We start from the raw sequence: 40,646 nt of genomic DNA, 5'->3' as shown, positions 1-40,646 counted from the left end.
AGTACGCGGTGACGGTGAGCGGCGGGCGTCGACAGCCGCCCGCCGCTCACCGTCACCGCGTACTCGCCGCTGCACCAGGGTGCGTTCACGCGCGACGACAAGCCGCTGTGGGCGCCGATGCGCCACGCGTCGAACCGCGAGCGCGTACGCGTGCTGCACGACGTCGCCGCCGAGATCGGCGCGACCCCCAACCAGGTCGCGCTCGCGTGGCTGCTCGGGGGGCCGGTGCCGGTGATCCCGGTGGTCGGCATCTCGAGCGTCGCCCAGCTCGAAGAGGCGCTCGCCGCGGCAGACCTGGTGCTCGACCCCGAGGTGCGCACGCGCCTGGACGGGGCGGACCTCGTGCTGGACGCGGAACTGCGCGCGGGTCTCGAGCTGGCGTAGAGGAGGGCTGCGGCATCCCGTTCCTCAGCTGAGGCTGCGGATTGGCTGCGGCATCCGTTCCTCAGCTGAGACTGCGGATTGGCTGCGGCATCCCGTTCTTCAGCTGAGGACGTGAGCCGAGATGAGGGCGGAACCGCGCGTTTTCCCCCCTCATCTAGGCACGCTTCCTCACCTGAGGACGCGGACCTCGACTGAGGACGCGGACCTCACCTGAGGACGCGGACCTCGACTGAGGACGCGGACCTCGACTGAGGACGCGGAATGGCCGAGGCATCCGCTCCTCAACTGAGGACGTGAGCCGAGATGAGGCGCTCAACAGGCCGTTCGCTCCGCATTTCGGCACGTTTCCTCATCTGAGGACGCGCGGCACCTCACCTGCGACCGACGGATGCCGCGGCCGGCGCCCCGGCAGAAGTGGGGGCTGCAGCAGCGCAGGGCTACAGCTCGGCGCGTCAGAGCAGCTCGGGGTCCTCGGACTCGACGGGCTCGGCGTCGAGGAGGTCGGCGACCGAGTCGAGCACCTCATCGGGGCGGAACGGGTAGCGCGCGATCTCGGCCGCGTCGCTGATGCCGGTGAGCACCAGCACGGTGTGCAGGCCTGCCTCGATGCCGGCGACGACGTCGGTGTCCATGCGGTCGCCGATCATGCCGGTGTTCTCGGAGTGGGCGCCGATGCGGTTGAGCGCGGAGCGGAACATCATGGGGTTCGGCTTGCCGACGACGTACGGCTCCATGCCGGTCGCCTTCGTGATGAGGGCCGAGATGGCGCCGGTCGCAGGCAGGACGCCCTCGGTGGACGGGCCGGTCGCGTCGGGATTGGTCGCGATGAAGCGGGCGCCGGCGCCGAGGAAGCGGATCGCCTTGGTGATCGCCTCGAACGAGTAGTTGCGGGTCTCGCCGACGACGACGTAGTCGGGGTTCGTCTCGGTCATGATGAAGCCGGCCTCGTGAAGGGCTGTGGTCAGGCCCGCCTCGCCGATGACGAACGCCGTGCCGCCGGGCATCTGCGAGCGCAGGAAGTCGGCGGTCGCGAGCGCGGAGGTCCAGATCGACTCCTCCGGAACTATGAGCCCCGAGGCGCGCAGCCGCGCCGACAGATCCCGCGGCGTGAAGATGGAGTTGTTGGTCAGCACGAGGAAGGGCACGCCCTGGTCGCGCCACTGCTGCAGCAGTGCGGAGGCCCCGGGAACGGGGGTGTTCTCATGCACCAGCACGCCGTCCATGTCGGTGAGCCAGCATTCGATGTCGGACCGCGTGCGCATGCGTCCAGACTAAGTGGCGCGCGGGCGTAGGGTCGAAGCCGTGACGTGGGACCCCCGGAGCCTTCCCGACCTCTCCGGACGCGTGTACCTCGTGACCGGATCCAACGCCGGCCTCGGCTACTTCGCGTCGGAGCAGCTGGTGCGCGCGGGCGCACAGGTGCTCATGTCGGCGCGCCATCCGAACCGGCTGTCGGCCGCGCGCGCGGCGATCCGCCGACGGGTTCCGGATGCCGCGACCGATGCGACCGAGCCGCTCATCCTCGACACCAGCAACCTCGCATCGGTGCGCTCGGCGGCCGCGAGCGTGCGCGGCAAGGGAGCCCTGGACGGCGTCCTGCTGAATGCCGGCATCGTGCACCCGCCGAAGACCCGCGAGACCACGATCGATGGCAACGAGGTCGTTTTCGCGACGAACGCCCTCGGCCACTACGCGCTCGCCGGCGAGCTGCTGACCGCGCTGGCGGACGCCTCTGGCCGGATGGTGTGGCTTGGCAGCATGTCGACGTCGCTCACGCCCTACGACCCGGTCGACCCGCAGCTGGCCGACGGCTATACCGCGTGGCGCGCGTACGTCCAGTCGAAGGTCGCCACGGCCGCGCTGGGCTTCGAGGCCGACCGGCGCCTGCGCGCAGCGGGCGTTCCCGTGGCGAGTGTCGTCGCCCACCCGGGCTACTCGACCGGCGGCCGGACTCCCGGCATCGTCGGGGTCAACGAACCCTCGCGCGCCAAGCGGTTCCGCGACAACCTGCAGGCTGCCATCGCGCAGTCCAAGGAGCGCGGCGCCTGGTCGCTCGTGCGGGCGCTCACCGACCCCGAGATCGAGGGCGGGGAGTTCTGGGGACCGCGCACCGGCTCGCGCGGCGAGCCGCGCCGGCAGAAGGCCGCCAAGATCACGCGTGACCCCGTGGTGGGCGCACGCCTCTGGGACGTGGCCGAGACGGCCACCGGCGTGCACTGGCCCTTCGAGGTCGCGGCGCGCTGACCGTCACAACCCGCACGTCCCACCATCACTTGGCCCAGCCACCACGTGCGGCGGGTATCGGGACAGCAGGGGCGGATTTCGGGACACGAGGGGCGGATTTCGGGACACGAGCGACCCCGGACTCCGGATGCCGCGCAACAGCGCTGCTGGCGGGGCCGCGCGAGCGCTCAGGCCTCGGGGTCGACGCTGAGCCACACGGCGTCGGCGGCGGCGCGGGGGAGAGTCACGTCGACCTCACCGATCCGCAGGGCTACGGCGGACGTCACCGTCACCGTCGCGCCGACCGCGACGCCGGCCGACTCGACGGCCCGCAGCAGCTCCGGGTCGCGGTCGCTGACGCGGAGCACCCGACCGGTGTGACCGGCTGACGCCCCGCCGAGCACGACGAAGGGTTCACGGTGGACGTGGCCCGCGGCATCCGGGATCGCATCGCCGTGGGGGTCGAAGCGGGGCCGTCCGAGGCGCTCGTCGATGCCCTCGAGCAGCCGGTCGCTGATGGCGTGCTCCAGCACCTCGGCCTCGTCGTGCACCTCGTCCCAGGCGTAGCCGAACTCCCGCACGAGCCACGTCTCGATGAGCCGGTGCCGGCGGATGATGGCGGCCGCGCGGCGCTCGCCGTCGTCCGACAGGGCGATGGGACCGTACGGGCGGTGGGTGACGAGCCCCTGCGCGGCGAGCTTCTGCACCATCTCGGTGACGCTCGACGGCGCGAGTCCCAGTTCGGCGGCCAGCTGGGACGGCGTGATGCGGTCGTCCTGCCACTCGGTGTGGTGGTAGATCGTCTTGAGGTAGTCGTCGACGGCAGGAGAGGCCACGGCTTCAGGGTACCCGGCTCCCTCGCGCTGCTTCAGGCGCGAGGTCGAGGCTCACGCCCCCGACAGGACGAGGAAGAGCAGCACGCCGTTGAGTGCGATGAGGAACACGGATGCCGCGATGCCGGCGATCGTCGTCCACACCCGGTTGCGAAACCCGCCGAGGATCTCGCGGTTCGCGGTCAGCGCCACCAGCGGCACCAGCGCGAACGGGATGCCGAAAGACAGCACGACCTGGCTCAGCACCAGCGCCACCGTCGGGTCGAAGCCGATGGCGAGGATCACGAGCGCCGGGATGAGCGTCACGAGGCGGCGGGCCAGGAGCGGCACGCGGATGTGCAGCAGGCCATGCATGATCTCGGCGCCGGCGTAGGCGCCGACCGATGTGCTCGCCAGCCCGCTCGCCAGCAGTCCGACGGCGAACAGCGTCGCCACCAGCGGACCGAGCCCTGCGTAGAGCGCCGCGTACGCGCCCTCGAGCGAGTCGGTGCCCGGCACGCCGGCCAGGTTCGCCGCGGCGAGCAGCAGGATGCAGAGGTTCACGGTGCCGGCGATGAGCATCGCGATGGAGACGTCCCACTTCGTCGCGCGCAGCAGGCGCCGGGTCGGGATGCCGCGCAGCTCGGCCAGCGTCGCGTCGGGTGCGGACCGGTCGCTGAGCGCAGCCCCGTAGGCGGGCGGAGCCGCAGGACCCGTGGCGATGTCGGTGTCGGGTTCGGTGTCGGTGTTGGTATCGGTGTCGGGTTTGGGGCGCGCGCCGTCCGTTTGGGGCGCACGCCGTGCGCCCCAAGCAGACGCCGTGCGCCCCAAACCCGGGAGGTTGCCCGGCGTGGGCGTCTGCGCGGGCGTGGCCGGAGCCGGAGCGGAGGCGACGCGGGGCGCGAAGCGGTCGCGTGCCAGCGCGCTGTGCGCGTAGATGGCGTGCGGCATGATCGTCGCGCCGAGGATCGAGGCGGCCAGCAGCACGGAGTCGGTGCCCTCGAAGCGCGGCACGAGACCGGCCACGACGCTGGCGCCGTCGGGCGGCGCGACGAAGACGCCGAACGAGAAGCCGATCGCGATGATGGCGAGCAGCCCGATGATCACGAACTCGAACGGCCGCGGGCCGCGGCGGGACTGGATCAGTAGCAGCGCGATCGACACGGTGCCGGTGATCACGCCGCCCCACAGGAGCGGGATGCCGAACAGCAGGTTCAGTGCGACCGCGCCGCCGATCACCTCGGCGATGTCGGTCGCCATCGCGACCAGCTCGGCCTGCAGCCAGTAGGCGCGGCGACCCCACTTCGAGCGGATGCGGCCGCCGAGGGTCTCGGGCAGGCTCTTGCCCGTGACGATGCCGAGCTTGGCGGAGAGGTACTGGATGAGCCAGGCCATGACGTTGCCGAGCACGACCACCCAGACCAGCAGGTAGCCGTAGCGGGCGCCGGCCGTCATGTTGCTGGCCACGTTGCCGGGGTCGAGATACGCGACGCCGGCCACGAGCGCAGGACCGATCAGCCACGCCAGGCGGGGCAGCGAGCGGCGGCTGGTGGTGGCGGGCGGCATCCTGACAGCGTCAGCAGTTTTCGGCACACCGAAACCATAGCCGTTTTTCGGTGCACCGAAAAGACAGTTCCGTCGTTGAGCGAGGGAGCGTCAGCGACTAGACGAGACGCGGTGATCGGCTTGATTCCGGTCGTTGAGCGAGGGAGCGTCAGCGACCAGACGAAACGCCTCGGGCTTGCGAGAAGGGCCGGGGGTGTTTCGTCTCTGCGTTTCGACTCGCAAGCTCGCTCAACGGCCACGTTCCTCGCTCGCTCAACGACCGGATCAAGCCGCGGCGGGGCGGGCGCGGATAGCCTGGGCCGGTGACCCCGCCCGACGCGACCGCGCCCGACTCCGCGCCCGAGCCCGGCCCGGGATCCGGTCTGGAACCCACCGCCGAGCCGGCAGAACCGACGCTCCCGGTGGGCGTCGGCCCTTGGCCGGGCGGGCCCGACGCCTGGCCGGACGACCCGCGGTACGACCTCGAGCTGCTGGCGCACGGCGACGCGCGCAACGTCGTCGACGCCTACCGCTACTGGACGATGGACGCCATCGTCGCCGACCTCGACACACGCCGCCATGCGTTCCACGTCGCGATCGAGAACTGGCAGCACGACATGAACATCGGCTCGATCGTGCGCAGCGCCAACGCATTCCTGGCCGCCGAGGTGCACATCATCGGCAAGCGCCGGTGGAACCGCCGGGGTGCGATGGTCACCGACCGCTACCAGCACGTGCGTCACCACGAGACGGTCGAGGCGTTCGTGCAGTGGGCGGATGCCGCATCCTTGCCGGTGATCGCGATCGACAACGTCGAGGGGTCGAGGCCGCTCCCGGCCGCCGACCTGCCGGAGGCGTGCGTGCTGCTGTTCGGTCAGGAGGGCCCGGGGCTCTCGCCCGAGGCGCTGGCCGCGGCATCCGCCACCGTGCAGATCCAGCAGTACGGCTCGACACGCTCGATGAACGCGAGCGCCGCCGCGGCCGTCGTCATGTACGAGTGGTGCCGACGCTGGGCGTGACCCGCGGCACTCACGCCGCCTCGGTGCTCACGGTGGGGCGTGAGGCCGACCGTGTCCCGACCTGAACGGCGTGCACGCGTCCGCGGCGCGGGGTGACGGCGAAGCGTGCGAGGTCGGACACGACCCCGGCCGCGCGAGCCCGCGAGGGCATGAAGCGCAGGAAGAACACCAGCCGCAGCAGCCACGCGAGCGCACCGGTGAACGGCACGCCGTACAGCTCCGAGATGCCCCGGCCGTAGCCGAACGAGGCCGCGCGGCCCAGCCCTCGATACGTGAAGGCCCGGGGCGTCTTTCCGCTCAGTCGCCGTGCGATCGCGTGGCCGATGTGGTCGCCGCCCTTGATGGCCCACAGCGCGTTGGCCGGCACGGGTTCCCGGTTCCTGGGGTGCTCCACGCGTGCACCGTCGCCGGCGGCCCACACGCCGTACCTGACGGCGAGCGTGCGTCCCGTCCGCAGTCGTCCGCGCTCGTCGCGCCACGGGTCGAGCCCCGGGAGGTACACGGGACGCTGCCCGGTCGCCGCGACGACGGTCGCCGTGGTGAGGGTCGTGCCGTCGGACAGCACCGCGGTCGTCGGCGTCACCTCGGTGAGACGCACGCCCGGCATCACCCGCACGCCCAGGCGGTCGAGCTCCTTCTCTGCACGCGCCACCAGCCCCGGCTGATCGGACCACTCGCCGAGGATCCGGCTGCCCGAGTGCACGAGGGTGACCGGATGCCCGCGGTCGGCGATGGCCGCAGCAAGTTCGGCGCCCGCGATCCCGCCCCCGGCCACGACGACGGGCGATCCCGGAACCGTCCCGAGATGGTCGGCGAGTGCGGCGATCTCGTCTGGGCCCCGCAGCGTGCGGCCGTACTGCTCGAGCCCGGCGACCTCCGACGCCGGTTCCTTCGCTCCGGTGCCCACCACGAGGTGATCGTAGGTCAGCGCCTCGACCGGGTTCTCGCCGCGCCGGTATGACACCGACTGGTGGACGGTGTCGATGCTCAGGGCCCGGCCGCCGATGATGCGGGCCAGCGGCATCGCCTCCGCGAGGGGAGTGGCGACGCGGTCGGAGTCGATCATCCCGGCGACGAGCTCACCCGTGAAGCCGTGGAACCGGTGCGCGTGATCGGCCGAGATCACGACGATCTCGAGGTCGCCGCGGCGGACGTCGCGCGCACGGCGCCGCACGAGCGTCGCATAGGCGTGCAGCGTCACGTAGCCGCCGCCGAGGAGCACCACACGGGTCATGCGATCACCGCCGAGTGCGACTCGAGTGCGACGGGTCTGCCGAAGCTCGTCGGCTCGGCGGCGTGGAATCCGAGGCGAGCCAGGCCGCAGGCCCGCTCGCGGACGGCGTCGACCTGCTCGAGTGTCGGATTGCCCAGCGAGAAATGGCCGGAGTGGCCGGAGAGCGCGAGGATCGCCGTCTCGGCGAAGCAGGCGTACGAGCGGCCGTCCGGCAGGCCGATCTCGCCGCCGGTGAGGCGGAGGCTCGGGATCGAGACGATGCCGCCGTCGACGACGAGCACATCGGGCCGGGCCGACGCGAGAGCGGGCGACGTGTTGCGCGGCTGCGTGGCGTCGAGCACCACCGCACCCGATGCCAGGTGCTCCGGACCCAGGAGCGTGTCGGCGGATGCGGTGAGCAGCACGACGAGGTCGGCATCGCGGACCGCGTCGATCGTCTGGGCGACGTCGACGTCCACGTCGTCGGCGATCGCGGCGGCGAGCGCCTTGAGCCGCCCCTCCGTGCGCGCGATGAGCGTCAGCCGGGCGCCGGCGCTGTCGCGGGCGAGCAGCTTCGTGACCGCGGTGCCGACGCTGCCGGTCGCGCCGACGATGGCCACGTGCGGCCGCGTCGTCCGTGAGGAGACGTGAGGCAGCAGCATCCGGATCTGATCCTCCACGATCGCCGCCGTGAAGGCGTTCCCGTTCGTCACGGCGATGTCGGTGCGCTCGCGCAGCGTGAGGCCGCCGCCGGTGACCGTCGCGGTGAGCGCCCCGAGGCCGACGACGTCGGCGCCGAGAGCCGCGGCGCGGTCCACCGCACGACTCACGCGGCGCCGCCCCTCCTCGATGTCCGACAGCAGGTGACGGGCGCCGAACGGGACCAGCACGACGTGGCCGACGCGCTCCCCGCCGATCTGCACGCCCGCCATGGTGACCGGCGGGAGCGGCAGGCGGCGCAGGGCCGTGTCGTAGACGCGCTCGGGCACGAGCCCGAGCGGCCGCCAGGCGCGCGCGAGATCCTCGCGCAGACGTGCGCGGGGGTGGACGGTGAACGCGAATGCGCCGGTCTCGGACATGTCTGCTCCTCCTGGCGTCGCCGCGTGCGCGCCATGCGAGCAATGAGCCGTCAGCGGCGGCGCTGATACCGTCCGTCCGGAGGAAGGGTGCCGGTGTCAGGCGCCCGCGGTCAGCCAGGCGGATCCGCGCACGCGCCAGCCGAGGGTGATCAGGCGCGCGAGCATGTAGACGCCGAAGAACGACAGCGCGAGCCAGGCGAGCCCCGCCGCACCGACCGGATGCAGCACCGCCACGAGCACCAGCGCGGGGACGAACGGCACCAGGTTGAGCACCCCGACGAGGGCGAGGTACTTCGCGTCGCCGGCGCCGATGAGCACGCCGTCGAGCACGAACACCACGCCGCAGACGGGCTGGGCGACGGCGAGCACGATGAGCGCCGGCTGCACCAGCGCGGCGATGCCGGGGTCGCCGGTGAACAGCAGCCCGATGACGCCCGACAGTGCGCCGATCAGCGCTCCGGTGATCACGCCGAACCAGGCGCCCCACGCCACCGTGCGGCCGAGCACACGGCGGACGAGCCCGGTCTCCTCGGCGCCGAGTCCCTTGCCGATGAGCGCCTGAGCGGCGATCGCGAGCGCGTCGAGCGCGAACGCCGCGGTGGAGAAGATGGTGAACGCGACCTGCCAGCCCGCGAGCTCGACCGTGCCGAGACCCGTCGCGACCGCCACCGTCGCGAGCAGTGCGACCCGCAGCGACACCGTGCGCAGGAACAGCCAGCCGCCCGACCGCGCCGAGCCGCGCACCCCCTCGCGCTGCGGGCGGATGGATGCCTCGTGCCGGCGCGCGAGCCGCCCCACGACGACCGCGTACGCGGCGACCATGCCCCACTGCGCGAGGACGGTGCCGACGGCGGAGCCCGCGATGCCCCACCCGAAGCCGTAGATGAACGCCCAGTTGAGGACGGCGTTGGCGCCGAAGCCGAGCCCCGCGATCCACAGCGGCGTCACCGTGTCCTGCATGCCGCGCAGGAGCCCGGTCGCGGCGAAGACGACCAGCATGGCGGGCAGGCCCCACATCGAGATGCCCAGGTAGATCTCGGCCTGCTGGGCGACCTCGGGCGTCGCGCCGAAGAGCCCGACGAGCGCAGGCGTGGCCGCATAGCCGACGAGCGCCAGCACGGCGCCGATGCCGAGGGCGAGCCACATGCCGTCGATACCGACCGACACGGCGCGAGACGGGTCGCCCGCGCCGAAGCGGCGGGCGACGGCCGGCGTCGTCGAGTAGGCGAGGAAGACCATCAGACCGACGATGGTCTGCAGCACCGCGGAGGCGATGCCGAGCCCCGCGAGCGGCTCGACACCGAGGTGCCCGACGAGGGCGGAGTCGACGATCAGGAACAGCGGCTCGGCGATCAGGGCGCCGAGCGCCGGCACCGCGAGCCGCAGGATGTCGCGATTCAGGGTGTCGGTCGTCACCCTCCGAGCCTAGGAGGCGCCGCCGACGCCGGCCGCACGCTCCGACGCCGGCCGCACGCTCCGACGCCGGCCGCACGCTCCGACGCCGGCCACGCACTCCGACGCCGGCCCTCGGCATCCGTCATCATCACAATGCGGTCACAGCCTCAGATCGATGCCTCGCCGAGGATTCGCACACCTGGGGGCGGTTACCCTGGAACGCATGACCGATGCCCCCCGCTCCGGTCTCGCGCTCGAGGAACTCAGCGCCGAGATCCGCCCTCAGGACGACCTGTTCCGCCACGTCAACGGCTCGTGGCTCGATCGGACCGAGATCCCCGAGGACAAGGCGAGGTGGGGCTCGTTCCACCTCATCGCGGAGCAGGCCGAGAAGGACGTGCACGCGATCGTCGAGGAGTCGCAGCAGGCCGAGCCCGGCACCGAGGCGCGCAAGATCGGCGACCTCTACACGAGCTTCATGGACACCGAGCGCATCGAGGCGCAGGGTGCGGCACCCCTCGCCGACGTGCTGGCGCGTGTCGACGCGGTCGCCGACATCCCCGGCTTCCTCCGCACGATCGGCGAGTTCGAGCGCGAAGGCATCGCGGCGCTCATCCATCTCTACATCGAGCCCGACCCGGGCAACCCCGAGCGCTACGTGCCGTTCTTCATCCAGGGCGGCCTCTCGCTGCCGGACGAGAGCTACTACCGCCTCGACAACTTCCAGGAGACCCGCATCGCCTTCCGCGCGCACGTGCAGCGGATCCTGGAGCTCGCCGGCGTGGCCGAGGCCGAGGCATCCGCCGATCGCATCGTCGCGATCGAGACCGAGATCGCCACGCACCACTGGGACAACGTCGCGAGCCGCGACGCGGTCAAGACCTACAACCTCAAGACGTGGGACGAGGTGCAGGCGCTCGTCGGCGTCGACCTGACGCCGTGGCGCGAGGGCGCGGCCGCCGACCACGCCGATGCGTTCGCCGAGATCAACGTGTATCAGCCGAGCTTCTTCGAGGGCCTCGGCGCCCTGCTCGTCGAGGAACGCCTCGACGACTGGAAGGCATGGCTGCGGTTCACCGTCGTGCACTCGGCGGCGCCGTTCCTGTCGGACGAGTTCGTCGCCGAGAACTTCGGCTTCTACGGCACGCAGCTCACCGGCGTGCCGGTCAACCGCGAGCGGTGGAAGCGCGGCGTCAGCCTCACCGAGGCCGCGATGGGCGAGGCGATCGGCCGTGTCTACGTCGAGCGCCACTTCCCGCCGGCCTCGAAGGTCGCGATGGACGAGCTGGTGGCCAACCTCATCGAGGCCTACCGCCAGTCGATCTCCGAGCTCGAGTGGATGACGCCCGAGACCCGCGAGCGCGCGCTCGCCAAGCTCGACGCCTTCACCCCGAAGATCGGGTACCCCGTGAAGTGGAAGGACTACTCGGCGCTCGAGATCGACGCCGAGGACCTCGTCGGCAACGTCCGCCGCGCCCACGTATGGGAGCACGACCGCCAGCTCGCCAAGGTCGGCCAGCCGATCGACCGCGACGAGTGGTTCATGACGCCGCAGACCGTCAACGCGTACTACAACCCGCTGATGAACGAGATCGTGTTCCCGGCGGCGATCCTCCAGTACCCCTTCTTCGACGCCGAGCGCGACGCCGCGGCCAACTACGGCGGCATCGGCGCGGTCATCGGCCACGAGATCGGCCACGGCTTCGACGACCAGGGCAGCCGCTTCGACGGCGACGGGTCGCTGCGGGACTGGTGGACCGATGACGACCGCGCGGCGTTCGAGGAGCGCACCAAGAACCTCATCGCCCAGTTCGACGCCCTCGTGCCGCAGGGCCTCGCGCCCGAGAACACCGTCAACGGCGCGCTCACGATCGGCGAGAACATCGGAGACCTCGGCGGTCTCGGCATCGCGATCAGGGCCTACGCCCTGTCGCTGGGCGATGCCGACGCGCCGGAGCTGGACGGTTTCACCGGCATCCAGCGACTGCTGCTCAGCTGGGGACAGATCTGGCAGCAGAAGGGGCGGGATGCCGAGACCATCCGCCTGCTGACGATCGACCCGCACTCGCCCAACGAGTTCCGGTGCAATCAGATCGTCCGCAACGTCGACGCGTTCTACGATGCATTCGGAGTGACGCCGTCGGATGGCCTCTGGCTCGACCAGGACCAGCGCGTCACCATCTGGTGATGGCCGGGCCGCGTGCGGCCCGTTCGCCCCGCAACAACATCAACGGGAGGGAAACTCCGTGGGCATCGAGCCCAGAAGGGACGCCGAGTCGCTGCGGGGGGCGCGACGGAGCACCGGCCGGCGGCTGCCGAAGAGGGCGGCTGCCGGACGTCGTTCGTTCACGTCGACGCTGAAGGCGCTCGACGATCTCGCCGCATCGGGCGCCAAGATCTCGGTGCGGATCACCGATCTCGACCGCGGCACATCCGTGCTCTCGGGCGATGACTTCGTCACCCTGCCGGTGGCGGGGCTCGGCGTGGTGCCGCTGCTCATCGAGGTGGCCGCGGCGTTCGAGTCCGGGCGGCTCGAGCCGCTCGAGATCATCGACCGCGCGCAGCTCGAGCCGGTCGGCGTCGGGGGAGTGTGGCAGCACCTGAAGGCCCCCGCTCTGCCGCTGTCCGACCTCGCGGTGCTCACTGCGTCGACCGGTGACGCCATGGCCGCCAACGCGCTGCTGCGGCGGGTCGGCCTGCCGGCGGTGCGCGCCCGCATCGAAGACCTGGGGCTGTCGCGCTCCGCGCTCCTCGACCGCTTCCGCGACGAGCGCGGCCCCGACGACGCCCCGCACTTCGCACTGGGCTCGGCCCGCGAGCTCGCCGAGGTCTTCGCGGCCCTCGTCAATTCGCAGGTCGTCTCGCCGAGCGTGAGCGCGCAAGTGGCCGAGTGGCTGAGCCTCAACCACGACCTCTCCCTCGTGGCATCGGCGACCGGCCTCGACCCGTTCTCGCACGAGAACGACGAGCACGGTCTCCTCTTCATCAACAAGACCGGCCGGGATGCCGGCGTCCGCGTCGAAGCGGGGGTGCTGGCCGGCCCCCGCGCCGGCGTGTCGTACGCGCTGATCGTGTGCTTCGACGACCTGTCGATCTCGCATCGCCTGCGGGCGCACGAGGCGTTCCGCGTGCTCGGCACCGATCTCATGGAGTACGTGTTCTGACGCGGGCGTCCTCTGACGACCGGCGTCGCGCCGGGGCGCGGCGTCGCACCGTGAGACCACAGTGGCGGGACGAGACCGCGGGGTTCTCCCACGGTCTCGTCCGTCCGCTGGGGTCTCGCGGCCGGACGTCATCGGGAGCGGCCTGGCCGCGGGCGTCCTTCCGTGACGCGGGGTTTCCCTACGTCCGGAGGCATCCCGTACCATCGCAAGGGTGTCAACACCGCCGTTCCGCGCCGACATCGTCGGCAGCTTCCTCCGTCCCGCCGAACTCGCGGAGGCCCGCCGCCGCTTCGCCTCCGGTCAGATCGACGCCGACGCGCTGCGCATCGCGGAGGAGACCGCGATCGCCGAGCTCGTCGTGCGCGAGGCCGACGCCGGCCTGAAACTCGCGACCGACGGCGAGTTCCGCCGCTCGTGGTGGCACTTCGACTTCTTCGGCCTGCTCGACGGCGTCGAGATCGTCGAGCTCGATCACGGCATCCAGTTCCAGGGTGTGCAGACGAAGCCGCGGGGCATCGAGGTCACCGGCAAGATCGGGTTCAGCGACACCCACCCGTTCCTCGACCACTTCCGCTCGCTCAAGAGCCTGCTCGAGCGCACCACCGGCGCGGTGCCGAAGTTCAGCATCCCGGCGCCGACCGTGCTCGACTTCCGCCTCGAGCCGGGGCATCTCGCCGGTTCGGGTTACGACGGCCGCGACGACATCGTCGACGACCTCGTCCAGGCCTACCGCGACGCCGTCGCCGCGTTCTACGACGCGGGCGCGCGCTACCTCCAGTTCGACGACACCGCCTGGGCGTACCTGTGCTCCGACGTCGAGCTCGAGAAGGCCCGCGAGCGCGGCATCCACACCGACGGCATCGCCGAGCGGTACGCCGGCATCCTCAACCGCATCCTCGACGGCAAGCCCGACGACCTCGTCGTCACGACGCACGTCTGCCGCGGCAACTTCCGCTCCACCTGGATCTCGTCGGGCGGGTACGAGCCGGTCGCCGAGCAGCTGCTGGGCAACACCGCGTACGACGGCTACTTCCTCGAGTACGACAGCGAGCGCGCGGGCGGCTTCGAGCCGCTGCGCTTCCTGCCCGAGGGCGACAAGACGGTCGTACTCGGCCTCATCACGTCCAAGAGCGGCGAGCTGGAGGACGTGGATGCCGTCAAGAAGCGCATCGACGAGGCATCCGCGTTCGCCCCGCTCGAGCAGCTGGCGCTGAGCCCGCAGTGCGGCTTCGCCTCGACCGAGGAGGGCAACGTCCTCACCGAGGACGAGCAGTGGGCCAAGGTGCGCGAGGTCGTCGACATCGCCGCCGACGTCTGGCGCTGACCGCGCTTCGTCTCGGTCGCCGGCGCTTCCGTACGTGGCCGACCGGGATGTTCCGGTCGTTGAGCGAGCGAGGAACGAGCGAGACGAAACGCGCCGCACCTGGCGCAGACGAGCGGCTCGGGGCGTTTCGTCTCGGTCGCTGGCGCTCCCTCGCTCACGACCGGGGCTTTCGGTCGCTGGCGCTCCCTCGCTCAACGACCGGGGCTTTCGGTCGCTGGCGCTCCCTCGCTCAACGACCGGGATGTTCCGGTCATTGAGCGAGACGAAGCGTCAGACCAGCGGGGTGCCGTGGGTGTGGAAGGTCTCGATCGTCTTCATGCCCCAGGCCTGGCCCTTCTTGCGCTCGGCCTCGGACCACTCGACGACGGGCTGATCGGGGTCCAGCAGCAGGCGGGCGCCGGCCTGGGCGAACTCGATGCGGTTGCCGCCGGGCTCCCAGACGTAGAGGAAGAACGTCTGGTTGATGGCGTGCTTGTGCGGGCCCGACTCGATGTGGATGCCGTTCTCGAGGAAGATGTCGGCGGCCTTCAGGATGTCTTCACGGGTGTCGGGGGCGAAAGCGATGTGGTGCAGGCGGTTGCCGTGCTTGGTCCAGTCGTCGGAGTACACGACGTCGTACGACTTCAGCGAGAAGTGGAACCACCACGCCGCGAACCTCCCGTTGTCGAGCCGGATGCGCTCCGACTCGCGCATGCCGAGCGCGTCGCGCAGGAACTCCCCGTTCGCCTCGACGTCCTTCGCGAGGTAGTTGATGTGGTCCAGGCGGCGGGCGTTCACGCCCCGGCCGGGGAAGCGTGAGGCCTGGTTCTTGAGCGCCGGCCTGTCGTCGGTGGCGACGTAGCGCTCGGCCTCGTAGAAGATCGCCATCGCGTGCCCGTCGGGGTCGGTGAACCCGTACGTCGGCCCGCAGCCCACGTCGCCCTCGGTCCATCCGGTGCCGTGCCCGGTCGCCTCGATGGCGGCGACGCGACGCTCCAGCGCCTGCGGCGACGACGCGCGGAACGACGTGCGGCCGACGCCGGCGGCATCCGACGCGGTGAGCTTGATCGTGTACAGCTGGTACTCGTCCCAGGTGCGCAGGTAGATCGAGTCGCCGTCCTCGGCGACGACGCGCATCGCGAGGAGCTCCTCGAAGAACCACCGGCTCTCCGCCGGCTTCGGGGTCAGCAGTTCGACGTGGGCGAGGTGGGCGACGTCGAACGAGGTGTCGGCGGTCATGGGGCGTCCTCTCTGACGTGTTCGGGTGTCTCGGGTGCGATCAGCGGCGCGGCCGGGGGAAGACCATGCCGTCGAAGAGCTTTCGGGCGGTGCGGAGCGAGAACGACGTGGCCCGCCACGTGCCGTCGGGGTCGCGCGTGACCTCGACGCGCGACGGGAAGGTGCCGCTGGGGTGCTCGACGGGGGTCTCCTCCCCGGTGAGCGGGCCGGCGATGTCGTGCCCGACGGCACCGGGGATCCTGAGCGCTGCGGCGACGGATGCCGCCATCAGCACGCCGATCGCCGTGTGCACGCGGGCGGGGATGAAGGCGCGGGTCGAGATCGCGCCGCCGTCGCGGGGCGGCGAGAGCAGGATCATCTTCGGCACCGTCTGCCCGGCGACGTCGCCGAGCCCCATCAGCGGACCGGCGCCGAGCCGCACGCGCTCGATGCGGCCCGCGAGCGCATCGTCGGCCTCCAGCGCCGCGGGCGGCTCGGAGCCGTCCACGCCGAACTCCTCGCCGCGCAGCAGCACCACCGGCATCCCGTTGTCGACGAGGGTGACCGTGTGGCCGTCGATGTCGTCGGAGGCGCGGCCGGTCGGAAGGAGCGGCTTATCGGCCCCGCCGCCGACCTCCAGCTCGATCGCGGATGCCGTGCCGGGGACGCCGTCGATGACCGCATCGCCGTCGTACTCGGGGCGCCCGTCGATGGTCGCGAACCCGGCGGTGGCGATGTCGCCGGTGTTCAGCAGCCGGATGCGGACCGTCGTGCGCTCCTCGGTCGCGGGGACGAGGCCGCGCTCGACCGCGAACGGTCCGATGCCGGCGAGCAGGTTGCCGCAGGTCTGTGCATCGCCCACGGTCGCGGCGTCGACGCCGATCTGCAGGAACAGGTAGTCGACGTCGATGCCCTCCACCGCGGAGCGCGACACGATCGCGACCTTGCTGGTGAGCGGGTGCGCGCCCCCGATGCCGTCGATCTGGCGCGGGTCGGGCGACCCCATGATCCGCAGGAGCAGGTCGTCGCGCGCTGCGGGGTCGCTCGGCAGGTCCGAGGCGAGGAAGTACGCCCCCTTCGAGGTGCCGCCGCGCATGAGCATGCAGCGGATGCCGTCGCGCACCGCCGCCGCGACCGACGGCGCACTCGCGACCGACTGCCCCGTCGCACCCGATGGCCCCGTCGCAGCCGATCGCCCCGTCGCGACCGACTGCCCCGTCGCAGCCGATCGCTCCGTCGCAGCCGACCGCCCCGTCGCGACCGGCGGCTCAGCCGCGTCCACGGTCCTGCGCCTCCCAGTCCGCCTGCGTGAGGTACTCGACGCCGAGGTCGGCCAGGAGCGGCCGAAGTCCCTTGCGGTCGAGGCTCAGCTGGCCGCCGCGGTACGCCTCACGGTCGGCCTCCTCCTTCGCGAGGCGCGCGTCCGCCGCGTCGAGCGCCGCGTCCGCGCCGCGCCGCGGGACCCGCAGCACGCCGTCGTCGTCGGCGACGACGACGTCGCCGGGGACGACCGTGACCGCCCCGAGGGTGATCGGCACGTTGACCGAGCCGGGCGTGGCTTTGACGGTGCCCTGCGCGAAGACGGCCGCCGACCACACCGGGAACCCCATCGCCCGCAGCTCCGCGACGTCGCGCACACCGGTCGTCGTGACGAGCCCGCGTACACCTCGGGCGTGCAGGGCGGTGGCGAACAGCTCGCCGAACGCCCCGTCGATCGACGGCGACGTCGTCGTCACCACCAGTACATCGCCGGCGCGGCACTGCTCGACGGCCGCGTGGATCATGAGGTTGTCGCCGGGGTGACACAGCACGGTGACGGCCGTGCCGGCGATCCGGACCCCCTCCTGGATGGGACGGATGCCGGCACCCACGAGCCCGGTCCGGCCCATGGCCTCGTGCACGGTCGCGACGCCGTGCACGCCGAGCGCGTCGGCGGTCGCGGCATCCGCACGGGCGATGTCGGTGACGACCACCGGACCGCTCATGACAAGGTCCATCCGCTCATGACAGCACCTGGGTGACCTGCGGGAAGTGCCGCATGTAGGCCTCGCCCATCGTGTCGTGGGGCAGGCCCAGGTTCGGGCCGGCGTTGCGCTTGAGCTGCACGCCGCGGCGGGTCGCGAGGTCGGTGTAGTACGACCACATGTGCTTCTGGGCGGGCAGGCACTCCATCGCCGCGCGCTTGCGCGGGAACGCCTCGGTGATGTCGAGCAGGACGTTCGGGGTGAAATCGCACTGCTCGGGCTGGTGCGGCTCGAAGAAGAAGACGGGCGGGGCACCGATGATGTCGTCCTTCGAGGGGTAGCTGCCGTCGGAGTTCGCCACGCCGATCGCCTGCGCCAGCACGCGGGCGTCGAGCGCCATGCGCGCAGCCGCGGGGTGGTCGCCGTTGTACGGGTCGCGGAGCGTGTGCGTCAGCACCACCGTGGGCTGCACCCGCCGGTACAGGTCGACCAGGCGCGCGACGGCCTCGCGCGACTCGACGAGCGGGTAGTCGCCCAGGTCGAGGAATTCGATCTCGGCTCCGAGAGCGGATGCCGCGGCCTCGGCCTCGTCGCGGCGGATGCGCTTGATCTCGTCCAGCGACTTGCCGTCGAGCCACTGGCTGGCCGACTCGCCCCGCTCGCCGTACGACAGGCAGGCGACCACCGCGCGCTCGCCGCGGAGGGCCGCGGCGGCGATCGCGCCGCCTGCCCGCCAGACGAAGTCGCCGGCGTGGGCGCTGACGACGAGGAGCGTGTCGGCAGTGTCTGTCATGGGGCCAGCGAATCACACCCATCGCGAAATGGTCAACAAATTGTCTACAATTGTGGCGACCAAATACCTCTGGACGTAGGTATAGCGGACACGTAGCATCGCGCTCAGGTCACCCCGGAACACTGGACGAGGAAGTCGAGGAACTCATGGCGAGCAATCTGCAGGAGCTCATGGAGCAACGGGGGAGCGTGGTCGACATGCTGCGGAACTCGCAGCTCGGCACCTACATCTACCCCGTCGTGCCCGCGGAGTTCACGAACTGGCGCCGCGAGCAGAAGGCCTGGCGCGAGACGGCGGTGCTCTACGACCAGACGCACCACATGGTGAACTTCTTCATGACCGGCCCCGACGCGCTGAAGCTGCTGTCGGACACCGGCATCAACTCGTTCGCGAACTTCCCGGTGAACACCGCGAAGCAGTTCGTGCCGACCTCGTCGACCGGCGGGGTGATCGGCGACGGCATCCTGTTCCACCTCGCCGAGGACGAGTACGTCTACGTGGGCCGCGCGCCCGGCGCCAACTGGCTGCAGTTCCACGCCGAGACCGGCGGCTACGACGTCGAGACCCGCTACGACGACCGCTCGCCGTCGCGGCCGTACGGCGAGGCGGTGACGCGGGAGTTCTATCGCTTCCAGATCCAGGGCCCGAACGCCTGGCCGATCATCGAGAAGCTCGCGGGCCGCGAGGTCGAGCAGGTGCGGTTCTTCCACATGGGTGAGCTCGAGATCGCCGGGGAGCACGTGCGCACGCTCCGGCACGGCATGGCCGGAGCCCCCGGCCTCGAGATCTGGGGGCCGTACGCGCAGCACGGCAGGATCCGGGATGCCGTGCTCGAGGCGGGGCGCGAGTTCGGGCTCGAGCCGTGCGGCTCTCGCGCGTACTCGTCGAACACCCTCGAGTCGGGGTGGATCCCGTCGCCGCTTCCCGCGATCTACACCGGCGGAGACATCGAGCGGCGCTACCGCGAGTGGCTGCCGGCGAGCAGCTACGAGGCGATCAACGCCCTCGCCGGATCGTTCGTGTCGGACGACATCGAGGACTACTACCTGAACCCGTGGGACCTCGGCTACGGCTCGTTCGTGAAGTTCGACCACGACTTCATCGGCCGCGAGGCCCTCGAGCAGGTCGATCCCGAGGCGCAGCGCAAGAAGGTCACGCTCGCGTGGAACGACGAGGACCTCGGCCGCATCCTCACGAGCGTGCTCGACCGCGAGGGACCGGGGTATCAGTTCTTCGACCTGCCGAACGCGAATTACGGCTCGTCGAACTACGACGCCGTGATCGACGCGGACGGCAGTCACGTCGGGCTGTCTCTCTTCACCGGCATCACCGCGAACGAGAAGCGCGGCCTGTCGCTGGCGACGGTCGACAGAGACGTGCCGATCGGCGCGGAGGTGCGCGTGGTGTGGGGCGAGCCCGACGGCGGCTCGCGCAAGACCACGGTGGAGCCGCACGAGCAGATCGCGGTGCGCGCCGTGGTCAGCCCGGTGCCGTACGCCGAGACCGTGCGGCAGGAGTACCACGGCGGCTGGCGCACCGCCGGAGCGGCCTAGCCTGCGGCGCCGGTGCGCGGCGCCGGTGCCGGGCGCGTCGACAGGCTCGGTGACCAGGCTGAGCGACCGGCGGGCCCGGCATCCGTCCCCCGATCCGAAGGAGGTTCGACGTGGCACGCGGCTCGGACGGTGAGTCCGTCTTGCACAAGCACCTGCGGGTGCTGCAGGCGTTCGACGTGCTGCGCCCGTTCCTCACGCTGACCGAGATCGTGGAGACGACCGGCCTCGCCGTGTCGACCACCCACCGTCTCGTCGCCGAGCTCGAGCGGGAGGGCCTGCTCGAACGGATGCCGGACCGCTCGTACCGGCTCGGCATCCGGCTGTGGGAATTCGCGTCGCGGACCCCCGGCGCTCTCGGGCTTCGGGAACTCGCGCGGCCGTGGCTCGAGGCCGTGCACTCGCGGGTGCGTCAGCACACGCAGCTCGGGGTGCTGAGCGGGCGGGACGTGCTCTTCATCGAGCGCCTCTCGACCAGGGAGGCGGTCGTCAACGCCACCGTGATCGGCGGCCGCGTGCCGCTGCCGGTCAGCTCGAGCGGCCTGGTGCTGCTCGCCCACTCCGAGCCGGGCGTCGTGGCGGACGTCATCGCGGCCGGCTGGCCGGCGTATACGTCGGCGACCATCCGCACCGGTGAGGAGCTGCGGGCGCGGCTGCGCCGGGTGCGCGCGGACGGGTTCGCGGTCACCGACGGGCACATCCATCGCGAGTCGCGTGGCATCGCGGTGCCGATCCTCGATCCGCACGGCCCGGTGCACGCGTCGCTGGGCGTCGTCGTGCCGAACGACGGCACCTCGCCGCAGGCGGCGGTCGAGCTCCTGACCGTGGCGGCGGCCGGCATCTCGCGTGCGCTCGAGGCGGCGGGCGGTGCAGGCGGACACGGCATGCGCACGCTCGCCAGCACCTCGCGGAGATCGCTGGACTACTTCTCGTCGCTCGACGCCCACACCCTGCCGTCGGCATCCGCCGGCTGATCGGCGCTCGTGGGCCGGCGCGCGTCCGGGGTCACGAAGTGTCGCTTCGGAGTGGAGGTGGCGGCGTGTCGTGACACTTGAACGCCGCGGCGATGTCGGATGTCGAGGGCCCGGGCATCGGCGGATGCCCGGGCCCTCGCGCGTCACGACGAGACGCGTCGCGCGATCATCCCGTCACGCAGGCGTACGAGCTCGCGTCGTCGATCGATCCGGCGCCCGAGTACTCCGGCCAGGCCGGGTACTCGCACATCGGGCGCGTGCGGTCGGCGCCCGCGTTGCCGTCGCTCGCCACGAGGCCGGACGGGGCGACGCCCTGCTCGACCCAGTCGACGATGGCGTCGAGGCCGTCGTACTGCGCCACGAACCGGCCCTGGCCGTGGCCCCAGCCCGGCACCATGTAGAACTTCGCGAACCTGTCGAGGCGCTTGCCGAACTCGTCCTGGAGCGCCTCCCAGTACTGCACCGTGTTGTGCGGCGTGATGAAGTCGTCGATGGTGCCGTGGGTCAGGATGATCTTGCCCCCGTGCGCGCGGAACTGGTTGAGCGAGACATCCGTCACGTCCATGATCTCGCCCACCTCCTGCACCCGGTCGGCGTAGTCCAGCGGATCGACCGTGTACGGGTCGAAGCCGGGGGGATCACCCGCGACGCCGTACCGCATCGTGGCCTCGAACACGGCGAACTGCAGCCCCTGCGCCTGCGCGCTGGTGCCGAAGCCCGCGAAGCCCTGGTACAGGGCCCCTTCGAGGAGTGCGCTCTTCGCGAAGATCGAGTTGCCCTCGATGTCGATGCCCAGGTCGTAGTCGGTGCTGATCTTCACCGCGGCCGCGATCTCGACATCCGAGAGGCAGGTGTCGACGGTGGCGGCATCCACTCCTGCCGGGCAGGCGAGCGACTGGATGTCGAACGCCGCGTCGCAGCCGGAGACGTTGCTGACGATCCCGTCCACGGCCCCGTCCAGCCCGTCGCACGTCGCGTAGACCGCGTTGGTGATCGTCGCCGTCTCGGCGGAGTTGAGGTGCCCGGCGCCGCCCTCGAGCTGCAGCGCGTCGCGGAAGTTGACCGCGCCCACGTGCATCATCGTGACGTTGTAGGCCGGGTAGTTCGCGATGACGCCGTCGTAGTCCTTCGGGTAGCGCGCCGCCGCGTCGAGGGCCTCGTGCCCGCCCTGCGAGCCGCCGATGAAGTACGACCACTCGGCGTCCATGCCGTAGGCCGCCTCGATGACCACCGCGGCCGCATCGTGCGCCTTCTTGACCGACCACTGCCCGTAGTTGAGGAACAGCTCCTCGTCGAGCTGGAAGGTGCCGTCGAACCCGGGTGCGCCCTGGTGGCCGCCGTCGGAGCCGAGGGTGACCCAGCCCTGCGACAGCGCGGTCGGGGTGCCGGCCGGCTGGGCGGTGTAGGCGCCGGTCGCGGTGACCAGAGATCCGTCGAACCCGCCGCCGCCGAACTGCAGGGTGCGCTCGTTCCAGGCAGCGGGGAGGTTCACCTGGAACTGCATGTCCTGCGGTGCCGAGACCGCGCGGATCCAGCCGGTGACCGCGCAGTAGCTGCCGGCGGCATCCCACACCGCCGTCTCGACGTCGGCGCCGTTCGTCGGCAGGCCGATGTCCTTCGCGGAGATCGTGAGGCCGGCGAGAGACGTGCACTCGGATGCCGTGAGGGTGGGCGATCCGGCGTGGGGACCGCCGGGGGCTGCCGTGGCCGACGAGACGCCGGCCGTGAGGACGAGAGCTGCGGCGACGGCCAGCGACACCGCTGACAGCCGCCTGAACGTGGATTTCATCGACGCTCCTTCGCGTTGTGAACCGCAGCCGCCGTGGGGCCGGCGCCGTGCGTGTGCGGCGACGATGACATGCGCTCGCGCCGGCGGCAACGGCACTTCCGTCCAATGCGCTTCGTCGTTGTGCCGGGCGGGCGATGCGGGTATGTTGCCGGTCTCGCGCCGCGGGCAACGGATATCGGTCGTTGAGCGGAGGGCGCTCTGGCGCCCGAAGACGAAACGCCTGCGACCGAGGGTTCGCGTCGGGTCTGGCGCGTTTCGTCTCTGCGTTTCGTCTCGCAAGCTCGCTCGACGACCACGTTCCTCGCGTGCTCAACGACCGGAATCGTCGCGGTCGGCGACGAGCCGCTCGAACCACGCGAGCGTCGCGCGCGTCATGTCGGCGGGCTGTCCCGACGACTCGAGGGCCGCCAGGGCCGCGCGCACCTCGTGCTCGCGGCGCACGGCGTGCAGGGTCGAGCCGTCGACGAGCCGGTCGACGAGCGCGGCGCCGTCGGGACCCAGCTCGTCCGCCATCTGCGCGCGCAGCCACTCCTCGGCTCCGGCGGCGCGCGCGGCGCCGAGTCCCTCGAGCACGAGCGCCGCCAGCCCCTTCATGAACACGCTCCGCAGCAGCCGCAGGCGCGCCGCCTCACCCGCGTCGCCGTCGATGACCTCGACGGGCACCTCGAACGGACCGACGCGCTCGGCGAACCGGCGGGCTCCGGTCCCGCTCGCGAGGAGCGGCGTCCGGTGCCCGGCGCGCACCACGGGCGCGAGCACCGCGACATCGGCCATCGCGAGCCCGTGGTCGGCGGCCAGGCGGGCGATGCGCTGCTTGAGGTCGGGGGCGGCGGTGTTGAGATCGGCGTAGACGGCCCCTGCGGCGATGTGGGGCAGCGCCTCGCGGGCGACGGATGCCGCGGCATGCCCGGTGACGAGGCTCAGCGCCACGTCTGCCCCGGCGAGGGCCTCGGCCAGCGTCGCGAACTGCGGCACATCGGGGTCGCCGAGGTCGTGGGCGGGGTCGAAGGCGCGGACGTCGGCCCCGGCATGCGCCAGGCCGCGGGCGTAACGACGGCCGGCTTCGCCGAGGCCGAGGATCGCGATCGTCGTCATGGCCGCCAACCTTAGAGCACCGGCGCAGACCCGGGGCGGGCGCCGGGGGCGGGGTCGGAGATGCCCGCAGCGACCGGCGCGCCGGTGTCGTGCGGGTCGGTGTCGAGACTCTCGAGGTACTCGAGCGAGCGGCGCGACCCGCTCACGAGCGAGCGGATGCCGTGGGTGCGCTCGTCGACGTCGGGCCGATACGCGGCAGCGAGCTCGCGCGCGATGCCGGTGGCGGCGCGGCGCAGCAGCTCGGCGTACCCGTGGGTCGAGGCGCCGTCGTTGGGGACCACCACGCCGATGGCGGCGTACACGCTGCCGCCCGGTCCGGTCACGGGCACCGCGATGCCGCGCGACTCGGCGTGGATGGCGCCCTCCGTCACCGCGTAGCCGTCCTCGCGCACGCGCCGCAGCTGCGCGCGCAGCTCCGCGCCCGTGCGGATCGTGCGCTCGGTGTAGGGTCGCAGCCCGCGCGCGATCACGTCGTTGACAAGTGCGTTGTCGGCATAGGCCAGCAGTGCGAGACCGCTGGAGGATGCGTGCAGCGGGATGCGTCCGCCGATGAGCGTCGCGTTCACGACGGCCTCGCGGGTCGACATCCGATCGATGAAGAGCACATCGCGCCCGCTCAGCACGCCCAGCTGCGCGTGCTGACGCACCCGTTCGTGCACGGCGCCCAGCCACGGGCGCGCGATCTCGCGGAGACCGACCGCGCCCGGCGTGCGGCTGGCGAACTCCCACAGCCGCACACCGAGGCGGTACGTGCGATCGGGCAGCCGTTCGAGCAGTCCCTCGCGCTCGAGCTCGGCGATGAGCCGGTGCGCGCTCGAGCGCGGCACTCCGGCGGCATCGGCGATCTCGCTGAGCGTGAGGAACGGATGCCACGCGTCGAAGCTCTCGAGCACGCGCAGGTGCCGGTGCAGGACCGACTCGCCCGCAGATCCTCGTGCCACGGCATCCTCCTCGATGACGCCGCCATCGTAACCCCGCGGGCATCGCGGAGTTCCGTTCAGCGGAACCGGGGCGTTTCGTCTCGCTCGTTCCTCGCTCGCTCAACGACCGGTGGTGGGGGCGTTTCGTCTCGCTCGTTCTTCGCTCGCTCAGCGACCGGGGGTGGGGGTGTTTCGTCTCGCTCGTTCCTCGCTCGCTCAACGACCGGGGGTGGGAGCGCGTTTCGTCTCGCTCGTTCCTCGCTCGCTCAACGACCGGGGGTGGGGGTGTTTCGTCTCGCTCGTTCCTCGCTCGCTCAACGACCGGTCGTTGAGCGAGCGAAGCGAGACGAAACGCGCCGAACGCGCTTCAGGCGTTCGCGCGGTACACCGTCCGGGCGTAGTCGTGGTAGGGCGCGGGGGCGACGGTCGCACGGATGCGCACCTGGCGGTGGTCGGCGTCCACCGAGTCCTTGCGGGAGATCGGATCCTCGCCCCAGACGACCTCGACCTCGTCGCCGTCGCGGAGCCCCACGTCCAGGGTGGCCAGCGACATGTAGAGCTGGTCGTACGCGACGTATCCGGCATCCGTCGAGATCCCCACGCGCTCGCCGTCCTTCAGGATCTCGTCCATCTGGTACAGCCCGTAGCGGGCCTTCGGGAAGTCCAGGTACTTCGCGGGCGTGCCGGGCTCGACCTGCGAACGGACGACCGCCGCGACGTCGTCGGCGTTCCAGATCAGCGTGACCTTGCGGCGCCGCTGGTTCTCGGCGTGCTTCTCGAGCGCCTCGCGTCCGTGGAAGTCGTGGTCGAAGCGCACCGAGCGCCCGAGGCCGATGTCGAACGGCGTCATGTAGAAGTCGTGGACGTCGCTCGAGTACAGCGAGCCGGCGACCGAGCCGATGCGCGCGGCGGGGAGCCACGCGCGGTACTCCGCGAAGTCATCGTCGAACACGGCGGGGAAGGGGGTCGGCACCCAGCCCGACTCCAGCGGCGACGACGAGTACGCCTTCGCTCCGACACGGCGGATGTCGTGCTCCTCGCCCGCCGTCATCAGCGCCTCGAGCACGATCTCGTTGTCTTCCCAGGGGCCGTAGAACTCGAACCCCGGCTGTCCGGCCATGCCGTGGCGGAGCGCCTTGACCGGCCGCCCGGCGATGGTCACGTCGCCGATGTGGAAGAACTTGATCTCGGGCGCCGGCCCGCCGAACACCTTCTCCATGACGAGGTCGGCGTGGGGGCCCTGCAGCTCGTAGCGGTAGAAGGTCGGCGGTCCCTGCCGCATGTGCGAGTTGGCCTCGAGGCGGTACCGGACGTCCTGGCCGGCGGACTGCGCCTTCTCGACGTTGAAGCGCACCCAGTCGATGAGGATGTGGTGCCCGATGAGCACGAGGCCCTCGGGGCCCTCGGCGTTGTAGAACAGGATGCCGTCGCCGATGAGGTAGCCGTCCTGGTTCACCGAGATCAGCTGCTTCGCGACGCCGGGACGGAACGTCGCGAACGTGTTGGGCGAGATCGAGCTCAGCAGCGGGATGAGGTCGGCGCCGTCGAGGAACAGCTGCGTCATGTGGTGCGACTGGTCCATGAGCGCGACCGACGTGTTCCAGGCCCGCTGCTCGTCGCGCCAGTTCGTGAACTCCGGTGCGACCGGGAATGTGAATGCCGGCCAGTTCTGGTTACGCAGCAGTTCCACCGCGCTGCCTGCGCGATCGATCGCCTGGGCGAGTGTCTCGGTCATCGTCGACCCTCCTTCGTTTGTTGCGGAAGCTGCGGTCAGCGTAAGAGCTCCTTCCGGTGGCTCGTCCGCGCTGTTCCGTTGAACGGAATCGGATGCCGCATCCCCCGGTCGGGCGGGCCAGCATCGAATCGCAGGGTCACGGTTGCGAAACTTCACACCAAAATCGTTGACAATCTTTCCGGGGATCCGTAGCTTTCCCAGCAGGGGAGGACTCGAGTCCCCTTGATGACCACACGCGACGACGCGAAAGGTGGGGCCATGGGCGCTCGGCTCGCAGTCCGCGACGTCAGCCTTCATTTCGGCGGCGTCAAGGTGCTCGAGGACGTGAGCTTCACCGTGGAGCCGGGTCAGATCTTCGGCCTGGTCGGCCCCAACGGCGCCGGCAAGACGTCGCTCTTCAACTGCGTGAGCGGTCACTACCGGCCGAGCGCCGGCTCCATCACGATCGATGACGTCGAGGTCGTCGGGTCGTCCCCGGCCACGCTCGCGCGGAAGGGGCTGGCGCGGACGTTCCAGCATCCCGCGCTCCAGCTGCGCGAGACCGTGCTCGAGAACGTGCTCCTCGGCGCCCATACGCGCCTTCCCGGCGGTCCGGTGGAGTGGTCCCTGCGGCTGCCGCGCACGGTGCGCGCCGAGAAGGCGCTGCGGCAGGAGGCGCTCGACCTCCTGGAGCGCAACGGCCTCGGGTGGGCCGCCCAGATGCGGGCCGACGAGCTGTCGCACGGACTGCACAAGGGCATCGAGCTCTGCCGCGCGCTGCTCACCCACCCCGGCCTCCTCCTCCTCGACGAACCGGCGGCAGGCCTCCCGCACGCCGAGGTGGAGCAGCTCATCGAGACGGTGCGGCGGGTGCGCGACGAGGACATCACGGTGGTGATCGTCGAGCACAACATGGGGCTCATCTCGGCGCTCACCGACCGCGTCGTGGTGCTCGATCACGGCCGCAAGCTGATGGAGGGCTCGGCCGCGGAGGCGCAGGCCGACCCCCGCGTCATCGAGGCCTACATCGGGAAGGACGCGGTCGATGACGCTGCTTGAACTGGCCGACGTGCGCGCCTTCTACGGCCGCGTCCAGGTGCTCGAGGGCGTCTCGCTGGTGGTCCCCGACGGGGGCGCGGTCGGCATCCTCGGCGCGAACGGCGCTGGGAAGACCACGACGCTGCGCGCGATCTCGGGGACCGTGCGCTCGACGGGAACGATCCGCTTCGACGGCAAGGACCTGCGGGGACTGCGTCCCGACCAGGTCGCCGCACGCGGGATCGCGCACGTGCCGGAGGGGCGCGGCACGCTCGGCAATCTGACGGTGCGGGAGAACCTCAGGGTCGGCGCCTACAAGCGCAAGGACCGCAAGGGCATCGCGTCGGACATGGACTACTGCCTCGACCTGTTCCCGCAGCTGCAGGACCGGATCCGCTCCAACGGCTCGGCGCTCTCGGGCGGCGAGCAGCAGATGCTCGCGATCGCCCGCGCCATCATGTCGAAGCCGCGGCTGCTGCTGCTGGACGAGGCATCACTCGGTCTCGCTCCCGGCACCGCGAAGAGCGTGTACCAGGCGATCGGCCGGCTGCGCAGCGAATCGGGCATCGCGATGCTCGTGGTCGAGCAGAACGCCAACCTCGCCTTCACCCTCGTCGACAGCGCCACGGTGCTCGAGACAGGGCGCAACGCCCTCACCGGCTCGTCGGCGGAGCTCAAGGGCATGGACGAGATCCGCCGCGCGTACCTGGGAGGCTGACGTGGGCACGTTCATCCAGCTCGTCATCGACGGCCTCTCGACCGGCTCGATCTACGCCGCCCTCGCGCTCGCGATCGTGCTGGTGAACCAGGCGACCGGGCTCATCAACTTCGCGCAGGGCGGCATGGCGGTGCTGTCCGCCTACATCGCGTGGGCGCTGAACGGCCTCGGCATCCCGCTCCTGCTCGCGATCCTCGCAGCGGTCGTCATCTCGTTCTTCCTCGGAGCCGTCATCGAGCGGTATCTCATCCGGCGCTTCGAGCGGGGCGACCCCGACACCGCCGTCGTCGTGACGATCGGCCTGCTCACCTTGATCACGGGGTTCTGCGCCTGGATCTGGACGTACAACAACCGGCTGTTCCCCTCACTGTTCCCGCTCGAGACCATCCAGATCGCTGGGGCGGTGATCAGCGTCCGCTCGCTCGGCACCTTCATCGTGATCGTCGCATGCATGCTGCTGCTGCAGGCGCTGTTCCTGGGCACCAAACTCGGTCTCGCGCTGCGCGCAGTCGCGATCAATCCCGCGTCCGCCGCGTTCTCCGGCGTGAACGTCGGCCGCAACCTCATGATCGGCTGGGGGCTGGCGGCCGTCCTCGGCGCGGTCGCCGGCGTGCTCGTGGCGCCGCAGCTGACCCTCACGCCCGGGATGATGGACTCCGCCCTCGTCTACGCGCTCGCCGCGTGCATCCTCGGCGGCCTGTCGAGCCCCATCGGCGTCGTGGTGGCCGCGTGGCTCATCGGCGTGCTCGAGAACCTCGCCGCCGTCTACGTGCCGTTCATCGGTCACGACCTGAAGATCGCGGTGCCCTTCATCCTCATCTTCGTCGTGCTCTTCCTGCGACCACAGGGCCTGTTCGGACGGAAAGCGGTGGTGCGCGTCTGATGGCTGCGAACACGGACCTCTCCAACCGGTCGCCCCTCCTCGAGCGCCCCTGGGTGCGCTGGGCCGTCATCGGCCTCGTCATCGTGCTGATGATCGTGCTGCCGCTGATGCTCCCGGAGTTCGCCAACCAGACGATCGCCCGTATCGGCGTCTTCGCCGTCGCCGTCCTGGGCCTCAACGTCGTGATGGGCTACACCGGCCAGGTCTCGCTCGGCCAGATCTTCTTCGTCGGCGTCGGCGCCTACGTCACGGCGTTCGGCGTCAATGCCGACTGGAACGTCGTGCTCGTCTTCGTGCTCGCGTGCCTGGTCCCCGCGGTCATCGGCCTGGTCATCGCCCTCGCCGCCGCGCGTCTGGGCGGACTCGCCATCGCCATGGTGACGATCGCGCTGCCGATCATCGGCGTGCCGCTCGCCAAGCGCCTGTCCGACTTCACGGGCGGCTCGCAGGGCACCTCCGCCCGCTTCTCGGGCGCACCGGAGTGGACCGGCCTGTACGACGACCAGTGGCAGCTGTACATCGTCTTCCTCATCGGCGGCATCACCTTCATGCTCACGCGCAATCTCGTGCGGGGCAAGTACGGCCGGGCCTTCGCGATCGTGAAGGGCAACGAGGCGGTCGCCGGGTCGCTGGGCGTGTCGCCGTACCGCTTCAAGGTGCTCGCGTTCACCATCGCATCGCTCATCGGCGGCGTGAGCGGCTTCCTCTACATGGTCGTCATCCAGTACACCTCGCCCGAGACGCTGCACTTCGGCCACTCGATCGAGCTGCTCGCGTCGATGGTGATCGGCGGCGCCGGCAGCATCCTCGGCTCGCTCCTCGGGGGCATCTGGTACGTGCTGCTGCCGCAGGTCACCAACCTCATCGACCCGAACATCACCGCCATGCTGCAGGGCGCCATCCTCCTGGTCGTGCTGTTCATCCTGCCCGGCGGCCTGGTATCGCTTCCGAGCCTGTGGCGGCGACGCGGGCGCGACACCGGCTCCGGTCGTCCGGGTGGACCCGTCGGCGGTGCCATGCAGGCGGATGCCGCGGCATCCGTCACCGGAACCTCCACCGTCGGCGACGCACTGGGCGTCCCTTCGGCGCAGTCACCACCACCACCACCTACGACCCAGTCACCACCACCACCTACGACGCAGTCACCACCACCACCTACGACGCAGTCACCACCACCTACGACGCAGTCGTAACACACAGAGAGGCATGACCCATGAGCACGAATCGCAGAAGGATGCGCGTCGCCTCGGTCGTCGCGGGGATCGGCATCGTCGCCGTCCTCGCTGCCGGCTGCGCACGCGGCGGCGGATCGCCGAACGACACCGACGACGGCGGCGCCGCCGAGGCGAGTCCGGGTATCACCGACGACTCGATCACCCTCGGCATCACCACCCCGCTGTCGGGTCCGACCGCCGGTCCGGGCACCTGCACGGTCGCCGGCATCACCGCGTACTTCGGCGCCCGGAACGCCGAGGGCGGCGTGGAGTTCGGCGACGGCAACACCCGCACCGTCGAGATCGAGGCGCTGGACGACGAGTACGACCCGCAGAAGGCCAAGGCGAACTACGACCAGCTCAAGAGCAGCGTCTTCGCGATGACCGCCGGCCTCGGCACGCCCACCAACCGGGCGTGGCTCGACGCGGCGATCGCCGACGAGGTGCCGCAGGTGCTGATCATGACGGGCGACCCGATCTTCAGCAACCAGGAGGAGAGCCCCTGGCAGCTCGGCTTCGTGCCGATCTACCAGAACGAGGGCGAGGCGTTCGGCGAGCTGCTCGCCGGATCGGCCGAAGACCACAAGGTCGCGATCCTGTCGCAGAACGACGACTACGGCGAGGGCTACGTCGAGGGCTTCAAGACCGCCATCGAGGGCGCCGACAACATCGAGGTCGTCAAGGAGCTCACCTACGAGGCCACCGACACCTCGGTCGACGCGCAGCTGACCGAGCTGGCCGGCTCGGGCGCCGACGTGTTCTTCAACGCGATGTCGATCACCCCGCTGGTGATCTCGTCGCTGCAGAAGTCGCAGGAGCTCGGCTGGCTGCCCTCGTGGTTCCTGCCGTCGAACACGTCGAGCCCGACGGCGATCCTCGAGCCGGGTGGCGCCGCGGCGTTCCCCGGCGTCTACACCGTGGCGTTCGCGCAGTCGGCGGCTGCGCCGACGTTCGCCGAGAGCGAGGAGGGCGCCGCATTCCTCGAGCAGCTCGCGGAGTACGCGAACTACCCGGACGTCCCGGCGTTCCCGCACTGCGTCTGGTCGTACCAGATCGGGGCGACGCTCGAGGAGGTGTTCGGCAACATGACCGAGCCGACGCGCGACAACTTCATGGAAGCGCTGCGCGACGTCTCGGGCTTCACGGCGCCGCTCATGCTCGAGGGCTCCACCGTAGACACGACCGAGGACGGCCTGCCCGCCGTCTCGACCGTGCAGGTGCAGAAGTACAACGGCAAGGGCTACGCCCCCGCCGAGAGCTGGGACGAGTGACCTGAGGAGTGCGGAGGGGCGACCGGAGCATCCGGCCGCCCCTTCGCCGTGCGCCGGTGCGCTTCGTCTCGCTTCGCTCGCTCAACGACCGGAAGTTCCGCCCCCGGTCGTTGAGCGAGCGAGGAACGCGGTCGTTGAGCGAGCTTGCGAGTCGAAATGCAGAGACGAAACGCGCTCCCGGTCGAAACGCCCTCGCACCCCGGTCGTTGAGCGAGCGAGGAACGCGGTCGTTGAGCGAGCTTGCGAGTCGAAACGCAGAGACGAAACGCGCTCCGCGCCCGGTCGTTGAGCGAGCGAGGAACGCGGTCGTTGAGCGAGCTTGCGAGTCGAAACGCAGAGACGAAACGCGCCGAGCGGCGATCACTCCATGCCGTGCAGGACCTTGACGATGCCCGAGAGGTGCGCGCGCGTCGCGGCCTCGGCGGCGTCGGGGTCCTTGGCGAGGATCGCGTCGATGATCGCGATGTGCTCGGGAGCCGACGTCGCGGCGCGGCCGGGGTGGAACGCGAGGCGGAACTGGTGGCGCGCCGACTGGGCGCGCAGGCGCTCGAGCAGCTGCGTGGCGGTGCCGTGGCGGCTGAGGTCGCGGATGCGGCGGTCGAGCTCCTGGTTGAGGCGCGAGTACGCCATGAGGTCGCCCGACGCGATCGCCGCTTCGATGTCGGCGCGCAGCGCGCGCAGGCGCTCGGCATCGGCGGGCGTGAGGTTCTCGGCGGCCTTGCGCGCGCAGAGCGTCTCGAGGCCTATGCGCACCTCGACGATCTCGATCGCCTCGTCGACGGTGATCGCGCGCACGCGCGCGCCGCGGTTGGGCAGGCGCTCGACGAGTCCCTCCCCGGCGAGATTGAGCAGGGCGGTGCGCACCGAGGCGCGCGATGCGCCGTACCGCTCGCTCAGGTCGGCTTCGATGAGGCGCTGATGCGGTGCGAACTGGGCGTCGAGGATCGCCTCGCGGATCACCTGTGTGAGGTCGGGCCGCTCCATCGTCTCGTCGTCGTCGCTGCGCACTGCGGCATCCGTCATCTGGCCATCCCCTTCGGTGCCCTCGTCCGTGCACTGACACTATCTCGCGACGATGGTCCCATCGGGAAGCATTTCATACGAAATCTGCGCGAAAATCGTCGACAATCTTGATTCACGCGTATGCGAGAGGCACGCTGGGAGCAGGTGTCGACCACGCACCGGCGTCGACCCGCTGACAACCAGAACATCGTGCTTCGGCGATAGCCGGAGTGATGAAGAAGCACAAGGCCCGGCGAGAGCCGGAGCAGGGAAGCACGAGCCCCGGCGAGAGCCGGAGCCAAAGGGCACAGAGAGGTGGCGTTCCATGGGCGAGACCGCGATGGGGACATCGGTTCGGACGGGGCTGTACATCGGCGGTGAGGAGCGGTTCACGGAGGACGTGCTGACGATCCCCGACCCCGGCAGGCCCGGAGTGGTCGTCGGCGAGGCGGCCGCGGCATCCGTCTCCGATGTGAAGGATGCCGTTGCCGCGGCGAAGGCGGCCTTCCCGGCGTGGGCGGCGCTCACGGCTCAGGAGCGCGCCGCGCAGATGGCGGCCGCGATCGCGGGCATCGCGGATGATCGCGACGAGGATGCCGCGATCCTGTCGCAGGAGAACGGCAAGATCCGGATGGAGGCGTGGATCGACGGGCTCGTGTTCGAGATCCGCTGGAACCTCGCCCTAATGCTCGCCGACGAGGTGGATGCCGCCAAGACGCTGCCGCCGGTGCCCGGCGCGATCCCGGTGTCGACCGAGGTGTCGTACCAGCCACTGGGCGTCGTGACCGTGATCGTGCCGTTCAACTGGCCCATCGCGATCCTCGGCGCCGCGCTCCCGCACGCGCTGCTGGCCGGTAACACCGCGATCGTGAAGCCGCCGCCCTCGGCGCCGCTGGCGACCACGCGGGTCGTGCAGCGGGTCGCCGAGAAGCTGCCGCCGGGCGTGCTGAACGTCGTCACCGGACGCGACCAGGACATGGCCGAGCTCATCCAGAACCCCGACGTCGCCAAGGTCTGCTTCACCGGCAGTGTGAACGGCGGCAAGCGGATCATGGAGATGGCGTCCAAGACGCTGACCCGCGTGACGCTCGAGCTGGGCGGGAACGACGCGGCGGTCTTCCTCGACGACGCGATCCTCGACGACGCGCACCTCGACCGGCTCTACGCCGCGATCTACGACACCACCGGGCAGATCTGCATGAACGCCAAGCGCGTCTACGTGCACCGTTCGCGGATGGACGAGCTGGTCGCGGGACTCGCCGCGCGGCTCGAGAAGGCCACGCTCGGCCACGGCCTCGACGAGGGCACGACGATGGGCCCGCTGCATCAGCCGGCTCAGAAGGCGTTCGTCGACGAGATCATCCAGGAGGCGAAGGATGCCGGAGCCGATGTGCGCGAGTACGGCTCCCTGCCGGGGGGTGATCTGGCGGGCGGGAACTTCGTCCGCCCCGCGATCGTCGTCGACCCCGAGCTCGACCTGCGCGTGGTCACCCAGGAGCAGTTCGGCCCGGTCATCCCGGTGATCCCGTTCGACGACGAGGCCGAGGCGGTGCGCCTCGCCAACGACACGTGGGGCGGCCTCTGCGGATCGGTGTGGACGGGTTCGCCGGAGGCCGCGCAGCGCGTCGGTTCCCAGCTGGAGTGCGGCTACGTGTGGATCAACGACCACGGGGCGACCCGCCTCGACCTGCGTGCGCCGTTCGGCGGCATGAAGCAGTCGGGCTTCGGGCGTGAGCAGGGCATCGAGGGCGTGCGGGCTTTCCAGGACACCCGCTCGATCGCCACGCTCGACCCGGAGGTGCTGGCCTCGATGGCCCACTGACAGGTGGGCAGGCTCAGGGGCCGGGTCGACCTATGCGGGTGGAATCCACGCGCGGGCTATATAGGTTCACCTGGATGCTCTCGAGTCTGAGGGGCCAGCGCCGGTCCTCAGGAGCCCTCGGGTCATTTTGGCGGAAGGGCTCGCACACGGTTGCTGCGCGGGTTGTGCTCGAGTTCAACCATGCCGAGTTCCTCGAGTAGCGGGGGCAGGTACATCCCGAAGCGGCCGCGATAGCCCTTTCGGGTGCCGTACCACCCGCCGACTGGGTTGGAGTCGGAGCGCCCCCACGCTTCGACGGACCCGTCGGCGGCAGGTTTCTGTTCGTCTGCGGCGCCGAGCGGAACCCAGTCGCCCTGTTCGAGCAACCAGGTGTGGAGGTCGTCGATAGCCCGCGCCTGGTAAGTCAGGCGGGTGCTGCCCACCTGGCACACCAGCCCGTCGCCATCGCGGTACATGGTGTACTCCGAGGTGCCAGGCGCTGTGCGCAGCACCCACGGGTCCCCGCTCGTTCCTGCTGCCATGACTTCTCCCTCAGTGGCCGTTCGACCCCAGTGTGGCGGTGCCGGGGGTCGCCGTAAAGACTGTCGGCTGGTGCGCGCCAGCCGCCGCTGCGTCCACCACCGAGAGCTTGCCCTGCCGCGGGGTCGAGCTGAATGAGCAGTTCTTCATCGCCATTCGCGGTGTCGCGAACTTAGTTGACTTGTGTCGTGCTGCGGCGCACGGCGCCCACCGCTCCGCTGGCGGCCGGTCAGTTCTTCTCCCGCGGGTCGCGCAAGCTGTTCATGGCATCGATGAGCGTGGAGTGGATGTAGTCGAGTTCGGGTGTGGCGAAGTTCTCCCACGACTCGCCTGCAGCGGAGGCATCCGCGGCATTCCACTCGCCGATGTCGCCAGACGCGTCGGAGGTGTCGGATGCGGCATCCCATTCCTGCTCTGCGGGGGTGTGCTGGTAGACCCACCACAGGTGACCGAACGGGTCGGCGAAACGCGAGAACACATCACCCCAGAAGTCGGTCGGCTCCGTGACGATCCGTGCACCGCGCTGGACCGCCCGCTCGAGAGTCGCCGCCGCATCGACGACGTATACGCGCGTGAACGCGGGGGTGTACGGCCACGCCGGCTTGCGGTCGGCGATGGTGAGGAGAGAGTCACCGATGTGGACCTCGGAGTGGAGGACGAGCCCGTCGGCATCAGCCGTGCGGGCGTCGGGGTTCTCGACGGCATCGAAGACAGCGCCGACGAAGGCGATGAGGCCCGTCGCGTCGTCCGTCATGATGAATGAGTTCACGGTGTTCGAACCGGCTGGGGCCGGCGGAAGGGGAAGGGAAGGCAACGTGGACATGGGGTACTCCTTCGTGTGTCCGCTCAATGCTCCCCGACAATCCGGACAGTGTCAGTCCTCAGCACCCACCATTCGCTGTCCCGGTACCGACCGCAACAGCGCTCAATGACCTGGATGCGAAGCAACAGCTCGCCCCGTTCGACATGCGCGTTTGCGGATCCGAACAGTACAAGCGGATCGAACAGTACAAGCGGATCCGGACCGTACAAAAGGAGTTGAAGTCTGAGCCGAGTGGCCACCTAGGCTGGGAGCGCGCTGGGTGGCCCATGGTCAGCTCGGCGCTCGAAAAAGGCGGTCACCATGCAAGCTCGTACCGACATCGTAGTGAGCGACATCCCGAGGCTCGTCGCATGGCGACAGCAGCTTCTCCAAGCCCACGAACGACTTCGTCTCGCACTCAGCACCGCGCAGCGGGCCGCCCGCGATGGTGCGGATATCGCAGACGCCTCGCGAGATCTCCTGCTCTACTGCCACGGCTTCTGCCTCGCTCTCGACGGCCATCACCGAGGAGAAGACGCGCTGCTGTTTCCCGCCCTCGTCGAGCAGTACCCGGCAGCGGCACGTGTGGTCAGCATGCTCCGGCAAGACCACGACAGGATCGCCTCCCTTCTGACCGGATTCGACAGCGCAGCGCGGTCCGGCGAATCGTCCGCGAGCCTCGCACGTCACTTGGAGGGTCTTGCGGCGATCATGGAGTCACACTTCCGGTTCGAGGAACGAGAGTTGGAACCGCTACTCGACCAGCTCGAGCTTGATGCCGACCCAGCCGTCGTCTTCGGTCCACTATGACCGCGTGACCCCGCGGGCCCGCTGGAGCATCACCAACCGTGGCGCCCGCAGCGAGACGGCGGCCAACGATCTTCCTGCCACGCTCGCTTAGGGATTCCGCTTAGGGAGGTTCTGTCTGGACTCACCCGGACGGGCGCGTGTCGTCTAGGGCCGCATGCCTCGGAGGGTGGTGCGGAGGAGTGCGTCGACATACTCGTTGCTCAAGGGGCCGCTCCGCTGTAGCCAGCGATTGAGGATCGGCCCCCAGATGATGTCGATCGCCACGTCGAGATCGAGGTCGTCCGCGAGCTGCCCCACCTGTTGCGCTTCGCGCAGACGCTGTCGTTTGGCTTCGCGCAGCGGGGCGTCGAGCTGTCGATGGTAGGCCTCGGCGAGACTCTCATCCTGGGCAAGCTCGGTGGCGAGGGCTCGCATCGGTTCGGAGAGCCGCGGATCATTCAACTCCGCGACCGTCGCCCGCAGCACCAGGGTGAGATCGGCCTGGAGATCGCCCGTATCGGGGAGCCGTGGCGTGTCACCGCCGTCTTGCGCGCTGAGGAGGAGGAACGCGTCGAACAGGACAGCCGCCTTCGACGCCCACCACCGGTAGATGGTCTGCTTCCCGACGCCGGCGCGCGATGCGATGCCTTCGATCGTGATGCGGGGATACGGCACTTCCTGCAGCAGATCGAGTGTCGCGTCGAGCACGGCTCGGCGTGCATTCTCGTTGCGTCGCGCGGGGTCGGGGCTCGGCATGCCAGCAGTCTATGGCAAGACGAGACGTTGCGTATTGCCATGGTGGAGAACCCGTGCTAGCTTCATCTCAAGCGAGACGAACCGTCTCGTCTCAGCAAGGAGTGCTCATGATTCAGTCTTCCCCGTCATCTCTCACGTGGTTCATCACCGGCGCGAGTCGGGGCATCGGCCATGCTCTCGCGGCGGCGGCCCTTGACCGTGGCGATCGTGTCGTCGCGGCCGCACGAACCGCAACCGCAGCGACGTTTGCCGCACATCACCGGGACCGTGTCCTCGCCCTGGATCTGGACGTGACCGACAAAGCCGCCGTCGACGCCGCCGTCGCGGCTGCCGTCGAGCGCTTCGGCGGGCTCGATGTCGTGGTCAACAACGCCGGCAACCTGTCCATGGGCATGGTGGAGGAATTCACCGAGCAGCAGGCGCGGGCACAGTTCGAAGTGAACCTCTTCGGCGCACTGTGGGTAAGTCAAGCGGTGATGCCGCACCTGCGCGCGCAGGGCTCGGGCCACATCCTCCAGATCTCGAGCATCGCGGCCCTCGGTGGCTTCCCCAGCACGGGGCTCTACAGCGCGAGCAAGTTCGCCCTCGAGGGGATGAGCGAAGCTCTGGCAGCGGAAGCGGCCTCTTTCGGCGTGAAGGTCACGATTGTGCAGCCCGGCGGCTATTGGACCGACCTGTATTCGAACATCACCGCGACAAACCCGAGGGAGCCGTATGCGCCGCTGCGGGCCGAGCTGGAGCGGCAGTGGGCGGAGGGATCGGTCGACAGCGACCCTCGCCTCGCAGCCGACGCGATGCTCACCCTCGTGGACAGCGACACACCACCACTGCGGTTGCTGCTCGGGAGCATGGTCTATGACCTCGCACACCAGCTCACGGGGCAGCGCATCGCCACCTGGGCGGCCTGGGAGAACGTCAGCCGGACCGCCGAACACGCCGCTTCACACCCCGAACACGCGGACATAGCTGCCGCAGCCAGCTGAGCCAGATCGCAGCAGGGCGACGGACGAGAAACGCCACCGATCAGCGAACATCACCCGCAGCTGTCGGGAGTGCGCTGGCGGACCCGCCGTGGACAGTCGGCTTCTTGTCGACAACCCTCAGGAAGAGTGTTCTGACGAGTCGCCGCCCGGAGCGATATCCATCGACCAGCCGTCGCCGTTGAGGTGGTAGACGATGCGCGTGTGTCGGCGATCGGTTGATCCTTGCCAGAACTCGACCCGTGTGGGCTGGAGGCGCCATAGGGTCCAGTCCTCGGAGGGGACACCCGCCCGCGCCGCTGCGCTGCGCGAAAGAAGGTCTGCCTCGCTCTCTGCTCGCGTCGCACGGACGACACGCCCGCGCACCCGCACGGCACGCACCATCGGCTGCCACCAGAACGTGAGAGCCGCCACCGGGTTCGCGGCAAGCTGTGCACCGCTCCGGCTCGATCCCCGGCCGGCGAAGGCCCACCCGCGGGCGTCGACGTCTTTGAGGATCAGCGTCCTCGCGTCTGGCATCCCATCGGCGCCGATCGTCGACAGTGTCATGGCGAGCGGCTCGGGTACGTCCGCGAGGACCGCGTCATCAAGCCAGTCGACGAACTGTGCAGCAGGATCCGCGCGTAACGCTGCGGTGTCCAGACCTGGCGCCGACCCGGTCAGGCTCGGGATGGCTCGCAACCTGGCCCGGAGATCATTCGTCACTCGAGGTTCCATGACACGAGTCTGCCATTGGCATCCCGGCGAACTGAGGAGGAGAGGACCAAGCCCGCAACGCGACCCGGCCGATCTCCACGGGGGCAGAGGAACAGAAACTTCCGGCACGCTGAGGGGTCCGCCTACGCGCGCTCGACGCTCGACTCGGCGTGCCACGTTCACGTGGGCAGGGCGATGAGGTCGCGCCTTCGGGTGGGGGACTTCGTGGCGGGTCGCCACTTCACTTGCGCGTCCCACCAGTACGGGCCCTTCACATATGGGATGCCGTCGAGCATGCGGATGTGTCAGCCGCCGGTGTCGATCGTTCGATGATGAAACCAGCAGAGCAAGACTCCGTTATCAGTGTGCGTCGGGCCGCCGCGGGAGTGCTCTTCGACATGGTGGAGCTCGCACCATTGCGGTGGGACATGGCAACCGGGGATGAGGCAGCCGCCGTCGCGGAGCGTGATCGCTTTGCGTTGGTGGTGGTTGAAGATGCGGTCCAGGGTCGTGATCGACACGATCCGCCCGTTCTCGCCCAGCACGACGCGTTCGATGGCACCCGTGCAGGCGATGTGCCGGGCGACCGGGAGCGGAACCGGCTGGTCGTCGCCGGGGAGGTGGGCGCGACCGTGGCCGGCTGCGAGGTCCTCCTGGCGCACCGACACCACCAGGGTGGGCGCAGCGCCGCCGAGGGTGGGTAGTTCGCCGGATGCGGCGGCGGCGGTGAGCAGCACCGCGAACGCGTCGTGCTGCTTCTGGGCGTGGCTGCGCTGATCAGCCGCCGACGCCACGGGCTCCCATGGATCGCGTTCCGGATCCTCGACGAAGCAGGGCCCTGGTGCCGGTGCGCCGTCGGCGCGCGGATTGAGAACGCTGTCGAAGCCGAGCTGCAGCTGCGCGGCCAGTTCGGGGAGGAGGCGTCCGCGAAGAGGGACGAGGCCGTCGTCGCCGCGACGACCCAGGCTGACACCCCGCCGACGGAGCGCACGGGTGTCGTCGGGTTCCGCGCCGTCCTGGTCGAGGTACGCCGCCCACACCTGCGCCAGGGCGCGCAACTCGTCCGCCGACGCCGGCGGTGCGGCATCCACTCCCTCGCCACACGCGGCGGCAGCCAGCTCGGTGTCTGCGGCGAGCATGTCGGCCCGGCCGGTCTGGCAGCCGCGGAACGCGCCGGTGACCGCGATGATCCCGTCGATGCCGACCTGCACGGTGCTCAGCGCTGCCCGCATACCCGGGAACTCCGCCGGCAGCACCTCACCGGTGGACAACGCGACAGACTGCTGCACCGCGTTCGCTGCGGCTATCAGATCGGACGCCGTCCGCCCCGAGACGCGCGTCGCGCGCTGCACGAGTTCGCTCATGTTGCGGCATCCGTAACGCGTCGTGAGCCGGTCAGCGTGACCGACGTCACCATCACGGTCCACGATCACCGCGACAGCCTCGACCATGACCGCTTCTGCGCTGCGCCGGATCCGGCCGGCCGTCGCGAGTGCACCGAGCACGTCGGTGTCAGCGCACCCCCGCAGCCCACCGTCGGCGAGCGCCGCCGCGGACACTTTCGCGAGCGCGTCGCCGAGCTCCGTGAGAGCGTCGGCGAGGTTCGTCATGCCCCTATTCTGGCGAGGGCCTCCGACATTCAAACACCCAGATCAAGAGGCGAAACCATGCTGTGGATAACCTGGCGAAGAGGCCTGCGAGAGGCGCCTGTGGAGGAATTGAACCGGCCCACCGACGTGGGCGCGGGGTGCGGGCGTTTCGTCTCGCTCGTTCCTCGCTCGCTCAACGACCGAGGATCAGGAACCGCGTTTCGTCTCTGCGTTTCGACTCGCAAGCTCGCTCAACGACCACGTTCCTCGCTCGCTCAACGACCGGGGATCAGGAACCGCGTTTCGTCTCTGCGTTTCGACTCGCAAGCTCGCTCAACGACCACGTTCCTCGCTCGCTCAACGACCGGGGATCAGGAACCGCGTTTCGTCTCTGCGTTTCGACTCGCAAGCTC

General features: G+C 70.2%; 35 protein-coding genes and 1 pseudogene. 16 read left to right on the top strand and 20 right to left on the bottom strand.

Annotation, left to right across the window (positions count from 1 at the left end):
* Positions 1 to 63 precede the first annotated feature (63 nt).
* A pseudogene (locus ACI3KX_RS15225) lies at positions 64 to 384 on the top strand (aldo/keto reductase); the annotation flags it as partial.
* A 452-nt stretch (positions 385 to 836) separates the two neighbouring features.
* On the opposite strand, the gene ACI3KX_RS15220 reads toward ACI3KX_RS15225, so the two are convergent.
* Positions 837 to 1,646 carry an HAD-IIA family hydrolase gene (locus tag ACI3KX_RS15220; RefSeq protein ID WP_363355527.1) on the bottom strand — a complete coding sequence of 270 codons (810 nt, stop codon included), beginning with the start codon at positions 1,644 to 1,646 and terminating at the stop codon, positions 837 to 839.
* A 40-nt stretch (positions 1,647 to 1,686) separates the two neighbouring features.
* Between ACI3KX_RS15220 and ACI3KX_RS15215 the strand changes: the two genes are divergently transcribed.
* A complete protein-coding gene (locus ACI3KX_RS15215; RefSeq protein ID WP_404910266.1) occupies positions 1,687 to 2,628 on the top strand; it encodes an SDR family NAD(P)-dependent oxidoreductase in 942 nt (313 codons plus the stop codon).
* Positions 2,629 to 2,795: 167 nt separating this feature from the next.
* Here ACI3KX_RS15215 and ACI3KX_RS15210 read toward each other — a convergent pair whose 3' ends face one another.
* On the bottom strand, positions 2,796 to 3,443 hold the full coding sequence (locus tag ACI3KX_RS15210; protein ID WP_404910265.1) for a metal-dependent transcriptional regulator: 648 nt from the start codon (positions 3,441 to 3,443) through the stop codon (positions 2,796 to 2,798).
* A 51-nt stretch (positions 3,444 to 3,494) separates the two neighbouring features.
* Complete coding sequence (locus ACI3KX_RS15205; protein ID WP_363355521.1) at positions 3,495 to 4,985, bottom strand: Nramp family divalent metal transporter; 1,491 nt, start codon at positions 4,983 to 4,985, stop codon at positions 3,495 to 3,497.
* Positions 4,986 to 5,347: 362 nt separating this feature from the next.
* On the opposite strand from ACI3KX_RS15205, the gene ACI3KX_RS15200 reads away from it, so the two are divergent.
* A complete protein-coding gene (locus tag ACI3KX_RS15200; protein ID WP_404910267.1) occupies positions 5,348 to 5,983 on the top strand; it encodes a TrmH family RNA methyltransferase in 636 nt (211 codons plus the stop codon).
* Between the two features lie 10 nt (positions 5,984 to 5,993).
* Here the strand turns inward: ACI3KX_RS15200 and ACI3KX_RS15195 are convergent, their stop codons facing one another.
* The 3 genes from ACI3KX_RS15195 to ACI3KX_RS15185 all read right to left on the bottom strand — a co-directional run bounded on the left by ACI3KX_RS15195 (position 5,994) and on the right by ACI3KX_RS15185 (position 9,691).
* Positions 5,994 to 7,217 carry an NAD(P)/FAD-dependent oxidoreductase gene (locus ACI3KX_RS15195; RefSeq protein WP_404910264.1) on the bottom strand — a complete coding sequence of 408 codons (1,224 nt, stop codon included), beginning with the start codon at positions 7,215 to 7,217 and terminating at the stop codon, positions 5,994 to 5,996.
* Positions 7,214 to 8,275 (bottom strand): semialdehyde dehydrogenase, encoded by a 1,062-nt coding sequence (locus ACI3KX_RS15190; RefSeq protein ID WP_404910263.1) that lies wholly within the window; start codon positions 8,273 to 8,275, stop codon positions 7,214 to 7,216. The genes ACI3KX_RS15195 and ACI3KX_RS15190 overlap by 4 nt, the downstream gene beginning before the upstream one ends.
* A gap of 96 nt (positions 8,276 to 8,371) precedes the next feature.
* Entirely contained in the window at positions 8,372 to 9,691 is a 1,320-nt protein-coding gene (locus tag ACI3KX_RS15185) for an MATE family efflux transporter (RefSeq protein ID WP_363355513.1), read from the bottom strand.
* Between the two features lie 202 nt (positions 9,692 to 9,893).
* On the opposite strand from ACI3KX_RS15185, the gene ACI3KX_RS15180 reads away from it, so the two are divergent.
* The 3 genes from ACI3KX_RS15180 (at position 9,894) to ACI3KX_RS15170 (ending at position 14,158) form a co-directional block, all read left to right on the top strand.
* On the top strand, positions 9,894 to 11,858 hold the full coding sequence (locus ACI3KX_RS15180; RefSeq protein ID WP_363355511.1) for a M13-type metalloendopeptidase: 1,965 nt from the start codon (positions 9,894 to 9,896) through the stop codon (positions 11,856 to 11,858).
* A gap of 64 nt (positions 11,859 to 11,922) precedes the next feature.
* On the top strand, positions 11,923 to 12,834 hold the full coding sequence (locus ACI3KX_RS15175; RefSeq protein WP_331906246.1) for a serine hydrolase: 912 nt from the start codon (positions 11,923 to 11,925) through the stop codon (positions 12,832 to 12,834).
* Between the two features lie 211 nt (positions 12,835 to 13,045).
* Positions 13,046 to 14,158: a 5-methyltetrahydropteroyltriglutamate--homocysteine S-methyltransferase gene (locus ACI3KX_RS15170; protein WP_404910262.1), complete on the top strand. Its 1,113-nt coding sequence runs from the start codon at positions 13,046 to 13,048 to the stop codon at positions 14,156 to 14,158.
* A 270-nt stretch (positions 14,159 to 14,428) separates the two neighbouring features.
* Here ACI3KX_RS15170 and ACI3KX_RS15165 read toward each other — a convergent pair whose 3' ends face one another.
* Genes ACI3KX_RS15165 through ACI3KX_RS15150 form a run of 4 tightly spaced genes read right to left on the bottom strand, consistent with a single transcriptional unit; the run spans position 14,429 to position 18,112 of the window.
* On the bottom strand, positions 14,429 to 15,376 hold the full coding sequence (locus ACI3KX_RS15165; RefSeq protein ID WP_363355507.1) for a VOC family protein: 948 nt from the start codon (positions 15,374 to 15,376) through the stop codon (positions 14,429 to 14,431).
* Between the two features lie 40 nt (positions 15,377 to 15,416).
* Positions 15,417 to 16,637, bottom strand: a complete 1,221-nt coding sequence (locus ACI3KX_RS15160) for a 4-oxalomesaconate tautomerase (RefSeq protein WP_404910261.1) — start codon at positions 16,635 to 16,637, stop codon at positions 15,417 to 15,419.
* Positions 16,624 to 17,340, bottom strand: a complete 717-nt coding sequence (locus ACI3KX_RS15155) for a 4-carboxy-4-hydroxy-2-oxoadipate aldolase/oxaloacetate decarboxylase (protein WP_404910260.1) — start codon at positions 17,338 to 17,340, stop codon at positions 16,624 to 16,626. Before ACI3KX_RS15155 ends, ACI3KX_RS15160 begins: the two co-directional genes overlap by 14 nt.
* A gap of 16 nt (positions 17,341 to 17,356) precedes the next feature.
* On the bottom strand, positions 17,357 to 18,112 hold the full coding sequence (locus ACI3KX_RS15150) for a PIG-L deacetylase family protein (protein WP_363355501.1): 756 nt from the start codon (positions 18,110 to 18,112) through the stop codon (positions 17,357 to 17,359).
* A 146-nt stretch (positions 18,113 to 18,258) separates the two neighbouring features.
* On the opposite strand from ACI3KX_RS15150, the gene ACI3KX_RS15145 reads away from it, so the two are divergent.
* Together ACI3KX_RS15145 and ACI3KX_RS15140 are read left to right on the top strand one after the other, a co-directional pair.
* Positions 18,259 to 19,665, top strand: a complete 1,407-nt coding sequence (locus ACI3KX_RS15145; RefSeq protein ID WP_363355499.1) for an aminomethyl transferase family protein — start codon at positions 18,259 to 18,261, stop codon at positions 19,663 to 19,665.
* 110 nt (positions 19,666 to 19,775) lie between these two features.
* Positions 19,776 to 20,636: an IclR family transcriptional regulator gene (locus tag ACI3KX_RS15140; protein WP_404910259.1), complete on the top strand. Its 861-nt coding sequence runs from the start codon at positions 19,776 to 19,778 to the stop codon at positions 20,634 to 20,636.
* Between the two features lie 166 nt (positions 20,637 to 20,802).
* Here the strand turns inward: ACI3KX_RS15140 and ACI3KX_RS15135 are convergent, their stop codons facing one another.
* The 4 genes from ACI3KX_RS15135 to ACI3KX_RS15120 all read right to left on the bottom strand — a co-directional run bounded on the left by ACI3KX_RS15135 (position 20,803) and on the right by ACI3KX_RS15120 (position 26,175).
* Entirely contained in the window at positions 20,803 to 22,425 is a 1,623-nt protein-coding gene (locus ACI3KX_RS15135) for a tannase/feruloyl esterase family alpha/beta hydrolase (protein ID WP_404910258.1), read from the bottom strand.
* Positions 22,426 to 22,734: 309 nt separating this feature from the next.
* Entirely contained in the window at positions 22,735 to 23,520 is a 786-nt protein-coding gene (locus ACI3KX_RS15130) for a DUF1932 domain-containing protein (RefSeq protein WP_404910257.1), read from the bottom strand.
* An 11-nt stretch (positions 23,521 to 23,531) separates the two neighbouring features.
* Positions 23,532 to 24,461: an IclR family transcriptional regulator gene (locus ACI3KX_RS15125; protein WP_404910256.1), complete on the bottom strand. Its 930-nt coding sequence runs from the start codon at positions 24,459 to 24,461 to the stop codon at positions 23,532 to 23,534.
* Between the two features lie 346 nt (positions 24,462 to 24,807).
* Entirely contained in the window at positions 24,808 to 26,175 is a 1,368-nt protein-coding gene (locus ACI3KX_RS15120; RefSeq protein ID WP_404910255.1) for an aminomethyl transferase family protein, read from the bottom strand.
* Positions 26,176 to 26,400: 225 nt separating this feature from the next.
* Between ACI3KX_RS15120 and ACI3KX_RS15115 the strand changes: the two genes are divergently transcribed.
* The 5 genes from ACI3KX_RS15115 to ACI3KX_RS15095 are packed head-to-tail and all read left to right on the top strand — an operon-like array spanning position 26,401 to position 31,278.
* The gene (locus ACI3KX_RS15115) at positions 26,401 to 27,213 is read left to right on the top strand and encodes an ABC transporter ATP-binding protein (protein WP_349425522.1); all 813 of its coding nucleotides are present in this window, start codon (positions 26,401 to 26,403) and stop codon (positions 27,211 to 27,213) included.
* The gene (locus ACI3KX_RS15110; protein ID WP_349425521.1) at positions 27,200 to 27,910 is read left to right on the top strand and encodes an ABC transporter ATP-binding protein; all 711 of its coding nucleotides are present in this window, start codon (positions 27,200 to 27,202) and stop codon (positions 27,908 to 27,910) included. The genes ACI3KX_RS15115 and ACI3KX_RS15110 overlap by 14 nt, the downstream gene beginning before the upstream one ends.
* 1 nt (position 27,911) lies before the next feature.
* Positions 27,912 to 28,793 carry a branched-chain amino acid ABC transporter permease gene (locus ACI3KX_RS15105; RefSeq protein WP_349425520.1) on the top strand — a complete coding sequence of 294 codons (882 nt, stop codon included), beginning with the start codon at positions 27,912 to 27,914 and terminating at the stop codon, positions 28,791 to 28,793.
* Positions 28,793 to 29,986 carry a branched-chain amino acid ABC transporter permease gene (locus ACI3KX_RS15100; protein ID WP_404910254.1) on the top strand — a complete coding sequence of 398 codons (1,194 nt, stop codon included), beginning with the start codon at positions 28,793 to 28,795 and terminating at the stop codon, positions 29,984 to 29,986. Before ACI3KX_RS15105 ends, ACI3KX_RS15100 begins: the two co-directional genes overlap by 1 nt.
* 20 nt (positions 29,987 to 30,006) lie before the next feature.
* Positions 30,007 to 31,278 carry an ABC transporter substrate-binding protein gene (locus ACI3KX_RS15095; protein ID WP_363355484.1) on the top strand — a complete coding sequence of 424 codons (1,272 nt, stop codon included), beginning with the start codon at positions 30,007 to 30,009 and terminating at the stop codon, positions 31,276 to 31,278.
* Between the two features lie 360 nt (positions 31,279 to 31,638).
* Here ACI3KX_RS15095 and ACI3KX_RS15090 read toward each other — a convergent pair whose 3' ends face one another.
* Positions 31,639 to 32,301, bottom strand: a complete 663-nt coding sequence (locus ACI3KX_RS15090; protein WP_404910253.1) for a GntR family transcriptional regulator — start codon at positions 32,299 to 32,301, stop codon at positions 31,639 to 31,641.
* A 304-nt stretch (positions 32,302 to 32,605) separates the two neighbouring features.
* Between ACI3KX_RS15090 and ACI3KX_RS15085 the strand changes: the two genes are divergently transcribed.
* On the top strand, positions 32,606 to 34,102 hold the full coding sequence (locus tag ACI3KX_RS15085; protein WP_363355480.1) for an aldehyde dehydrogenase family protein: 1,497 nt from the start codon (positions 32,606 to 32,608) through the stop codon (positions 34,100 to 34,102).
* Between the two features lie 122 nt (positions 34,103 to 34,224).
* On the opposite strand, the gene ACI3KX_RS15080 is transcribed toward ACI3KX_RS15085, so the two are convergent.
* A complete protein-coding gene (locus ACI3KX_RS15080) occupies positions 34,225 to 34,623 on the bottom strand; it encodes a DUF6855 family protein (RefSeq protein ID WP_363355478.1) in 399 nt (132 codons plus the stop codon).
* 227 nt (positions 34,624 to 34,850) lie between these two features.
* Complete coding sequence (locus ACI3KX_RS15075) at positions 34,851 to 35,444, bottom strand: VOC family protein (protein ID WP_363355476.1); 594 nt, start codon at positions 35,442 to 35,444, stop codon at positions 34,851 to 34,853.
* Between the two features lie 300 nt (positions 35,445 to 35,744).
* Here ACI3KX_RS15075 and ACI3KX_RS15070 point away from each other — a divergent pair, with 300 nt between their 5' ends.
* Positions 35,745 to 36,233, top strand: a complete 489-nt coding sequence (locus ACI3KX_RS15070; RefSeq protein ID WP_363355474.1) for a hemerythrin domain-containing protein — start codon at positions 35,745 to 35,747, stop codon at positions 36,231 to 36,233.
* Positions 36,234 to 36,377: 144 nt separating this feature from the next.
* On the opposite strand, the gene ACI3KX_RS15065 is transcribed toward ACI3KX_RS15070, so the two are convergent.
* On the bottom strand, positions 36,378 to 36,968 hold the full coding sequence (locus tag ACI3KX_RS15065) for a TetR/AcrR family transcriptional regulator (protein WP_363355472.1): 591 nt from the start codon (positions 36,966 to 36,968) through the stop codon (positions 36,378 to 36,380).
* Between the two features lie 11 nt (positions 36,969 to 36,979).
* Here ACI3KX_RS15065 and ACI3KX_RS15060 point away from each other — a divergent pair, with 11 nt between their 5' ends.
* Positions 36,980 to 37,951, top strand: coding sequence for an SDR family NAD(P)-dependent oxidoreductase (locus ACI3KX_RS15060; RefSeq protein WP_404910252.1), 972 nt, complete (start codon positions 36,980 to 36,982; stop codon positions 37,949 to 37,951).
* A 117-nt stretch (positions 37,952 to 38,068) separates the two neighbouring features.
* Here ACI3KX_RS15060 and ACI3KX_RS15055 read toward each other — a convergent pair whose 3' ends face one another.
* Positions 38,069 to 38,665: a pyridoxamine 5'-phosphate oxidase family protein gene (locus ACI3KX_RS15055; RefSeq protein WP_363355470.1), complete on the bottom strand. Its 597-nt coding sequence runs from the start codon at positions 38,663 to 38,665 to the stop codon at positions 38,069 to 38,071.
* Positions 38,666 to 38,949: 284 nt separating this feature from the next.
* Positions 38,950 to 40,254, bottom strand: coding sequence for a DUF222 domain-containing protein (locus tag ACI3KX_RS15050; RefSeq protein ID WP_363355468.1), 1,305 nt, complete (start codon positions 40,252 to 40,254; stop codon positions 38,950 to 38,952).
* Positions 40,255 to 40,646 lie beyond the last annotated feature (392 nt).

Source organism: Microbacterium sp. ZW CA_36 (genome assembly GCF_044987475.1).
Classification (GTDB): Bacteria; Actinomycetota; Actinomycetes; order Actinomycetales; family Microbacteriaceae; genus Microbacterium.
Note: the sequence above shows the minus strand (reverse complement) of the source record. Positions and strands in the feature narration are given on the sequence as shown.

What these genes read in the sequence shown, in the direction of transcription:
- ACI3KX_RS15120 (WP_404910255.1), bottom strand. Translation starts at nt 26,175, where the DNA reads ATGACCGAGACACTCGCCCAGGCGATCGATCGCGCAGGCAGCGCGGTG.
- ACI3KX_RS15100 (WP_404910254.1), top strand. Translation starts at nt 28,793, where the DNA reads ATGGCTGCGAACACGGACCTCTCCAACCGGTCGCCCCTCCTCGAGCGC.
- ACI3KX_RS15080 (WP_363355478.1), bottom strand. Translation starts at nt 34,623, where the DNA reads ATGGCAGCAGGAACGAGCGGGGACCCGTGGGTGCTGCGCACAGCGCCT.
- ACI3KX_RS15145 (WP_363355499.1), top strand. Translation starts at nt 18,259, where the DNA reads ATGGCGAGCAATCTGCAGGAGCTCATGGAGCAACGGGGGAGCGTGGTC.
- ACI3KX_RS15065 (WP_363355472.1), bottom strand. Translation starts at nt 36,968, where the DNA reads ATGCCGAGCCCCGACCCCGCGCGACGCAACGAGAATGCACGCCGAGCC.
- ACI3KX_RS15130 (WP_404910257.1), bottom strand. Translation starts at nt 23,520, where the DNA reads ATGACGACGATCGCGATCCTCGGCCTCGGCGAAGCCGGCCGTCGTTAC.
- ACI3KX_RS15110 (WP_349425521.1), top strand. Translation starts at nt 27,200, where the DNA reads ATGACGCTGCTTGAACTGGCCGACGTGCGCGCCTTCTACGGCCGCGTC.
- ACI3KX_RS15085 (WP_363355480.1), top strand. Translation starts at nt 32,606, where the DNA reads ATGGGCGAGACCGCGATGGGGACATCGGTTCGGACGGGGCTGTACATC.
- ACI3KX_RS15195 (WP_404910264.1), bottom strand. Translation starts at nt 7,217, where the DNA reads ATGACCCGTGTGGTGCTCCTCGGCGGCGGCTACGTGACGCTGCACGCC.
- ACI3KX_RS15180 (WP_363355511.1), top strand. Translation starts at nt 9,894, where the DNA reads ATGACCGATGCCCCCCGCTCCGGTCTCGCGCTCGAGGAACTCAGCGCC.
- ACI3KX_RS15070 (WP_363355474.1), top strand. Translation starts at nt 35,745, where the DNA reads ATGCAAGCTCGTACCGACATCGTAGTGAGCGACATCCCGAGGCTCGTC.
- ACI3KX_RS15050 (WP_363355468.1), bottom strand. Translation starts at nt 40,254, where the DNA reads ATGACGAACCTCGCCGACGCTCTCACGGAGCTCGGCGACGCGCTCGCG.
- ACI3KX_RS15135 (WP_404910258.1), bottom strand. Translation starts at nt 22,425, where the DNA reads ATGAAATCCACGTTCAGGCGGCTGTCAGCGGTGTCGCTGGCCGTCGCC.
- ACI3KX_RS15060 (WP_404910252.1), top strand. Translation starts at nt 36,980, where the DNA reads ATGGCAAGACGAGACGTTGCGTATTGCCATGGTGGAGAACCCGTGCTA.
- ACI3KX_RS15155 (WP_404910260.1), bottom strand. Translation starts at nt 17,340, where the DNA reads ATGAGCGGTCCGGTGGTCGTCACCGACATCGCCCGTGCGGATGCCGCG.
- ACI3KX_RS15055 (WP_363355470.1), bottom strand. Translation starts at nt 38,665, where the DNA reads ATGGAACCTCGAGTGACGAATGATCTCCGGGCCAGGTTGCGAGCCATC.
- ACI3KX_RS15115 (WP_349425522.1), top strand. Translation starts at nt 26,401, where the DNA reads ATGACCACACGCGACGACGCGAAAGGTGGGGCCATGGGCGCTCGGCTC.
- ACI3KX_RS15095 (WP_363355484.1), top strand. Translation starts at nt 30,007, where the DNA reads ATGAGCACGAATCGCAGAAGGATGCGCGTCGCCTCGGTCGTCGCGGGG.
- ACI3KX_RS15220 (WP_363355527.1), bottom strand. Translation starts at nt 1,646, where the DNA reads ATGCGCACGCGGTCCGACATCGAATGCTGGCTCACCGACATGGACGGC.
- ACI3KX_RS15165 (WP_363355507.1), bottom strand. Translation starts at nt 15,376, where the DNA reads ATGACCGCCGACACCTCGTTCGACGTCGCCCACCTCGCCCACGTCGAA.
- ACI3KX_RS15205 (WP_363355521.1), bottom strand. Translation starts at nt 4,985, where the DNA reads ATGCCGCCCGCCACCACCAGCCGCCGCTCGCTGCCCCGCCTGGCGTGG.
- ACI3KX_RS15090 (WP_404910253.1), bottom strand. Translation starts at nt 32,301, where the DNA reads ATGACGGATGCCGCAGTGCGCAGCGACGACGACGAGACGATGGAGCGG.
- ACI3KX_RS15075 (WP_363355476.1), bottom strand. Translation starts at nt 35,444, where the DNA reads ATGTCCACGTTGCCTTCCCTTCCCCTTCCGCCGGCCCCAGCCGGTTCG.
- ACI3KX_RS15190 (WP_404910263.1), bottom strand. Translation starts at nt 8,275, where the DNA reads ATGTCCGAGACCGGCGCATTCGCGTTCACCGTCCACCCCCGCGCACGT.
- ACI3KX_RS15150 (WP_363355501.1), bottom strand. Translation starts at nt 18,112, where the DNA reads ATGACAGACACTGCCGACACGCTCCTCGTCGTCAGCGCCCACGCCGGC.